Source organism: Providencia sp. PROV208 (assembly GCF_028479465.1).
GTDB lineage: Bacteria > Pseudomonadota > Gammaproteobacteria > Enterobacterales > Enterobacteriaceae > Providencia > Providencia alcalifaciens.
This window is the reverse complement of sequence record NZ_JAMPNS010000006.1, coordinates 115,344-173,014: the sequence shown is the minus strand read 5'-3', so window position 1 is coordinate 173,014 and position 57,671 is coordinate 115,344. Positions and strand designations below refer to the sequence as shown.

Sequence of the window (57,671 nt, the reverse complement as noted above, 5' to 3'; positions counted from 1 at the left end):
TTAGCTCAGAATAAACGTCTAGCGTTAGCCGAACAGAAAAATATTCATGCGCTATTAATGGCAGAAAACCACGAGGAGGAAGATAGCCATCAACATGCCGATAAGCCTAATCATGATGAGGATCACGAACATCATCACCATGGTGAGTATAATATGCACATCTGGTTATCCCCAGATATTGCAAATTTGGCAGCCGATGACATTTACGCGCGTTTAGTAGAGCTTTATCCTGATCAAAAAGAGAAGCTGGACGTAAACCTTCGTAAATTCAAAGAAAATATGGCGCAAAGCGATAAGAAAATTGCTAGTATTTTAAAACCGGCTCAAAATAAAGGGTATTTTGTTTTTCACGATGCTTATGGCTACTTTGAGAAACACTATCAGCTTGCTCCATTAGGGCATTTTACGATAAACCCTGAGATTCAGCCCGGTGCCCAAAAATTGCATCAAATACGAACACAACTGGTTGAGCATAAAGCGCAATGCGTTTTTGCTGAGCCACAATTCAGGCCTGCGGTTATTGAAAGCGTAGCGAAAAATACGGGAGTCAAAATGGGTACTCTCGACCCACTTGGTAGTGGGCTGGCAATTGGACCAGATAGCTACATGAAGTTTCTGACGACGTTATCAGAACAATACGCAAGCTGCCTGAATTAAGCATAGAGGAATAGTTTAAAGTGCAGCAAATGGCAAGTGGTATTGTGCAGGCATTTAATGGCTTGTCCAAGACCCATAAAATTGTGTTGAGCACACTCACTGTCGCCACCATGGCCGTCGCAATTTGGCGGCCAGTACATATCCCTACCTCCCATGAACGTGACAGCTCTCCAGATACCATCATTCCTTTATCTCAATCTACGATTGAAACAGAAGGGGATGATTTAATTCAAGATAGTAGCGAACAGTTACCTGACGAAGGTGTTGCTGATACAGATACTGACGCATCTGATGCGGATGCGACGCCACTTGCTCATGAATATGTTGTTTCAAGTGGTGATAATTTATCGTCCATTTTGACGCAGTTTGGTATCGAAGCCGGCGATGTGGCAACACTCTCGAATCAACATAAATCATTACGTAACTTAAAAATCGGTCAAACATTAAGTTGGACATTGAACGCGGATGGCGAATTAGAATCCTTAACATGGGATGTTTCTCGTCGCGAAACGCGTATCTTTAACCGTGTTGGTGCGACCAATAAGTTCGAAGAAGTGAAAGAGATCCGCAAAGGCGATTGGTCCAACACGGTGATGACGGGCTCCATCGATGGCACATTTGCTCAAAGTACGAAAAAAGCGGGTTTGACGCGTACTGAAGGGCGTGAAGTTACCAAGGCGTTGCAGTGGCAAGTTGACTTTAATAAGCTGAAAAAAGGCGATAAATTTACGGTCCTTATGGGGCGTGAAATGCTGAATGGTACACATGAGCAGAGTCAATTAGTCGGTGTTCGTTTACAGTCTGGCGGTAAGAATTATTACGCTTTCCGCGCAGAAGATGGTCGCTACTATGATAGCGAAGGTAATGGATTAGAACGTGGTTTCCTGCGTTTCCCAACTGTTAAGCAATTTAGAGTCTCATCGCATTTTAACCCGCGTCGAGTAAACCCTGTCACGGGTCGTGTAGCCCCTCATAAAGGTGTGGATTTTTCGATGCCGGTTGGCACTCCTGTGTTAGCCGTGGGCGATGGTGAAGTGATTGTAGCGAAATACAGTGGCGCCGCAGGTAACTTTATTGCGATTCGTCATGGTCGCCAATATACCACGCGTTATATGCATTTACGCCAATTGTTAGTGAAGCCAGGTCAAAAAGTAAAACGTGGTGACCGTATTGCGCTATCGGGTAATACAGGACGTTCAACGGGACCTCATCTGCATTTTGAAATGTGGGTAAACCAACAAGCGGTGAATCCTCTGACGGCAAAATTACCAAGCTCAGGCGGTTTAACGGGCAAAGAGCGTAAAGAGTATTTAGAGTTGGTCAAAGAGACCAAGCCGCAGCTTAAATTGAAATAGCCATTTCAGTTTCTTCATCCTATGACTGGCAGATACTTGTGTCTGCCAGTTTTTTTTGTAATGCTCTTACACATTCATTTTTGGTTATCAAAATAGCCGTGATTCTTGGGTATAACATGAATAAAGAACAAGATACCGACAGCAAAAAAGGCTATGTGCCAACATTTCACAAATCCTATTTATTACCAAAATATTGGGGAGTTTGGATGGGAGCGGCTGTATTTGTTGCGCTTGCGTACATTCCTGTCAAAGTCCGTGATCCCATGTTGGCTAAAATAGGAAAGTGGGTTGGTCGTTTGGCAAAAAGCGCTCGTCGTCGTGCAAAAATTAACTTGCTCTATTGTTTTCCTGACATGACTGAACAGCAAAGAGAGGTATTGGTTGACCGCATGTTTGAAACCGCGCCGCAATCTTTTGTTATGTTGGCAGAGTTGTGTGTTCGTGGTGCTGAACGCACATTAGCGCGTACTCAGTGGCATAATAAACAAATTATTGAACAGTTACAGAAGCAACAGAGTAATGTGATTTTTATGGTTCCTCACGGCTGGGCGGTTGATGCGCCAGCTATGCTATTAGCAGCGATGGGACAAAATATGGCAGCGATGTTTCACCATCAGAAAAACCCTGTTGCCGACTATTTATGGAATAAAGCACGTTACCATTTTGGTGGTCGCCTTCACTCCCGAGAGGCTGGAATTAAACCTTTTATTGCATCAGTCAGACAAGGTTATTGGGGCTTTTATCTACCAGACCAAGATCATGGGGAAGAGCACAGCGAATTTGTCGATTTCTTCGGTACCTATAAAGCAACATTACCGGCAATCGGTCGTTTGATGAAAGTGTGTAAGGCCAAAATTGTCCCACTGTTTCCGGTGTACGACCATGTTAATCATCAATTGCATATCTATGTTCGCGAACCTATGGATGATATTGATGGAATGGATGATAACTATATTGCTCGTCGTATGAATGAAGAATTAGAATTTTTAGTTGAGCCTAACCCTGAGCAATATACTTGGATCCTTAAGTTGTTGAAGACGCGTAAAGAAGGTGAAATTGAGCCATATCAGCGCAAGGATTTATATCGTTAGATACAAGGTGATATTGTATAAAAAGCCACGGAGATAACTACCTGTGGCTTTTTTGTTTTTAGACGTTACCTATTTATCAATAGATATTCTTTCAGTTTAATTTGCAGGGTGAAACTTCAAGGACATTAAAAATTCATCATGATGGAGTGATATTATAAATACATTGTTATATTCTTAATGGAATGAAATAGTTAGTTAAATTATGGATGATATATGGATAAAACAAAAACGACATTAGAACAATGGATAACGTTACAAGCGATAGTTGATTATGGTGGGTTTGCTCAGGCCGCTGAAGTGTTACATAAAACACAATCATCAATTAGTTATACTATTAGTAAATTAGAGCAAATCTTAGGGATGAAAATATTTGTAGTGGAAAAAAGACGTGCAATATTAACGGCGCAAGGGGAAACGTTATTAGCATTATCTCGAGAGGTCACAAATAAAGCGATTGCATTAGAAATAGCAGCAAAATTGATAAATAAGAAAAATAATAAAATAAAAATAGTTATTGACTCACTTTATGAGAGTGACTGTTTATTACATAAAATTGGAGGGCTAATCAAAAGTAGAAAAGATTATGATGTTGAATTAACAAAAACATTGATGAGTCGAGAAGATATATTCACATTTAAAGAATTTGACTTATTGATATCTCATCATCATTTGGGCTCACTGAACCCTACATTTCTGGGGGAGGTTGATGCCTTACTTGTCACAGAGCCAAACCATGTCCTTCAGCGATGCGCCAAAGATAAAATAAATGCCAAGCTTGAGATGACGCCTCATATTGTTTTATCCTCAAATTTTGAGGATAAAATAAAAAGTCATCAAGTCATTAAAGTAAAAAATACGGAAACTGCGATTAAATTAATTAGCGATTCTATTGGGTATGCTTGGCTTCCTGAAAATATTGTTCATGATTTGATAGCGGAGGGCTTTTTAAGTGAAGTTAATGCTGATTTTGAAAAAGTAAAATATGATTTCTATATTTACAAAGGAAAAAATATCATAATAAATGATTTAATAATAAACTATTTGTTTAATGATTTTTGAACTAATTAATTTTTATTTTAAATTTTTCACGCAAGGTTAATAAGTATTTTTGATTTTAATTTGAAAAATTGAATATAACCATTCATTAACTTAATTAAAATAGGATGTTATATTTCTTGCTTACAAGAAATGTTACCTATATTTCTTTAATAAAATCCAAATCAAAGATCATTTACTCTATTTATAGGAGAAATCATGCATATTTTTAATAAAACTCTAAATATATTGGGAATAAATTTAGCAATGCTTACAGTACCAACCGTGCTGGCTTCTGGTGTAATTAATTTCACAGGAGAAATAACCGAGCAAGCTTGCACTGTAGATAGTAAATCACGTAATTTAAATGTAGATCTTGGTCGTGTTTCAACAAGAAGCTTGTCTTCTCAGGGGGAAGTTGCAGGGGTAACCAATTTCATTATTAAATTGGTTGATTGTCCAGATGATACTAAAGTGACGGTCAATTTTGCAGGGACACGTGACTCAGTTGATCATCATATTCTTGCTTTACATCAAGGGAATGGGATGGCAAAAAATGTCGGTGTTGCACTATATGAAAAGAATGCAGTAACGCCAATAAAGCTGTATGAAAATACGAAAGAAGTTGAATTAGACGGGGACTCCGTTGAATTAGAGTATGTTGCGGCGTATAAAGCGACAGGTGTCGCAACCGCAGGGCAAGCAAACAGCAGTGCGGTCTATAGTATTAAATATCAATAATAATATGAAGGGTGATATTTATCATCCTTCTTTATTTCTATTTTATGTCGGTATTTATATGAAAAAAATCCATGTTACTGTTTTTTTATATTTCTGTTTCATTTCTTTTTCTTCAGCTAAAGGTATTAGTGTGGGGGGGACGCGTTTTGTCTATATGGATAATAAACGTGAAATTACAATTCCAATTTTTAATAGTAGTGATAAAACCCCTTTTTTAATTCAAAGTTGGGTGACGGGGTTTGACGAAGAAGTTAAAGCACCATTTATTGCAACACCTGCTTTATTTAGAATTGAACCCAATAGCTATGGCTCAGCAAGGATTACATATGCTGGAAAACCACTGAGTTCTAATCAAGAAAAAATATACCTATTAAATATAAAATCCATTCCACCTAAAAATGAAAGCATTGAAAATGAATTGCAAATTATCATTAACTCACAGTTTAAGTTTTTTTGCGTTCAAAAGATATTCAGCCGTTAAATTTCGATGACGTTAATATAACGAAAGATATTAATGGGGTGAAAATTGATAATAGAACTCCTTATCACTTATCAATAAAAAGTATTTTAATTAATGGCAAGGGCGTAAAAGGAATAAAAATGATTCATCCTTGGATGAATGAGTATGTTTTAAAACAAAAAATAGAAAGAGAGCATTCTGTTAAAATCGAATTTATCAATGATTATGGTGCCATTGTGGAAAAAAACATGACAAAGAGCTAGCTTATGGGAAAAAACGTTTTTATTAAGGATTGGATTTTTAGTAATAAGTCGATTTTTATTAGCATAACAATTTTTTCATCGATAACCTGTGCAAGTGAAATCTTCGATATTAATGCAATTAATACAGGCATTGATAACCATCTTTCAGATCCTATGCTATTAAATTATCTTTCTAAATCAGAAGGGCAACTTCCTGGTAGATATAGGGTTCATATTTACCTGAATGATGATAGTGTGGCCGATGAATATATTGAATTTATTTTTAGTGAAGAAAATCAAACACTAGAACCGCAGATTACAAGACGGCAGTTAATTAATTGGGGCGTTAAGCCTTCGATATTTTTTAAGAATGATAGCTCTGAAATTGATGAATTCATTGATGTTCGAAAATTCATCAAAGGTGGAAATATTTACCATGATTTTTTTTCTAACCGTCTAAATATCAGTGTTCCTCAAATAGCGATGAAGACAATTAGTCGGGGTTATATTAATCCGATTGAGTGGGATGATGGTGTCGCTGGATTGTTTATTAATTATTCTGTACGTTTTAATCAATCATGGAAAAGTCCAAACAACCATAAATCTATTTATTTTGGATTGCGAAATGGAGTTAATTGGGAAGCCTGGCGATTACGTAATCACAGTTATTACAATAATGTTTACGGTGATAGCCGTTGGAATAGTCTACAAACTTTCTTAGAAAGAAATATTCGTAGTTTAAATAGCCACTTAATTATTGGTGAAACTTCATCAGATAACGGGATTATGGATACTTTTCAGTACCGTGGTTTAAAACTGATGTCAGAAGAAAGTATGCTCCCACAAAGTCAACGAGGGTTCGCACCTACAGTAAATGGTATTGCGAACTCCAATGCTGTAGTGATTGTTCGACAAAATGGTCAAATAATTTATCAAACATCTGTTCCTGCGGGGGAATTTACGTTAAATGATCTCTACCCAACGTCTTTCAATGGTGAGTTGCAAGTGACGATTGAAGAGTCTGATGGTTCGACGAGAGTATTTACACAGCCGTTTTCCAGCGTGCCAGTTATGCAAAGGGCAGGAACATTAAAATACAGTATGGAATTTGGAAAATATCGAGCTGAGAGTGAAGAGCGACAGCCTTATTTTGTTCAGTTTTCTGGGATCTACGGATTACCTATTCACCTATCTCATTATGGAAATTTATCTCTGTTAGGTGGCGTATTCATTTCGGAATATAGACAAACTTATACAGTTGGGGCTGGCGTTAATTTAGGCAATTTAGGCGGAGCTTCATTGGATATGACTCATTCAACATCTCAGTGGGATCCTAATTTAAAGAGCACTGAGCAAACGTATCGTTTTCAATATAACAAATATGTTCAAAATACAGCGACTGGGCTTAATTTATCTGCTCAATATTCTGTTGAACCGGATGGAGATAATTTTATTTCTCAAACAGCAAATATGGATCGAATGTCAAAGAAACAGCGACTACAAATATCGCTTAGCCAATCATTGGGAAACTGGGGATCTTTGAATATAAATGGCTATCAACAAGAGTATTGGGCGCAATCAGGCTCAGATAAAAATTTTACTGTCAGTCTTGCCTCACAGTATCAATCAGTTAATTACAGTTTTTCTTATTCACATTCTGAACAATATCATCGTGAAAAGCGGGATAGAGTATTCTCTTTTACTTGTAGCATGCCATTACGTTGGGGAGAAAATATTTATTGGGGTAATTATCATTACAACACCAGTCGTTACGCTGGCGGTATTAGCACCATAAGCCTGAGTGGCTCAGCACTTGACTCTCATCAGTTACGATATGACCTCACACAGCAATACCATCATAAAAATCAGCAGGTGAGTTACGGTGTTCGCGGTAGTTATTTAACCTCTCATGGGGAGTTTGCTCTTGGTTGGGAGCACTCTCCTCGACATCAAATTGTCCATGCAGCTGCCACTGGGGCATTTTTATTTCATCACGGAGGGGTTACTGCCTCCCGATCATTCTCGGATGCTATTGGGTTAGTTAAAGCTGAGGGCATTAATAATTTAAAAATTAATAATGTACCTTCGTTGTATACCAATGAACAAGGTTATGCAGTGATTCCAATGCTAACACAATATGAGCGTAACAATGTCAGTGTTGATACCTCAACATTAATCGGCAATTACGATGTTGCATTGAATTCAACAACGGTCGTACCCACACGAGGGGCAATTGTTTTGATGGATTTTAAAGCTAAACGTGGTGGTCGCATTGTATTAAAACTAAAACATAATAATCAATTGGTTGGTTTTGGCACTCAAGTGAATGTTCTGGAACAGCAACATAAGATTTCATCGGGAATTGTGGCGACTGATGGGGAAGTTTATTTGAGTGGTGTGCCTGAAAATAGTGTCGTTCAAGTTAAGTGGGGGGCTAATCAGTCGCAACAGTGCCAGTTACCGCTTCATATTGACTTGAGTAATTCAAATATTCAATTCATTGAAGGAACATGCCAGTAGAGGATTTATGAATCAATTTGCTATTTATATCGGAATGCTGTTGTTTTCATCAATAGCGTTTGCTGATTATCGTGCTGAATTTTCAACGTATACCGTGCCCATCACCGAAACGCTGTATGTTCCTAAAAGTGCTCCCATCAACACACATATTGCAACGATAGAGTTAGGTACTTATACGCCTTGGGTGTGGTGGAATGAGACAGGCACAACAAGGGTTGGCATTAATTTACCGGGAATTTTTGATGGGCATTATCAAATCGCAGGTGTTGGAGCTGTTAAGGAAATAGGGTTATCTGGCATTGGGTTTGCTTTGCATGGCTCGGTTAATAGCCCATGTTCAGCAAGAGGGTATGTGAATGGTAAAAATAGTCGTGACGGAAACCCGGCAAATCGCTTTTTATGTCCCAGCTCAGCATCTAAAGGTAATTACAATGTCACCTTAAAGGCTGAGTTCTATAAAATACGCCCACGCGTGAATACTCAGCTATTACAATCCACCAGTGCTGCGATGTTTATCGTTTTTAATAATCGGTTTATTACCCAAGATATTGTGGGCAATTTTGAACCTAAAATTTGGTTGTCGCCTATTCCGGTTGTTGCGAATGGATGCGAAGTTAAAAATACCATCGTCAATGTGGCATTCGGTCAAGTAGATAAATCCGGGGCTCGTGGTGTGGGGTCCACGCTTATGAATAGTCGCAAACGGTTTAAAATTGAACTGGATTGTGATGAAACTTCACCAATAAAAATTCATTTTATGGGGATGGTCGACTCGAGTGGGTTACCCGGCACCATTGCACTCAATAATGCAGAGCATCGAGAAACTGCCCAAGGTTTTGGGATCCAAATTAAATATAAAGGGCGACCGATTAAATTGAACCAAACGTTACAAGTTTCTCGCTTAAATAGTGCGCAACACTATGTTATTCCTTTGGAGGCAGTTTATATTCAAACAGAGGAAAAGACGCGAGGGGGAAAAGCGAATGGGACGTTACAGTTTAATTTACAATATCATTGAAATTAAAGAGAAAAGGGAGCACAGGCTCCCTTAATTTATAGAAGAGCTAATGATTATTCAACGACTAAAATACGGCAGGTATTGGTGCTGCCGATGGTGCCCATTTGGTCACCTTGTGTCACGATAACCGTGTCACCAACCATTAAGTAACCGTTGTCACGTAGACGCGCGATCGCTTCGCTTGCAGCGGCAATTCCATCAGTATGCGTGCTACAGAAGACAGGCGTGACGCCACGGTACAGAGAACATTGATTCAGTGTTTTTTCATGGCGTGACATAGCAAAAATTGGTAAGCCAGAGCTGATACGTGACATGATACGAGCTGTTCGTCCTGATTCTGTCATGGCGATGATTGCCTTGACACCTTTCAGGTGGTTAGCCGCGTACATGGTTGACATGGCAATCGCGTCTTCAGAACTTTCAAACTCAGCATCTAAACGGTGTTTAGAAATATTCAGACCTGGCATTTTTTCTGCGCCAAAGCAGACTTGCGCCATTGCGGCGACGGTTTCTGCTGGGTATTGTCCCGCAGCCGTTTCTGCCGATAACATAACCGCATCTGTACCATCTAAAACGGCGTTTGCCACGTCCATAACTTCGGCGCGGGTTGGCATTGGGTTAGTGATCATTGACTCCATCATTTGAGTTGCGGTGATCACCACACGGTTCAATTGACGTGAACGACGGATCAGTTTCTTTTGTACAGCGACTAGCTCAGGGTCGCCAATTTCGACACCTAAATCACCACGGGCGACCATCACGACATCTGATGCGAGGATCACTTCATCCATAATGTCATCAGTGGCAACAGCTTCAGCACGCTCAACTTTCGCAACAATTTGGCATTCACAGCCTGCATCACGCGCTAAACGGCGAGCATAATCAAGATCCTCACCGGAGCGAGGGAAAGACACGGCTAAAAAGTCGACATTAATTTTGGCTGCGGTAATAATATCAGCTTTGTCTTTTTCAGTGAGGGCTTCTGCGGATAAGCCACCACCTAGTTTGTTAATGCCTTTATTGTTAGACAGTTGTCCGCCTACAGTCACTTCAGTGAACACTTGCAAGCCTTGAACTTCACGAACTTTTAACTGCACACGACCATCGTCTAGCAGAAGAATATCGCCAGGGACAACATCAGCAGGTAAGCCTTTGTAATCGATGCCGACTTTATGTTGGTCACCTTCACCTTTGCCTAATGAGGCATCCAGCGTGAATTTGTCACCAATATTGAGGAAAACTTTACCGTCTTTAAAAGTAGAAACACGAATTTTCGGACCTTGTAGATCCCCAAGGATAGCGACGTGACGCCCTAATCGAGCCGCAATCTCGCGCACTTTGTTTGCGCGGGCCATGTGGTCTTCAGGAGTTCCGTGAGAGAAATTAAGGCGAACAACGTTAGCGCCAGCATTGATAATTTTTTCTAGATTATTATCACGATCGGTTGCCGGACCAAGGGTTGTAACAATTTTAGTTCTTCTAAGCCGTCTAGACATGTATTACTCCGTGACCTGTAATGGTACAAATATAAGTGAAGCCTTTTCACTCCATTTTGAAACCTATTTACTGCAAATAGGGGTGCTGACACGAGCACAGCTATTATATACAGCAAATTTCTTAAAGCCATCGGGAGAATAAAAACTATTTGGTACCGATAGAATTAAGAACCCATTTTTAACATTGTTGTATCCATCTTTCAGACATTATCAAACCGCGAATCGCGTAATGCTTCTTTGACCCGTTTCAAGTTATCTCTAAATTTTTCGCCTCGGCGCAAAGTAAATCCGGTTGTTAACACATCAATCACTGCGAGCTGTGCCATTCTGGAGACCATTGGCATATACATGTCCGTGTCTTCAGGGACATCGATAATAATTGATAGGCTGGCTTCTTTAGCTAGGGGGGAGCCCTCTGATGTGATAGCGATAACTGTTGCATCATTATGGCGAGCGAGCTGTGCCATATCGACTAAGGCCTTTGTACGACCCGTGTGTGAAATCAACACAATCACATCGCCTTCACTACTATTGATGCAGCTCATACGTTGCATGACAATATCATCAAAGTATATGACTGGAATATTAAACCGGAAGAATTTGTTCATGGCATCATGAGCAACCGCGGCGGAAGCCCCAAATCCAAAAAAACTGATTTTGCGAGCTTGAGTCAGTAAATCTACTGCGCGATTAATTGCGTTGGTATCAAGGGTGTGCTTGACATTATCCAGTCCCGCCATCGCGGACTCGAATATTTTATGGGTATATGTGTTGACGGTGTCTGTTTCTTCAATATGGCGATTTACATAAGGCGTACCATTGGCGAGATTCTGCGCCAGTTTCAATTTAAAATCTGGAAACCCTTTGGTTTCCATTTTGCGGCAAAATCGATTAACAGTAGGCTCACTAACATCCGCCAATTGAGCCAATGCGGCGATACTCAAATGAATAGCACTTTGGGGCATCCCTAAAATGACTTCTGCCACCTTTTTTTCTGATTTACTCAAAAAATCGATGCTGGTTTTCATTTGTTCTAAAATATTCATATAGCAAAAGTGCCTATTTCAGCAAAAGGGGAAATATTTCTGCCATCGGAGTATGGTGGCATTAACATCCAGATATGACTGAAAATATACTACGTGTTGATAGTAAGCTATCTATACACTGGGGTTAACTAAGGGCTTTTTTTACGAAAATATGACCCGTATCTAATTTTCAACTAAGAAAACGGATTACATAAATCGTTATTTTCTAACAAAAGCTGGAAGCATTCAGTGATAAAAAATTTTGTTGAAGACTGGGTATGCTGGATTTTTCAGCATAAAAACTGTGACCCGTGTCATCAATATTTACTGAGCAGTAGCAAACGGGTACATTAGCAGGCAAACGATTATATTTTTATAATACGATATCCAGAACCTATCTCATTAGAGTGGCGTTTCGCGCTCAGTTTTTCTGGGCTCTAATGAGATAGTTTCTAAATTCCGCAGATTGAGGAGAACCAACATGGCGGTACATAATGCTGCTCAAGCTTGTGACCTGATTATTTTCGGCACTAAAGGTGACCTAGCGCGTCGCAAGTTACTTCCATCATTGTATCAACTGGAAAAAGCAGGTTATATCCATCCAGATACTCGCATTATCGGCGTTGGTCGTGCCCAATGGGAACAGAGCGATTATGTGGAATTTGTCAAAAAGGCATTGAATGACTTTTTGAAGGAAGAATTAGATCCAACATTATGGGAGCGAATAAGCGCACGTTTAGATTTTTGTAATCTAGATGTGAGTGAAACCGATAATTTTGTGCGTTTAGCCGATATGCTTAAACAAGACACGCAGCCGGCGATTCACTATTTTGCCATGCCACCAAGCACATTCGGTGAAATGTGTCAGGGGCTAGGCTATGCAGGATTGAACAAAAAACCAAACCGTGTCGTGATGGAAAAACCATTAGGGACGGATTTAGCATCTTCTCAACAGATTAATAACGAAGTTGCGAAATATTTTGATGAAAGCCAAGTTTACCGAATCGACCACTATCTAGGCAAAGAAACGGTACTGAACTTGCTGGCTCTGCGTTTTGCAAACTCTTTATTTATTAATAACTGGGATAATCGCACCATTGATCATGTGCAGATTACCGTGGCAGAAGAGGTCGGAATCGAAGGTCGGTGGGGGTATTTTGATCAGGCGGGTCAAATGCGAGACATGGTGCAAAATCACCTTCTGCAAATTTTAACCATGATCGCGATGTCTCCTCCGGCTGATTTAACCACTGACCGTATTCGTGACGAAAAAGTGAAAGTGCTGCGTTCTTTACGTCGTATTGACCACACAAACGTGCGTGAGAAAGCCGTACGCGGTCAATATACTGCGGGTTTTGTGCAAGGTAAGAAAGTACCGGGCTACTTAGAAGAAGAAGGCGCGAACAAGCAGAGCCAGACGGAGTCTTTCGTGGCTTTGCGTGTGGATATTGATGATTGGCGCTGGGCTGGCGTACCATTCTATTTGCGTACAGGTAAGCGTCTTCCTGCCAAATGTTCAGAAGTTGTGGTGTATTTTAAAAAACCGGCATTGAATATTTTCTCTGAAAGCTACCAAGATTTACCACAAAACAAATTGACGATCCGTCTGCAACCTGATGAAGGGATTGATATCGAAATTATGAACAAGGCTCCAGGCTTGGATCATAAACACCGTTTACAGACGACTAAATTGGATTTGAGCTTTTCTGAGACCTTTAACCAAACGCATCTTGCAGATGCTTATGAGCGCTTATTGTTAGAAGCGATGCGTGGTATCCAAGCCTTGTTCGTCCGCCGTGATGAAGTGGAAGAGGCGTGGAAATGGGTTGATTCTATTATGGAAGCATGGGCGATGGATAACGATGCGCCTAAACCTTATCAAGCCGGTACATGGGGACCGATTGCCTCTGTCGCCATGATCGCTCGTGATGGTCGCTCGTGGAATGAGTTTGAGTAATATTTTATCTTTATAAATTGGACCATGAAATGGCGGGAAGGTTGAATTCCCGCCATTTTTTTAGCTAATATTTTCTTCTTTATCTTTTCTTATTTTTTTCGCGATAGAAATTTTTGCCAACCACGTCATTTCATGTTGATTAAATACTAATGTTTTCCCGTTCTGCTTTAATTCAAATGAAAGTGGTGAGTTTTTATTTTAAGCATCGGAAAATTATTTAATTCATCTATGATTTTTGGGTCAGTGAGTTTTATGGTTGAATGAAATACGATGGGGGGATGTTTTGCAGGTTTTGATCTTGAAAAAAAGCGCAAATTGGCATTGTCAATCCTTTAATGATGCAATTATTGAATGTGGAGTGTGCCATGAGTCATTACGCTTCTCTTTAATAATGTGATGGTTACCAAGATTGCTGACTCAAGGTAACCATTCAATTTTGGTTATTTTAAAGCACTAATTCACTGCGACCTGTCGCCGCCATATGAATAATTCCTTGTTCGATTCGTAAACACGCCATTTTAGCGGCATCTGGAACCGATAAACCTGCAAGTAACTGAGCGGTAAGTTCGGCACCAAACAGATCCCCAGTTCCTTTTGGTGTAACGGGATAACGCTTATGGCGAATAACCGCGACATCTTGTCGAGTAACACAAACCACTTCGATACTTTCATCATCAGGTTGGAAAGCGCTGGTTATAATGACCCACTGAGTATGACCGTTGAGTAATGAACGCGCTGCGCGAGTCGCGTCGTCTAAATTATTGATGGTTTGCCCACTGAGTGTAGAAAGCTCAAATTTATTCGGAATGATGCCCGTCGCAAGTGGAAGCACTTCATCACGATAAACATCGGCAATCGCTGGAGGAATATAAAAGCCACTATCTTCATCCCCCATCACAGGGTCGACAATGACAGGCATTTTAGGATGCTGCTCACGCACAGAGGCTAACCAATTTGCAAGGTCGTGAGCTTTATCTGGTGAGCCTAAATAACCTGTTAAAATGGCTTTAACGCTGTTTAAGCTGCCACGTTCAACAAAGCCTTGTAAGTAGCCTCGGAACCATTCACCAGGCAATTCACCGCCATAGCAAGTGGCATAGTGAGGGGTATTGCTTAAAATGACGGTGGGAACTGCGGCAACACGCAATCCTTGTTTTGTTAATGCAGGAACGGCAATGCTGTTACCGACACTGCCATAGACAACTTGGGATTGAATGGAGATGACATCATAAGGAAGCGGGGTGGCATCGACGGCGTTTTGAAAGCTATTTGACGTTAGCGTAAAGGTATCCATGACTCTCTCTTATTGGTGTGCATTATTTCTATTTTATACGGATAGCATGATAAGAAGCGTGTTGGCATCTATTGTCAATGGTAACCGTAAAAATGAATATTGAATGAGATGAAAGCAGCATAAAACACGGTAATAAAAACTTTTTTTGCTCAGTTCGTCCAAAAATAAATGCGAGTGAAATGGTGGAATTATTCGTAAAATTGAGTCTGCCACTGTGTTGCTTAGCATATTAATGCATAATTATGCATAAAAAGAATGAATTCAAAAAGCTTTTGCATTCATTGACTTAATAATTTTGCCATGGTAGAAATAAGCTGAAACTAACAATTATATGAGGGTTCGGAGTAACTTGGATGGATGTCCATCCGATGAAATGAATGAGATATCATGCTTAGCGTGACTAGCATAAAGATCAGTAAGTCCCAAAGAAGATCAACACATAAGCTTTTCCTTTCTGCCATTCTATCCAGTGAGTATCACTGGTGCGGCGCGTTATAGCGTCTTTCTAGATTATTCAATCAGCTGAATAAAATCAGCAACTCTATTGTTTTTGTTTGAATTTTTAACAGCATTAAGCCCATATATTAAGCTAATTGTCTTTTAAACTTGTTTAAAAAATAGGCTATGATGATGCTGAATCTAGAGGGATATTATAATGATTTACTGGATATTTTTAGCATTAGCTATCGTTACTGAAGTCATTGGTACTTTATCAATGAAACATGCCAGTGTGAGTGGTGATTTCACGGGTATGGCGGTGATGTATGTGATGATTGCCACTTCCTATATTTTACTCGCTGTTGCGGTTAAAAAAGTCGCCTTAGGCGTTGCATACGCCATGTGGGAAGGGGTGGGTGTTCTGTTGATCACAACGTTCAGTGTACTGTGGTTTGGGGAATCTTTGTCACCGATGAAAATTGGTGGATTAGTTTTCTTGATCACGGGAATCGCATTGATCAAATCAGGTACCAAAAAAGCCACAGTTAACAAGTCTGCTCAAAAAGTAAAACAAGCAGCGAAGAATGCGGTTGATGCCGCCAAAGCCCGAGCTTTAGTGACGAATACCGCTAAATCGGAGGTGTAATATGGCCAGTCAATTTGAATGGTGGCATGCGGCATTTCTGATCCTTGCAGTGGTACTCGAAATCCTTGCCAACGTATTTTTAAAAATGTCTGACGGTTTTAAGCGTTATTGGTTAGGTATTCTTTCTCTGGTTGCGGTGTTAGGTGCATTCAGTGCGCTAGCGCAAGCGGTGAAGGGAATTGAATTGTCAGTTGCCTACGCGTTATGGGGTGCATTTGGCTTAATTGCTACAGTCGCAGCCGGTTGGATCTTGTTTAATCAGCGCTTGAACTATAAAGGTTGGGGCGGATTAGTTTTCCTGCTTATCGGTATGGTGCTGATTAAAATGTCGTAACGGATAATACAATTCTTAAAGCTATTAGTGCTTATTCTACAATATAGTACTAATAGCTTTTCAATATATAATTACATCTAAAGTTAATAATTTCAGTAAAATTAAAATTTTAAAATATTGATCTAATGTCCATAGAATAATATATGATTATTTATTCATACGTTAATGAAAATAATTTTATCTCTATTTATTTTTCCAATAGCAGCTATTCGGCGGCCTGTGGGCAAGGTAACGCAACAATTAAAGGTTACCAAACGCGTTTAAGTGTGGATTATGGAATCTCAAAAAATAATGGCGCTCACTTAAGGTGAGCGCCATTAGTCTGATGATTCTTTTTCAAGTATCAATTAAGACTAATCAATCGCCGCAACGATTTTTATCTCAACTTTATATTCTGGCTTCATCAGTGCCGCTTGAACAGTGCAACGAACAGGTGCACTGCCCGCAACAACCCATGCATCCCACGCTTGGTTCATGCCAGCAAAATCTGCTTTATCTGCAAGGAAGATAGTGGCATCTAAAATTTTGCTTTTATCTGAACCGACTCGACCTAACATGACATCAATGGCAGCCAATGCATCCGCGGTTTGAATGATAATGTCGCCATCCAGTTTTTCTGGGACGCTAGTATAATAGACCACGTTGTTATGGATAACTGCTTCAGACCAACGGGTATCTGGGTCAATGCGTTCAATAGTCATAATTGTTCCTTATTATCAGTGCTGACCAAGGATATCAGTTTGCTACTATGATGAAAATCAGTTCGTTAATGAAACGATAATTAGCTCAGCAGCCATCTTGAACTCATGGTAAAGTGTGCCCATTAACAGTAAGCAATATAGGTTTGTAGTGTCTAACGACTTTTCAGCAGATGGCTTTCTAGCAAAAACAATTCCTGGATTCCAACCTCGAGAGGCGCAGGTCACCATGTCTGACGCCGTGGCTCAGTCTATCGAACAGCAACATGTGCTGGTGGCTGAGGCGGGGACAGGAACAGGGAAAACTTACGCTTATCTCGTCCCTGCATTGCGTAGCGGCAAAAAAGTGATTGTTTCTACGGGCTCGAAGGCACTTCAGGATCAACTCTACCATCGTGACCTACCTACGATCATCAATGCGATGAATTACACGGGTAAAACGGCGCTGCTGAAAGGACGCTCAAATTACCTGTGCCTTGAACGGTTGGACCAGCAATCTCTTGGTGGAGGAAGCCTCGAACCTGAAATTCTGGCGGCGGTAGTCAGATTACGCAGTTGGTCCATCGAATCGGAGTTAGGGGATACCAGCACCTGCCATGATATTGCTGAAGATAGTGCGGTTTGGCCATTGGTCACCAGCACGAATGACAACTGTTTAGGTAGTGATTGTCCGCGTTATCAAGAGTGTTTTGTGCTTAAAGCTCGTCGTAAGGCGCTTGATGCGGATGTAGTGGTGGTCAATCATCACTTATTTATGGCAGATCGGGTTGTGAAGGATACTGGTTTTGGAGAGTTAATTCCTCAAGCGGATGTGATGATCTTTGATGAAGCCCACCAAATTCCAGATATTGCGAGTCAGTATTTTGGTCAGCAGCTGAGTAGCCGCCAATTATTAGATTTGGCTCGTGATATGATCATGACTTATCGTACGGAGCTAAAAGATCAAGCCCAACTGCAAAAAAGCGCAGATAGGCTAACCCAAAGTACACTGGATTTTCGCCTTAATTTAGGGGAAAACAGTTTTCGCGGTAATTTACGTGAATTACTGAAGTTATCTGAAGTACAGCGTGCACTAACGTTGCTCGATGATGCGCTTGAACTCTGCTATGAGGTGATCAAAACATCATTAGGTCGCTCTCAAAGTTTAGACTCTATTTTTGAGCGGGTGACCATTTACCGTAACCGTTTAAGTCGCCTAAAAGAGGTGACTATCCCAGGCTATAGCTATTGGTTTGAAAGTTATGGGCGTCATTTTTTATTGGCGTTAACCCCACTTACTGTTGCGGATAAATTCAGTGAAATGATAGCCAGTACCCCGGCAAGTTGGGTATTCACATCGGCGACATTGTCCGTGAATGAAAAGTTAAGCCATTTTACAGACAGGCTCGGTCTTAGTGACGCGAAAACATTGTTGCTTGCTAGCCCCTTTGATTATGAACGCCAAACCTTACTGTGTGTCCCGCGATTTTTACCTGAACCTAATCAACGGGGAAGTGCACAGAAATTGGCGAATATGCTGCGTCCACTGATCGAAAAAAATCAAGGTCGTTGTTTCTTCTTATGCACTTCACATTTGATGATGCGAGAACTTGCAGAAGAATTTAAAGCATCGCTTACGCTGCCTGTCCTTATGCAAGGTGAAAGCAGCAAAAATAAGCTGTTAGCTCAGTTTATTGCCGCGGGGAATGCGGTTTTAGTGGCAACGAGTAGTTTTTGGGAAGGGGTGGATGTCCGAGGGGATGAACTGACATGTGTGATCATTGATAAACTGCCCTTCACGGCTCCTGATGATCCGTTATTACGCGCACGAATTGAAGATTGTGAGCTCCGTGGTGGGGACCCATTTGCTGATGTGCAGTTACCTGATGCCGTGATCACCTTGAAGCAAGGCGTTGGACGCTTAATCCGTGATACGAAAGACTATGGAGTGATTGTAATCTGTGATAATCGCTTAGTGACTCGACCTTATGGCGAAGTGTTTTTACGCAGCTTACCACCATCACCACGCACTCGTAGCCTGAATAAAGCGATTGATTTTTTGGCGCAAAAGCGTTCCGAGTCAATGGAAAAATACTAATTTAGTGCAATCTCGTGGGCGGTTTATGCTAAGATACCGCCCATCTTTCAGGTTGCCGTCATAAGGCGACAACAAAAAACCTAATATTTGCCGGAGTTTAGGCATGTCGAGTCGTATTCTAGCTGTTGATACAGCCACTGAAGCTTGTTCTGTTGCACTTTTGTGTGACGGTGAAATTATTTCGCGTTTTGCGATTTCTCCTCGTGAACATACCCAGAAAGTACTTCCTATGGTTGAAGAAGTATTAGTGCAAGCGGGTATTACGTTAAATCAATTAGATGCATTAGCATTTGGGCGCGGACCCGGTAGTTTTACTGGCGTGCGGATTGGCGTGGGGATCGCACAAGGATTAGCGCTTGGCGCTGATTTACCTATGATCGGCATTTCTTCATTAATGACACTGGCACAAGGTGCATATCGCACAACAGATTGCTCACGTGTTCTGGTCGCGATTGATGCTCGAATGTCAGAAATCTACTGCGCACAATATCAACGTGATGAGCAAGGTTTTTGGTTAGGTGAAGAGACTGAAGCTGTCATGCTTCCAGCAGATTTCAAAGCTAAACTCTCAGAGTTACAAGGACAATGGTGCTACGCCGGTACTGGTTGGGGTGCTTATCCTGAATTGTTACAAGGTTCGACCATAAGTGATAGCCTGATTACTCTGCCAGCTGCGCAAGATATGTTGCCAATAGCAGAACAGTTATGGATAGCGGGTAAAATAACTGCGGTAGAGAATGTTGAGCCAACTTACCTGCGTAATGAAGTCACTTGGAAAAAATTACCCGGTCGCGAATAAAAATAAAAACCATTTTTGTAGAATGAAAATAAATAGCTATTAGGTTAATACTAGATAGCTATTTTTTTTTACCTAAGACATAGAATTGGCTTTTAATTGAGCTATCATTGAACAAATGAGTACTAATAACAATTGAATTGAACATATAATGTGGTGAGGTTTTTGGGCTGTATTAATACTTATTATCTCAGTTTATAATGATGGCTAATTGGAGGTGGAAAATGAAAATTCAATTTAGCTACCGCTCAGCAATGAAAACGCTGTTACTTGCGGGCATATTAGCGCTGGCTGGTTGTGTATCGATCCCTCAATCGATCAAAGGTTCGGTGCCTAATCCTGCAGAAAATCTTAAATCGGTACAAAATGCACCGGAAATGTTTATCGGTCAAGAAGCGCGTTTTGGCGGCAAGGTTATTTCTGTTTTAAATGAACCGAAAAGAACGCGAATTGAAATAGCGGTCATGACGTTAAATAAATACGATGCTGCGCCGGAATTAAATTCCGCATCTCTTGGTCGTATCTATGCCTATATCAATGGGTTCGTTGAACCAAATGATTTTAGAAACCGCTATGTGACTGTTGTAGGTAATATTACCGGAGAGCAAGCTGGAAAAATTGGTGAAGTTCCTTATCAATACGTGACGATGAATGTGACTGGCTTTCAACGTTGGAGTATTGCTCAAAGTGTGATGATCCCACCGCCTGCGGGACCATGGGGTTATGGTTATTATGGTTCTCCATATTACTATAATCATCCTTGGGGATGGGGCTATGGATATCCAGTAGGACCTGCTCAGGTGCAAACCTATTTAACGGAAGATTAAAGAGTAATCGATATTATTATTCTGCTAAAAATCCTAGTTAATCTAGGATTTTTTTTACAAAAAAACGAAATGGCAGTGGACGATTAACCGCTTAATTCTCCAAAAATTTCTCACAACGGTGTATAATTACGGGATATAAACAGAGTAAAACTCTGATGAATTAATCTTAAGTTGAATAGGGCGGCATAGACCGCCTTATTTTTATCTCGAAGGAATGAAATTTATTTAGTGATATAGCTCTCAACCTTAGCATTGTTTAATTTTCAAACTGGTACAATGAGTTAATAATTTGTTAAAGGGTTGTGTAAAATAATAACTCACTAAATTCAGGAGTAACATTTTGGAAAAAATCTGGCTAAAAAATTATCCTGCTGATGTACCTGAAGAAATAAATCCTGATGACTTCGCGTCATTAGCAGAGTTACTTGAAAATGCCGTTGCTCAATATGCGGATCAACCTGCGTTCATTAACATGGGCGCTGTGATGACGTATCGTAAGCTTGAAGAGAGAAGCCGAGCATTTGCCGCATACCTACAAAATGGATTGGGTCTTAAAAAAGGGGATCGTGTTGCCTTAATGATGCCAAATTTACTGCAATATCCTATTGCACTGTTTGGTATCTTACGTGCGGGTATGGTCGTGGTGAATGTCAATCCACTGTATACCCCGCGAGAGTTAGAGCATCAACTTAATGACAGTGGAACGACAGCGATTGTTATTGTCTCTAACTTTGCGCATACTCTAGAGAAAATCGTATTTAATACAAAGGTTAAACACGTCATTTTAACTCGCCTTGGTGACCAACTTCCCCGTCCGAAAGCCACCATCGTGGATTTCGTCGTGAAATACATCAAGCGCTTAGTGCCGAAATACAATCTGCCTGATGCAATTTCGTTTCGCCGTGCGATGCATCAGGGCTATCGGATGCAGTATATCAAGCCGAATATCAAGGGTGATGATTTGGCATTTTTGCAATATACCGGTGGAACGACTGGGGTGGCAAAAGGTGCAATGTTAACTCATCGCAATATGTTGGCAAATATTGCGCAGGCCAGAGCAGCATATGGTCCAGTTTTACATTTTGGTCATGAATATGTGGTTACAGCTCTACCGCTTTATCATGTATTTGCACTTACGGTAAATTGCTTATTATTTATTAATGTCGGTGGTGTGAACTTACTGATTACCAATCCGCGAGATGTTCCGGATACGGTTAAACAATTAGCTAAATATCCATTTACAGCGATCACGGGCGTTAACACATTATTCAATGCGTGGTTGCAAAATCCCGATTTTCAAAAGTTGGATTTCTCGCGCTTGCGGCTGTCCGTTGGCGGAGGAATGCCTGTCCATAAAGCCGTCGCACAGAAATGGCAAGCGCTGACAGGGCGGCATTTACTAGAAGGCTATGGCTTAACTGAGTGTTCACCATTAGTTTCAGGTAACCCATATAATTTAACAGCTTATAGTGGTAGTATCGGAATACCCGTTCCATCAACAGATGTGAAATTTTTAGACGATGATGGGCATGAAGTTCCCCGTGGTACGGCGGGTGAAATGTGGGTAAAAGGTCCACAAGTAATGAAAGGGTATTGGAATCGTCCTGATGCAACGAGCGAAGCCATTGTGGATGGCTGGTTAGCTACCGGTGATATCGCTGAAATAGACGATGAAGGCTATATTCGTATTGTTGATCGTAAGAAAGATATGATTATTGTCTCTGGTTTTAACGTCTATCCAAATGAAATTGAAGATGTGATTTCCATGCACCCTGATGTGGTTGAATGTGCGGCCATTGGTGTGCCAAGCGAAAGCACTGGAGAAGCAGTAAAAGTCTTCGTGGTTACTAAAAATTCTTCATTGACCGCTGCAGATCTTAAAACATTTTGCCGTCGTTCGTTAACCGCTTATAAAGTACCGAAAATTTTTGAGTTTCGTGATGAGCTACCAAAATCTAACGTAGGGAAAATCCTACGAAAAGAGTTAAGAGCCGAAGAGCAGCAAGCACGAGAAAAATCACCGTCATAATGAATTATTGAGTGGTGAATTAACAAAAGCAATGTGTAACGCCGGTTTTTACCGGCGTTACTGTGTCCGTCAGATACACTTAACTAAATTATAATAAAGAGAAACTTGTTTTGAATTACCGTTTAGTCACAACAGATAGCGAATTAGCCAAAGTCTGCCAAGAGGCCAGCGATGCACCGTGGTTAGCATTAGATACTGAGTTTGTTCGCACTAGAACCTATTACCCTCAACTGGGGTTATTGCAGTTGTATGATGGAAAACAGGTTTCATTGATTGATCCGCTTTTAATGACGGACTTTAGCCCATTTAAGGCACTGTTAACCAACCCAAACCAATTAAAATTTCTACATGCAGGCAGTGAAGACTTAGAAGTTTTTATGCATGATTTTGGTTGTGTGCCTGAGCCAATGATAGATACTCAAGTGCTTGCCGCGTTCTTGGGTTATCCAATTTCTTGTGGTTTTGCGACGTTAGTTGCAGAACATTTGGGTGTCGAGCTAGATAAAAGCGAATCACGAACAGATTGGCTTGCTCGACCTTTAAGTGAGAAACAGTGTGATTATGCGACTGCAGATGTCCTTTATTTGCTGCCACTCGCGAAAATTTTGATGGAAAAAGTGTCAGAAGAAGGTTTATTAGCGGACGCACAAGATGAATGTCAGCGTATCGTTGCGCGTCGTCAAAAAACAGTCAAACCAGAAAAAGCCTATTTAAGCATCACTAATACATGGCAGCTACGTGATGAGCAACTTGCCTGTTTGCAATTACTGGCAGCATGGCGTCTTGACCAAGCGAAAGCACGGGATATGGCAATAAACTTCGTCATTAAAGAAGAAAATTTATGGAAGGTCGCTCGCTACTTACCAAGTTCATTAGGTGAGCTGGACGCATTAGGTTTATCAGGGCAGGAAATTCGTTGTCACGGTCGGCGTTTATTAAGTATCGTTGAGGACGCGAAAAAACTCGATGAAAGCCAATATCCTGCACCTGTGGCTAATATCACAGAGCAAAGCCAGTACAAAAGTATCTTTAAAGAAATAAAAGCTGTGGTGAAAGAGATCGCTGAGAATGAAAAATTCAACCCTGAATTACTGGCATCTCGCCGTCAAATAAACCAATTACTAGCAGTGCATTGGGGATTAAAAGAGAAATCATGTCAGCCTGAACTGCTTGCAGGTTGGCGTGGACGATTATTGGAAGGACCCTTAACTCGATTACTTAGCCAAGCGTAATCCGTGATAAAGGCACAAAATAGCGATAATTTTGTGCCTTTATGTGATTTTCAAGGCACTTTTTTTCTTGGGTATTTTGTTATTCTTATCAGTAAGTTTTATTCTCATTCCGACAATCCTAAATATTTATTCCTCTTTAAATAATGAAGATTATTATTTAACACTAATCTAAAAATAATCCCATCCATTGAGATTAATATCATTATTTAATGCCGTTCAATTCTGTAATTACTCTTAAAAAATAGCAAAGATAAATAAAGATCGAACTTAAAATAGCTCATTACAGGGATGATTAACATTTATAGGGGGAGAGTTATTTTATAGTTTATTGAAAAATAAAAAGAAAAAACACCATTCTAATGTAATGATTTTTCATTGAATTATAAAACCTTTATTTGTAAATAAAACGCATTCTCATAAAATCATTTTCAGTTTGTGGGTCCACAAATATGTCCAAGAGAAAAGAGTAAAAAGCATCATCTCCTTTTAATTTTTTACTAATTGAATAAGGAAATCACTATGAATAAAAGTACTAAAGCGACGTTAATTGCTATTTTGGCAGGTATGTCTACCTATGCGAGTGCGATAACGGAATCTGCACAGAGCCAAACGTATGAGACAGAAAGATCAAATGTAACGGTAGGTGAAACTCAAGCTTCTCATGGACCCCATGGGGGGAGTATAGGCTCACCGGGTATTGGTCATCGTTATAAAGGCGAAGGAAAAAGAATATCATTTTCGAGCTTAGCGAGAATTGTGATGTTTCCAAAAGAGGGTAATGTTTATGTTGTTCCTGCAACACCAAACGGTAATATCGATATGGGGAAATTCCAGTTCTCTAAAATCGCAGATGCCGAAGTTTATTATGGGGATTGGTCACAAACTGGAATGGAAGATGATGCTAAGCACACTGCTTTCTTCTCTGGTCAAGATGCAACAACATCAGTACCAACCGAAGGTAAAGCCACTTACACCATTGCAGGGATTAATCAATATGATGGTGAGAAAAAGCTTTCCGGTGTATTTGAAGCTGACTTTGGTGATAAGGGCTATACCGGTTCATTACAAGGCGAGAACTTAAAAATTGCTCTTGAGGGTCAAATACATGATGCCGGCTCATTCTCAGGTTCAGCAATTGCTAATGACACCGTATCAGGTATGAGCTATGGGTGCTTCTTTGGCGAGAATGCGGAACATGTTGGTGGTGTCGCCGTATTTAATAGTGAGCATCAATATGATACCGCTTTTGGTGGCAGCCAGAACCAAGAGTAATCTCTATTTCGCAATATAGCTGCTATCAGGTAGGCAAAAGTTATTTTGCCTACCTGTATTTTTGTGGAAAAAGGAAAAGGAAGGCGGATGAAAAAAATAATCAACAAGATTGAAGTATTAATTATATTGTTGTTTTCTATGAATTCATTTTCTGAGAAAAATTATGAGCATCAGCAATATGAACAGATAATTGAAGTTTTAACTGAAATAAATAACACAAGAAATAAAGCGCCCACGATAATCCCACTTAAAATAAATAAAACTGTCGACGACCTTGGTTTTATTCTTTATGATTTAGTTAACCGGCAAAAATTCCAGCAAATCGATAGAATATTACCTGACTATCTGAATGATAAAAATCATGATAAAGGTATGGTGGATTATATTTCAGCAGAAAGAGCCTATTTTAATGGTGATTATCCATTAGCACTAAAAGTTTATTTGAAAATAGTCAATGGTAACCCTGACTCAGTCTTTTCTGAAATGAAATTGGCTCATGTCTATATAAAAAACAGTTATCATCGTGAAGCATTAAGTTTATATAAAAAGATAAAAGATAAATATCGAGTCAATTTACCGGAAGACCGAATCAAGCAGATAGACAAAGAAATCACAGCATTAGAAAAACGTGGTCATTGGCAGGGAAATTTCAATGCGGATTTAAAGTATGACACAAACTATACTGAGGCTCATGGTAACAAGGAACAGCAATGTGGCACGATCTGGTGTATGCAAGGCAGTGAAATTAAATCTGGTTTAGTGTACGGGTTTTCAGGAAATGCCAATAAAATCCTTTGGCAATATCGAGGTCACTCGCTGTTAGCCAGTATGGGTGGAAATGTATGGGAATACCCACATCGCTCAGTAAAAAGGCGCTTTTCGAGTTACTCATCAATAAGCTATCAGTATCTTTATGGGAATAAAAAGATCACGTTTTCACCTATTGCAGATATCAATTGGCGGGGGCATTTGTTTGATCATTACAGTGTAGGTGCAAGCATTACTGGGGTATATTTTCCCAGTAATAAGCTTTATTTGCTATCTAACCTGGCATATAAAAATCAAACTTTCTTTGGTAAACGAACATCACGTTCAGGCTATGATATTAATTACAGTATGACCGCTATTTATTCGATTAACCCACAATGGAGTGTATTCTCAAATATATATGGCGGTAAAAATATTGAAAAATATAAAAGTGATAGCTACCAAGTGTCAGGGTTAACAGTGGGCTCAATTAATGCCGTTGGCTCGAATAAGTTAGTCAATAAACTAACAAGCAGCAATTATGATTTTTTTGATTTCGATAGTGCACTTAATACAAAACGTAGTGATGAATCGTGGGAATTAAATAGCCAAATAACATTATTAGATCATACGTTTCTATCATTAACACCAACGTTCTATGTTAATTACAAATTCAATGATAGCAGTGCAAGAATAAGCTATTCCTATAATAAAAGCGAAGTGGGTTTAAATTTAAGTAAAACATTTTAGTTTGCATTGAGATTTAATATGAAAGTAACAACAGTGGTGGCAATGAAAATTGCCACAGGGTTAGCTATGGGGGGCATTTCACTTTCGTCTTATGCCAGCTCAAGGGAACAAGTGGGCAATATTCAGGTAAAAGACCAAATCGATACGATTAAGCAACGTGACCAAAAAGGTGCGGATGACCAATATGATAGAGATGAATCCAATATTTATATCAGTAAAGAAGCAGCCGAACGTTATAAAGGTACTAACCCTGCCGATATTTTAAATCATGGCGTTGGGGTTTATAGCGGAGATGCGCGTAATAGTGGGGCATTAGACCCAAATGTTCGCGGCATTCAAGGGCAAGGGCGCGTACCCGTCACGGTAGATGGTACAGAGCAAGCCATTACGGTGTGGCGCGGCTACAACGGAGCCAATAATCGTAATTATGTTGACCCTAATATGATCAGTAGCATCACAGTGATAAAAAGCCCGATGTTAGATCGTGATATTCGTACTTCTATTGGTGGTGGCGTTGCGGTTAAAACCCTCAGTATTGATGATATCGTCCCATCAGATGAACATTTTGCTGTCGATCTTAAATTGGAAACACGAACTAATTCGACAAAGCCTCGAATTAACCAGTTGCATCTTGGAAGCGATTACCGCGATGACCCAGAGCTGATGGAGAGTGCAGCCAATTATAATGATAGTCTGTCGTTAGTGAAGTTCCGAGACCCTAAGACAGTGGTAGAGCCAGATCAACCAGGAAGTTCGAATTTCTTTAATTTAAAAGACAGTGCGATGCGAGTGGCACTTGGGTTACGGCAAGAAAAATTTAACCTGCTATTTGCTTATAGCCACCGAAACCAAGGAAACTATTTTGCAGGTCGCCACGGTGCAAACTATTTTCGAGAGCCTATTATCACTCGAGACAAGACATATTCAAATAAAACATTAGATCCTAATATCCCTTTTGTTGCCAATATTTACTTGCCAACCAAAGAAGTGGGTAATACCTCCAGTAATATCGAAACTTTCCTTCAAAAAATGAATTTACAACTCTCAGAATCACAGAGTGTCTCCCTCGGCTATGTGCATACCAAAAGCCATTATGGGGAAATTATGCCCTCGCAAATTCGTTTTCATGATTTAGCGGGGGAAATTCCTCAATGGCCTTTGGCAAATCTTAGTTTAGGCTCTCTCTATGTTAACTATGGATTTAAACCCAGCGACCAACCGTTTTTTGATTTTCAGTTAAGTTATTGGTTAACAAAAATGGATTTAAATTCCAATACTGCGGGTGACTTGCCTAGGCAAGCGATGGAGTATGACTGGTATATATATGGTAATCGTAGAAATCTAAATGTTAACGGGAAATTAGTAGATGGCATAAAACTGAGTCAGCTCAATGATAGGCAAGGTGTTTCCTTATCTAATAAAATCCAATTACTACCTAGCTTTGATGTGACTCTCATTGGTAACTTCACGAATGAGAAAATTAACAGCCATGATGATATCTATGGTCCTAATGCTGAAATACCTAAATACAGTACATTTCGTGCTATCCCACGAGAAGGAAAGCGTCAAGAATACAGTAGCGCAATCAGATTTGATTGGCGCCCCACGAATTGGCTACATGTCAATGCAGGTATTCAGTATCAAAATTATTGGTCGCGAGATTTATTAAGGGAACGTCGATTAAAAGCAAAAGACTCCCGATTTGCCGTGCATCAAATTGAGAAAGCCATGAATTTTGAATATACTCGACCCTTTACTGAAGAGGAAGCCAGTAAGGTTAAGGGCTATGTGGATAGTAAAGGGCGTACTTTTGATGGTTACGATAACGTGGGTAATTGGCCGGACAGTACTATTGGCGTTTCTAGAATTGAATGGTTTGTCGCAGAAGCGTTATCACTCCCTAAGCATTCTCTAAAAAAAGCCGAGCACTATTCTACAATTCATGAAGAGTATGAGGGGTTTCGTATTACCGGATTCGACTATATCAAATGGCGAGTGGATGAAGATGGTAAGCTCACTGCGGAGAATAACCCATTCTATAACGGCGAAATTGACCTCTCAGAAGAGGTGATTGACCCGATTAGCCAGAAAAAAGTCAAAGCAATTATTGCTTATCGTGCTCCAAATAAAGAATGGGATTATATTTCAGTCGACGAGAACCAAAAGTATAAAAACCCAGGTAAACGTATTAATTCCGCGTGGAGTCCATCAATAGGGGGATCTGTCTACCTCTCTGATAATGACCGAGTGTTTGCGCGTTACGCCGAAACCGTCAGAATGCCCAGTATTTTTGAAGATACCATCGGTTTTTCTGGCGGCGGTAAAGTCACTATAGGGCATCGCCCCTTTAAGCCAGAACGTAGCCATACTTTTGAAATTGGCTATGTGCATAATTTACAAAGTTGGTTAAACGCTGAAAATGCCGCCGATTTTAGAATCAACTATTACCATAATATGATTGAAAACGCCTTTGATCGTGATGGTAATTTGGTTTTTGCACAAATGGATCAGCACCGAACCGCTGGATTGGAAGTGCTAGCCCGTTATGATAATGGACGTTTCTTTGGGGATTTAGGAATTGATTTCCGGCTGAAAAATGAAGTTTGTGATGATGCATCGATGGCTCGTTTAGACCCGCTGAATAAGTACAAAGGGTCAATCTGTACTGAAGGTGGCTTTCCGCACGGCTATCTCCGAACCCAGTTACAACCTAAATACAGTATCCATACTAACCTCGGTATGCGTTTCTTTAATGAAAGTTTGGAAGTTGGCGGACGTATACGCTATCACGCCAAAACAGAAAATAAAGATGAAGCACAGATGGCGAGCAAGTTTGGTCCTTCTTATTCACCGTTAAACAATAACCCGATGAGTTGGAATGCGGTATTTGTCACGGATGCTTATGTTACCTACCAAGTGAATAAAAACCTGTTAGTGGAGTTATTAGCTTCTAACGTATTAAACGAATATTACATTGACCCATTGACGCGTAGCATGATGCCTGCGCCGGGAAGATCTCTTCGTTTAAGTGTGACTAGTCACTTCTAAGGCTCAGCCCCAGCAAAGTATATTTGCTGGGGCTGATTAGGAATATCGCCATGAATTATTTTCGAATTTATTATGGATTACCGCTTTCTGGCTTATTACACGGCACCATTATTTATTTCTGTTTTTTTACAGTCAATTCATTGTCATTCAAAATGACAGCACCGTTAATTTCTCCAGTGGTGACCGTCGCGTTAACTCAGTTTTTAGTTGAGCAGCAAGTGAGTGTCCCCCAAGAAAGCCAATCGGTAACTGGAGATGAACTCAATACCATCGAGGAGTTTGAGTACGCGAATATCAAGGTCAGTAAGCAGCGTAACCATCAAGATAATGCCTCAAATACCGTCGCTGATAAAACACCCAATGAAGTGAAATCTAAAAAGCGTAATCCTGTAAAAAATAAAGCTAAACCAGAAGAAAAAGCCAAGAAAGACAGTTCTCGGGATGATTTGCAAACCCAAAGAGCAAAAGAAGGAGAAAGCAAAGCAAATTCTTTAGCTGCAGGGCAGCAAGGTGACCTCGCTCATTTTTTTGATGGCGAAAATAACATCAATGCCAAACAGCGCTATTTAGACCAGATCAAACGGGAAATTGATAGCCACAAACAGTACCCGCGACGAGCACGCAAAATGCGTATGCAAGGGGATATTCAAGTTCAGTTTGATATCACAGAGAAAGGTGAATTGGTCAATACGAAAGTGCTGGATTCAGAAATGAGCCCATTTTTTGAACAGGCGATATTAGATGCAATTAAGCGTTGCAAACCTTTGGGTAAACCACCAGAGGATATGAACAGGCAGTTAAAATTAGAGATTAATTTTAAATTAGATTAGAAAAATGGGGTAAAAATCAAGCCGCTATAGTGGTATAGCGGCATTGTACAATGTTACTGTTCTGCTGGTTTTGTCTCTTTAACATCTTTACCTTCCTCTGCTTCAGGAAGAGTGACGTTTAATTCGAGAACAGAAATATCATCATCTTTTTGTTCAAATTGTACGGATAACATTTCTGGGTCAACTTGAACATACTTGCAAATAACTTGCAAAATATCTCGCTTCATATCAGCAAGATAAGCTGGCTCACTATCACCGCGGCGACGTTCAGCAACGATGATTTGCAGTCGCTCTTTTGCGATATTTGCTGTCGTCTTTTTTCTCGACAGAAAGAAATCCAATAAAGCCATTATTTATCCCCCAAATAGACGCTTTAAGAAGCCTTTTTTCTCTTCTTCAATGAAACGCATAGGGCGATCTTCACCTAAAATACGTTCTACACAGTCGCTATATGCTTGTCCTGCGTCAGAGTCAGAGTCCAGAATAACCGGTTCACCTTGGTTAGAAGAACGTAGAACAGATTGATCTTCTGGGATCACCCCAATTAATGGAATGCACAGAATTTCTAGAACGTCTTCCATACTGAGCATGTCACCACGGGTTACGCGACCTGGGTTGTAGCGAGTCAGTAATAAGTGTTCCTTAATTGGGTCTTGACCTTTTTCTGCACGACGAGACTTAGACGATAAGATCCCTAAAATACGGTCTGAGTCGCGAACAGAAGAGACTTCTGGGTTGGTTGTGATGATGGCTTCATCAGCGAAATAAAGCGCCATTAATGCACCGCTTTCAATACCCGCGGGAGAATCACAAATAATAAAATCAAACGCCATTTCGTTGCTAAGTTCATCAAGAACTTTTTCAACACCTTCACGAGTCAGGGCGTCTTTATCACGAGTTTGTGATGCAGGCAGAATATAGAGGTTTTCAGTACGTTTATCTTTAATTAACGCCTGATTTAGAGTTGCATCACCTTGGATAACGTTGACGAAGTCATATACTACGCGACGTTCACACCCCATGATTAGGTCAAGGTTACGTAGACCGATATCGAAATCGATAACTACAGTTTTGTTCCCTTTTTGAGCTAGGCCGGTAGCTATGGCCGCGCTTGAAGTGGTTTTACCAACGCCACCTTTACCAGAAGTAACAACAATTATGCGTGCCATGAATAATTCCTTGTAAATAAGGTCTAATTTAAGTATTCAATATTAAGTTTGTTATCAACTAAACAAAGTTTAGCTGCTTTGGTGAGAAATTCAGTAGGTATTTGATCGCTCAACCAATACTCGCCTGCAATCGACACTAGCTCTGCCTGCAAATGAGTACAATAAATCTGGCTTTCCATATCTCCAGAGGCACCAGCAAGGGCTCGACCTCTCATAACACCATAGATATGAATATTACCATCTGCTAATAATTCTGCACCTGCACTAACATTACTTGTGACGATGAGATCACTATTTGGCGCATAAATGCGCTGACCTGAACGTACTGGAGTATTGATAATGCGAGTTTTGCGATAAGCAGATTCGATAGGGGCAGACTGAGGTGCAATATCAGATTTTGCAAAAGTGACGTCATCCGTTGATGGTTCTGGCGTTTTTTTGCTTTTACCTTCATTGAGTACGGGCAGTCCCGCTTCATTGATTTTTTGTCTTAATAGTGGGTCAGTGCAACCGCTAACGCCAACAATTCGAAGACCAGCAGAAACTATCGCCTTGTGAATACTGTACATATCCGCGTGATGCGTTAATTCTGCAACATTAATAACAACTGGGGCATTTTTAAGAAAATCAGGAGCCTGACTTACTTTGTCTTGCAGCGCTTTTTTGATGAGTTTAGGCTCTTCACTGTGTAAGTGAATGACTGAAAGAGTAAAACTGCTGCCTTTAAGTTCTATTGGCGATTGTGGCATCTATCTAGACTCAGCAAATTAAAATTTCCGAAACAATCCTCGGGTGAAGATACTCAGTAAAACAATAGCATGTTATAGTTACTGCATACTTCAAGCAAGCTTACGAACCAAGAAAAAGAGTTAAATATAATGATTTGTGCAATTTATAGAAGCCCGAACCGTGATCAAACTTATTTATATATCGAAAAAAAAGATGATTTTTCACGCGTTCCTGAAGAACTCCTTAAACAGTTTGGCAAACCTCAGTTCTCAATGTTAATTTCGTTAGATAAACGTGAAAAGCTGGCTAATGCTGATATTGAGCGAGTTCGCGCTGATCTCCAAGACGTTGGTTATTACTTGCAATTCCCACCTCCGGTCGAAGATTTACTTTCTGAATACCGTGAACTAAACGACTAAGACAATTTAGGAAGATCCTTAAAAAGCCATTATCGTCAGGAGGATAAAAATGAAGCCAACGTTATTATATACATTAGTCGCTGGTCTACTTTTAGCAAGTTGTAGTGCGCCACATACTCAAACTACTGCAACCCATGCGAATGAAACGCGAACTCTGACAACGGCACAAGAGGCTGCGATTGAAAAAGAAATTATCGCATTGGATAAAGCATTTCCGATTGAACAACGAGAACCTTCCCAGTTTCCAGCGTATGTGGAGTTGTTGAAACAACATGCGATTGCTCAAGGTATTAAACAATCTACGATTGATCGTGGTTTCGCTAATATTTACTTCCTAGAACGTGTTGTAAAAGCGGATAAAGGGCAGCCTGAAAAGCGTGCTACAGTGACATTAGCAAGTTATCTAAAAAATGTTTTGCCACAATCTCGCATTAATATGGGTGTGGAAAAATATTATGAAAACCAAGCTGTTCTGAATGCCGTTAGCCAGAAATATGGTGTACCACCTCAATATATTGTTTCTTTATGGGGACTTGAAAGTGGTTTTGGTCGTTCACAGGGTAAAGAAGATGTCATTTCTGCTCTCGCAACACTCTCTTTCGAAGGTCGCCGCGAAGCTCTATTTAGTAAGCAATTATTGGCTGCATTGGAAATCATGGATAAAGGTTATATTCCTGAAGATCAACAGCTGAAAGGCTCATGGGCGGGTGCAATGGGTCAAAGCCAATTTATGCCAACATCTTATCTATCTTATGCAGCGGATGGTGATGGTGATGGCAAAATGGATATCTGGAATAATAAAGCGGATGTTTTTGCTTCTATTGCTAATTATTTATCAACGGAAGGATGGCAATCTGCATTACCATGGGGCTACCAAGTCTCTTTGCCCGCTGATTTTAACCGTCGTTTAGAAGGCGTTAAAACGGAACAAGGTAAAACAGTTCAGGAATGGGAACAGTTAGGCGTTAAACTACCTGCATTTTCCCGGTTATCACCAGAGATAAAAACTTGGGTGGTCATTCCCGATGATCCAGAAGGTCGAACTTTCTTAGTCACCCAAAACTTCCGCACGATTATGCATTGGAATCGTTCATATTATTTCGCATTAAGTGTTTGTATGATGGCGGATGGTATCGCTACAAAAATACAATAACGATAATAGGAGTTACCGATATGTATCAACATCGCGACTGGCAAGGTGCTTTATTAGATTTCCCTGCCAATAAAGTAGTTTGTGTGGGTAGTAACTATGCAAAACATATTAAAGAAATGGGGTCAGCATTACCGGAAGAGCCCGTTTTATTTATTAAACCTGAAACAGCACTGTGTGATGTAAACCAACCGATTGTGATCCCTAAAGATTTAGGTTCTGTCCATCATGAAGTAGAGATGGCTATTTTAATTGGTATGCCGCTAAAAAATGCGGATGAAGACCGAGTTGCCCGTGCAATAGCCGGTTATGCCGTTGCGCTTGATCTAACGCTGAGAGATTTACAAGCGAAATTTAAGAAAGCAGGGCAACCTTGGGAGAAAAGCAAAGCCTTTGATGGTTCTTGCCCGATTTCTGGTTTTATTCCTGTTAGTGGTACAAGTGACTTACAAAATATGTCATTGAGTGTAGAGATCAACGGCGAAGTTCGTCAGTCTGGATCGACTCGTGATATGATCACGCCAGTTTTACCGCTGATTAGCTATATGTCCCGCTTCTTTACCCTCCGTCCTGGCGACGTTATTTTAACAGGAACACCAGACGGTGTTGGTCCGCTGGTTTCTGGGGATATGTTAACGCTAACGATTAATGATAATTCACTGACCACTAGAGTCATTTAAGTATAGGATTTTGCAGTATTATGTCTCAGTTTTTCTGGCAGGTTAAAACCTTAGATGAAATGACCGATGAAGAGTGGGAATCGCTCTGTGATGGATGTGGGCAATGTTGTTTACACAAACTGATAGATGAAGATACCGATGAGATCTATTTCACTAATGTGGCTTGTAACCAATTAAATATTAAAACCTGTCAGTGCAAGCATTATGCAGATCGTTTCAAATATGAAGCAGATTGCATCAAACTGACACGGGACAATTTAGAAACATTTGCTTGGTTACCGAGCACCTGTGCCTATCGTTTGCTTATGGAAGGAAAATCACTTCCTGTATGGCATCCATTGAAAACAGGTTCAAAAGCTGCAATGCATAATGAAGGTATTTCTGTTCGCCACATTGCTGTACGAGAAATTGATGTGGTGGAATGGGAAGATCATATTATGAATCATCCTAATGCTAGATAGCATTTTATTGTGCCCCCTCAAAAAGCCCGCTTAGTGCGGGTTTTTTATTAACTAAATGAATAGGGGATAGAAAATACGACAAATATTATATTTACCAGCCAATTAATCGACTTAATCAGAAAATAACGTCTTTGCTATATCAATCAGAATTAATAAGATATGCATGAAATGGATTTTGTTCATTAATGGTTTTAAAAATGTTAAATATTTATTAATATCAAATGTTCTAATATTCAACTCATCTAATGCATACACCTGAATTATTTAAACCATATTTCATATCTTGTTGAAATAAAATATTTTTTAAGCCATTTCTTTCAAATATCATCTTGCATTTTTGTTATCAATTTAATGAGTTGATGTGATTTAAATAGCACTATTATTAGCGTTATTGTCACGATTGTTCATGAATATACGGAGTAAAATAGTTAGTCTTAAAATAGAATAGCACTTAGCTTTAAATGCTTTTTTGCCCAAAATCGATACATAAGGTAAATCATAAACACAAAATATGTGTTTTTAGGAATATTCCTAATATGTATTTTTCAGGCAATTTTTATAAATTTGGTCGAATTGATTGCCTTATAGAATTCCTTTATATATCAATAAATTATAGATGTTTTCCAAATTTTGAGGCAGATCAAGTTTTTGGCAAGAAAATACTACTTATTTAGTATTGTCAGATCAGAAATGATAATTTCCTCTAACATAGATTCACGTCCCGATACTCTTAAATAGACTAAATCATTAAAGCCTAATTATATAATGTAAGCATTATCTTGCGGTTTTTATGATTTTTTATCACAAATCTCTTGTCCTATTCATTAACGTGTTTTCCTAATTGTCACTATAGCGAAATTACAACCTAATAACTTTCGATTTCACGAATTTTTATCCTTACTTATAGCGCAATAAAGTTATAGATAATTCATTTACACCAATAGAGAGTGAATTGAGTCTTGGAATAATAATTCGATATTTAATTTTATTTATTATTCGATGTTCCAATATGAACAACGGTATAATCAATAAGAAATATTTATGTTTTATGGCTTTTTAACACGTATACAGGGATATTATTTTGTTACGAAACTACTAGAAAAAGTGTCTAAATGTAAATGAAGTCATAAAATTTAACTTACATCTCAAATTTAAAATTTTCACATAAATCTCTTAATTTATAAAAAACCAAAATATAACTCTAATTAAACTAGGCTAAATCTAACAAATTACTAATTCTAGCTCTAAATATGACTTATTGCGCGTAATTAATATATTGGCACCATCAATTAATAGATCAATTACAATAGATTTTATCTATCAAAATATTAATAAGCTAAGGTAAAAACGATTTAAGGATACTTAAGTTTTTATGTATGCTTTGCGGCGAATTAGAGGGTCAAATAGCTTGTCGGTTCAAAAATAGAATGTATTAAGTCATTCCCTGTGTATGCGTTACAGCAATTCGCTGAAAATAAAAACATACTGACTTCTCGCTGTATTTTAATGCAGCTGGGTTCCGTTTTTGCTGTTACCAACAACTAAATAAAGACCACTTAATAATTTTTATAAGTAATAAATAAAAACTCATCTTAGGAATTGAAAATGAAAAAAGTTTTACTGACTGCTATCGCAGCAACAGTTCTTGGCTTAACAACAGCAAACGCAGCAACACCAGTTGGTGGTGGTCAAGTTAACTTCAACGGTAAAGTTATGGATGTTTCTTGTAACGTTTCCGTTGATGGTCAAGGTAGCGATGCTACTGTGTATTTAGCGCCGGTTTCTTTAAAAGAAGTTAAAGATGGTGGCTCCGATACAATTTTAAAACCAAAAACATTTGCTATCGAAATCAGTGATTGTGCACAAAGTGGTAAAGCTGTTTCTGATGTTTCCGGTTTAGGCGTACGCTGGACTGGTGGTAACTTAGCCGCTAACACAAAAGGTAGCTTAGCTAACACTGTAGTTAATGGTGCTAAAAACATTCAGTTAGCGCTATCTACTGATGGTAAAGCTGCAACTAAAATTTTCCCAGGTCAAACTAGCCAACCAAAAGCCACAGGTGAGTTAAACGGCAAAAATACACGTTTCACTTACTATGTTGGTTACACCACAAGTACTCCAGATGCAGTAAGCGCGGGTGAAATTCAAAGCTACGCGACCTACGAAATTACTTATAACTAATTTTTCAGTCAGTTTTTATCGGCATTTTCGATAAAAGCATGAGTTAGTAAGCGGTGGGTAAACTGCCGCTTTTTGCTTTGAGGCCCACATGAAAGCCATTCTATTTAGTCTTTGCTTACTGTCTAGCATGACGGCATTTGCAAATAATATTATCGTTAACGGTACACGCTTTATTTATCCTAGCGATGAAAAAGAAATTACAATTCAATTAAATAATACGGCTGATCGTCCTGCTATGGCTCAAGCATGGCTTGATAATGGTGATGCATCTGAAACACCCGACACCATTAAAACGCCTTTTCAACTCACACCCCCGATTTCCCGAATTGAAGCTAAAGGTGGACAAACTATCCGCATCAAATTGATGGATAAATCCGCCATTCCACAAGACCGAGAATCACTCTGGTGGCTTAACCTTTTAGATATTCCACCTATGGTCAAAAATAAAGCAGCAGAAAATCAAAATGTGCTGCAACTAGCGATTCGTTCTCGTTTTAAATTTTTCTATCGCCCATCAGGTTTAGGTAGCCGTGAACTTGCTCCTGAACAATTAGTGGTAAAAGCCGCTGGTAGCAGACTTAATATCGACAATCCGACGCCATACTTTATTACTATTACAAAAATTTCTGTTGATGGCTCTAGTGCATTGAATGATAAGACGATTTTTTTAGATCCGAAAAGCCAGTCGACAGTAGAGCTTAAAAAAGCGCTGACGTCAGGAACAAAAATTATTATTAACAATATCAATGATTACGGCTCAGATGTAGCGGTAAAAACTACCGTTAAATAGGATTTGGAATGAAGCAGAGAGAGTTAAAATATAAATATTCCAACATACTCTCCGTGACGGGTTTAGTCACAGTCTGTGCTTTGCCGTCTTTTTATGCTTGGAGTGAAGAAGAAACCACGTATGAATTTAACAGTGGTTTTATTATCGGTAGCCAAGAGAATGTTGATTTTGACCGATTTAACACCACAGGGATTAGTCCAGGAAAGTATTCTGTTGACGTGTATACCAACGGTAGTTGGAAAGGGCGCTATGACCTTGATTTTGTAGCAAAAGAAAATGGTCAACTCGGCACCTGTTATACGCCTGCACTATTATCTGACCTTGGAATTAATGTTGAAAAATTTGCACCAGCTGCATCCCTTGATAGCAAAGAATGTCTCTTTTTGAATCAATGGAACAGTGAGGCTGATGTGAGCGATATATTTCACACCTCTACGCTACGTGTGGATATATCTGTACCGCAAATATATGAGCAAAAATCCTCTCGAGGATATGTTTCAGAACAATTCTGGGAAACAGGGATCCCCGCATTAAACCTAGGTTATATGGGGAACTATTATGATAGCCATTCTAACGATAATAATAGTGCGAGTGCTTATCTTGGATTAAATGCTGGACTAAGCTATGACGGCTGGATGTTAAAGCATATTGGGAATTTAAGCTGGCAGCGTAAAGAGGGAGCGAGTTGGCATAGTAACCAAACGTATTTACAACGTCCTGTTGCCTCGCTCAAAGCAAAAGCAACTGCGGGTCAGTTTTATACCGACGGTGACATGTTTGATAGCATTAGTCTGTTAGGGGCTAGAATTGCTACCGATGACAGTATGTATCCCGATAGCATGAGTTCTTTTGTACCTGAAATTCGTGGAGTGGCACAGAGTAACGCATTAGTGACCGTTAGACAAAATGATGTGGTCATTTATCAAGCATCAGTTTCACCTGGACCCTTTAACCTGACGGATGTTTATCCCTCTGGTTACGGAAATGACCTTGTGGTGACAGTAAAAGAAGCTGATGGTAGCGAATCTTCATTTAGCGTACCTTACACCTCTTTGGCTCAATTATTACGCCCTGGCTATACCCGCTATCAGCTCTCTGGTGGTAAATCTGATGCTGAAGGCATTAGTAATCGACCGTTTATTATGCAAGGTACTCTGCAACACGGCTTAAATAATACCTTTACGCTGTATGGCGGTTTGACCGCATTTGATGATTATCAGGCTTATTTGCTCGGTGCAGGTGTGAATACGGTTATTGGTGCCGTTGCTGTGGATGTGACACAGTCAAGAACGGTGTTTAACCAAAAGACCGATATGGGGCAAAGCTACCGTTTTACATTTAATAAACTATTTTCTGAAACAGATACCAACCTAGTCTTAGCGGCTTATCGTTATTCAACTGAAGATTACTTTAGCTTATCCAATGCACTGTATGCCATTGACTCAGATAAAAAAGGTATGAATAGCTCATTGGGTCGTGAAAAGAATGGTTTTAGCTACACGATTAACCAAAACTTGCCTTACGAGTTAGGAAGTTTCTATTTTACAGGACGTATTTCAAGTTATTGGAACCGCTCAGGTATTGAAAAACAGTATCAACTAAATTACACCAATCAATATGACCGCGTCTCATACGGTGTTTCGTTTATGAGAGTCTATTCCGATAACACACAAAGAAGCCAAGATGACCGTGTAAGTTTAAACGTAAACTTCCCACTCTATTTTGGGGATAACCACTATACGACAATTACGTCCAACACCACGTTTAATAATGATAAATTTGGATCTTCTCAAGTGGGTGCTAACGGCTCATTTGATGCGGACAATAACTGGACTTACGGTTTAAACACTTCTGTAGAAAATGGTGGAAGCAGCAATTTTGCATTGAATACGGGCTACCAAACGCCAGTAGTGACGACCAATGCTAACTACAGCCAAGGTCAAGGCTATCGTCAATATGGCGCATCCGCGAATGGATCCATGATAGTGCATTCTGGCGGAGTGACTTTATCACCAAATACCTCATCGACCATCGCACTAATTGAAGCAAAAGGTGCGGAAGGTGCATCAGTGATGGGATCGCACAATACCAAGATTGATAGTCGTGGCTATGCGGTGGCGCCATATGTTCGACCATACCGTATTAATAATATCGATCTTGACCCGAAAGGTAGCCCTGAAGATATCGTATTCAGCAGTACTACGGCGCAAGTTGTACCGTATGAAGGCAGTGTTGTTAAAGTCGTTTTTGATACCAAAATTGAAAAAAATGAAGTGTACAACGTGATTCGAGCAGGTAATAAAACACTACCATTTGGAGCCAATGTAGTTGATTCAAAAGGTGATTACATTGGTATTGTAGGGCAAGGTGGTACCGTATTTATCAGCAATAATGAATCAAAAATCGCGACAGTAAAATGGGAAGGCGGTGAATGTTCATTCCCATTAACGGCTGAAAATAGTCAGGAAAGTCTATGTCAATAATCAAAAAATGGCGCTGGCTAATTGGCGCAAGTGTACTTCTTACTACACAGTATGCAGCTGCACATATTACAGGCTGGGATCATTGCGACAGAAGTAGGCAGCCCACCTACCGACTAAATATGGATATGGGGAGAGTGGTGGTTGATGCCACTTTGCCTGTAGGTGGTGTTATCGCCAGTAAAACATGGCCACTGGATACAACAAACCGTACTTATCTAACCTGTTATGGGCGTAACGTGATTGACGCAGAAATCGTTATGCCTGGCTTACGAGATATAGGTGATAAGGTATACCAATCTAGCATACCGGGGATCGGTATGAAATTTGAAAGAACGGGTCAAGTGAGTATGGTTTACCCTAGCCAATATGTGGTTAACGGTGGTTGGAGTGGAACAAATTACTATTTAGCGGGTTCAACATTCACGTTGAAGTTAATTAAAACAGCGGAAGTTACTGGTTCAGGTACGATTGCAAGAGGCGAATATACGGAATATGGTTATCAAGGACGCTCGGACCCTATTTTGACGACATCGTTAAATGCGAATGCGATCACCATTGTTTCACCTTCATGCATTATTGAAAGTGGAAAACAACAGAATGTGTATCTCAATACGATTAAACGTTCTGATTTAACTGCAAGAGATCACACTACAGGTGCGAAAGATTTTGATATTGTCTTAAGATGTAGCGGTGGAACAACGGTATCGGGGCAGGCTGATATTAAGATGGATTTCAGTGCGAATAGATCAGTTAGTGCTGTTGAAGGCGTGTTAAAGAATGATGCAACAGGATCCAGCGCCGCACAAGGTGTTGGTATTCAGGTAATAGAAAGAAAAAGCTATGCTCCAATCAATTTTGGCAAACCTTTTTATGTTGGTAAGCTGGCAAACTCTCAAGAAAAAATATTTACAATCGAGTTGATTGCCCGTTACTTTCAATTTGCCGATTCTATCTCTTCCGGTGAAGTAAGGTCGCATATGGTATTTAATGTGACTTACGATTAACAACAATTATGAATTAAGTTCATCTTAAAAAACGCCTATTTTATGAAATCATAGATAGGCATTTTTTGTTTCTAAATAATATTAATTATTAAGAGTGGCATGAGGTCTGATCTTATTTTTAATATAGGGATGACATACTATTTATAGATGGCTAATAAGGCAAATACCCAGAAAGTTAATCTTGACCAATGAAGCTCAATAATTTCATTAACTTAAACTGGGTATTTTTAGATAATCAAAAAATGATTATTAAAGATGATGTTTAGATGGAGCAATTACACTTTCTGCTGCGTATTGTAATTCTTTATTTGGAATATCAAATGCTAAACCATCGTTATTTTTTATTTCACTTTTATAACCATTAAAAAACCATTCTATAGGACACATTAAAATTTCAGAAATATCAAGTAGATGGTCAATTGGAATCTTGTTTACTCCATTTTCATAACGCGATATTTGCTGCTGACTTAAATGCAACCTATCGGCTAGGTTTGCGCCTGACAAACCCAGTTCTTTTCTCCGATTTTTTATTCTAAGCCCAATGACACTATGAATGTCCATATGACATACTCAACTTATTATTAAGGATATTATTAGTCGTTTACGCTAGATATTATATTAAAATACATACTACTTTAAAAGCTAATAATTAGAATTAATGTTAATTTCAATCATCATTTTTCATTTAATGATGCTCAAATTTAACAATGCATTCAATAATTGGCTTTAAGTTATTTTGAATATTTATAATAAAAATAACAATAAGAATATACCGCTAAAACAATACGGCTAAACCTGTTTATTCAGTAAAGCAAGTAACATGAATTTTGTAGTTAAATTGTTTAAATTATTGATTCATTTGGTTAAAATGTTCCATTTTGAAACGTTACTTATATTCCTAATTTTTATTTGATATTTTCATTGGAACTATTAATTTTGTTTTTTTTATTAAGTTTAAATATATTAAATTAATTTCAAAATAAAATTTAAATATGAAATCTAGCTTAATCAAAGAAAATAAAGTTGTAATTTAAAGCGTTGTGGGAAGATATTTTAGATTAAAAATAAAACGCGCAACACTATACTAAGTATAAATATAAAGTATACTTAAATGAAGTTTATTCGTTTTATCACTGAGTGTGTGAGGGTAACATGAAACTGTATATCTATGATCATTGTCCATTTTGTGTTCGTGCAAGAATGATTTTTGGTTTAAAAAAAGTTGCAGTAGAAGAGGTTATTTTGCTGGATAACGATATTGAAACCCCAACACGTATGATAGGGCGTAAAATGGTACCTATTCTACAAAAAGATGATGGTAGCTATTTACCCGAGAGTTTAGATATTGTGCGTTATATTGATCAATTAAGTGAACCTCGCTTAGCGATAGGGAATATTAATCCCGAGATTGATAATTGGTATAAAGCAGTTTCTTCGACGGTATCCAAATTAGTGACGCCACGTTTTACTGAATCTGAGTTTCCAGAAATAGCCACCGTGGAAGCTAAAGCCACGTATATTCAGCGTGTTAGCAAGTTCCATGGTGATGATCTATCCGTGTTGCGTAAAGAAACTCATACGTTATTAATTGAGTTAGAACCGTATCTGGATCTCTTAGATGTATGGTTGGAAAAACGTAACAAAGCGCTTGTTGATATTAATGACTTCATTATTTTCCCTGTGTTGCGTAGTTTGAGTATTGTGAAGGAAATAGGGTTCAGCACAACAATTCATGATTATATGGACCGAACATCAAAAGCGACAGGAATTAATTTACTATTTAATCAAGCTAAATAGTCTATAAGGTTTTTGAAAGAATAAGATAAAAAAACCGCCAGATTTAAAATGGCGGTTTTTTATTTTGCAATAAAGGCAGAATTACTGCATATAATCACTCAAAGTATAAACAAGTTTATAATGCCCTTGCGTTAACATTAAATGATTTTTGGATAGTGTTACTGTTGCGCCATTGGTCAGCATACGATTAATTAATGCATCCCATCGTGAAAGATCTTCATCTACGCACTCTAATTCTGTTTTACTTAATGTTTTAACTTTCAATGTTGCATTATTGATTACACCCATTCCGTTAAAATCATTACACATTGAGGCAGAAACAAACATTTTTTCACCAAAAGAAATTGATGGGGTTGTTTGCTTTTTGGGAACCAGGCGTCCATCTACTTTAGTTAAGACAAAGTTATGATGCATCAATTGTTGCTCAAGAGATTGTTGGCTACTACCTGCCTTGACTTGATGAGTTTGGCAAGCTGCGAGCAACAATCCAAAGAGGGTTAGTGGGATCAGTCTTTTCATGATGCGTGATCCCGCTAGGGCTTAACAACATTCGGGCAGTTTTCGCCACGGCTGACTTGTTGAATATTGCTCAACGTTGTTAAGCTGATACTGGTTAACGCTTCTTCCGTCAAAAATGCTTGGTGCCCAGTAAATAATACGTTGTGGCAAGAGGACAGTCGGCGGAAGATATCATCTTGAATGACATCATTGGATTTATCCTCAAAGAACAAATCTCTTTCATTTTCATATACATCCATGCCTAATGCACCAATTTTTTGGGATTTTAGTGCATTAATAGCAGCCGCGGAGTCAACTAAAGCACCACGACTGGTATTGATAATCATGACGCCAGGTTTCATGCGATTAAAGGCATTTTCATCGAGTAAATGGTGGTTTTCTGGGGTCAACGGGCAGTGTAGAGAAATAATGTCAGATTCTCTATAGAGGGTATCTAAATCGACATATTCTGCACCAATATCGAGAGCGACTTGGTTTGGGTAAGGGTCGTGAGCCAGCAAACGCATTCCAAACCCCTTCAAAATACGCAAGGTGGCTTGACCAATTTTACCTGTACCAATAATGCCCGCAGTGCGGTTGTGCATATTAAAGCCAGTTAAGCCTTCCAGCGAAAAGTTAGCATCGCGCGTGCGTTGATAAGCACGATGAATGCGACGATTCAGGCACAACATCATACCAACAGCATGTTCGGCGACGGCCTCAGGAGAATAAGCGGGAACTCGTACAACTTGAATACCTAATTCATTGGCGGCATCTAAATCTACATTGTTAAAACCTGCACAGCGTAAAGCAAGAATATGGATATCAAGAGCAGCAAGCTCTTCTAACACGGCACGGTTTGCTTCATCATTGACGAAAATACAAACAGCATCAGCGCCTACGGCATTTTTGGCGGTTTGGACTGTTAATGGGAAATCAAAGTATTCAATATTAAAATTAAACTCTGACTGTTGGTTGACCTGTTCCATATGTTTTCGATCATACTGTTTGGTGCTATAGGAAACAATTTTCATCAGAGGAACTCCATAATGTATAGGAACCAATAAATGAGACATTGTAGGTAAAATAAACAAACCCACAAAAATATGCGTCCAGAATAAGACAAATAGTGATGTAAATCACCTTTAAATTAATAAAATATCCCTCTGTTTACGTTTGATTTTCGTTTACATATCCTGTTTAACAAATAAAGGTCTTTTTAGTGTTAAAATGCTGCAATTGTTAAGTTTTATTTTTTCCTTTTAAGGACTAGATAGATTTTAAAGAATAGAAAAGTTAAGGAGTTACGTGAAAATTTGCATTATTGGCATATCCGGGGCAGGGAAAACAACGCTCGCTCAAAAGTTATCGGAAGAATTTAGTCTCCCTGCATATGGTTATGATGAAATTTATTGGGATAAAACCCAAACTGAGTACGTTAAAAAGACTCTGGGAACTATGAAGTCACTAATTTCGGAGATCAAATGTAAAGATAGCAGGATAATGGAAGGGTCTTATGACAAGTGTTTAGTGCCATTTTTCGCAGCTAATCCTATATTTGCCGAAAAAGTGAAGATTGTGCATGATACACAATCATATTTTCGTGAAATTACCAACCATGCCACATCGCATAATCACTAATAACTGACTGAAAATAATGTAGTAACAGAATGAACGGATAGGGTTAAGTTGTTCATTTCTGTTTTAAAAGATTAGAATATCTTTATCTAAATAGAGAAGATTATTATGGAAATGACCTATATCGCTATGCAAGTTGTTGAGCTGCTAGTTCCAACGCATCCTTTCGCTTTGTTTTCATCCATTTCTTCAATGATCTTCATTGCCGCTTTATGAATATAGCTATGTTTAGAGAATATTCATGAAACGAGCGATAAAAATACTGCTTTTATTCTTAGGCGCTATGGTAGTGCTTCTGATGATTTTATGGTCAACGTTAACACGTTGGGCGCCTGTTGTAGCCAATCACTTTTTACCCAGCCCCGTGACGTTGTCACTTTCTGCACCCCATATTGTTGACCGGCAAATTCGATTTTCTCATGCGGAGTTAACGGCAACGGATTGTTCGCTCGTGACATTAACCAATATCTATATTTCTATTTTCCCTATCAGAATCAAGGCTGATGGGCTTGATATCAATGCCGAGTGTTTGAATCAGGTTAAAACGAGCGAAGAGCCGTCCAGCCCACCGGTGAATATGACTGATATATTGGATGCCATCCCTCAATTTTCACTGGTTATTGATAAAATTAATTTACGTTCTTGGGAACAGTATCAAGGTAGTTTGTGGTTGAGAAGCACGCCTGATTTTCCACTTATGCTTGATTATCAAAGTGAAAATTTACGCGTATCTTCTCTAGTCAATCAACAAAACCAGTTAATTATCAATCAATTTTCTGCAACCTTACCCCAAAGTCCATTAATGCTGGAACAGTTACAAGCACCAGATGTGCTTAAGCAGAAAGAGGAACCACAGCATATTGAATTAACGGCTCAGTTAACGTTACCGCTCACTAGCGATCAACTTCCCGAGACGGGAGATATCGATGCTCAGTTTAAGCTTCTTGAATTAAATAAACTTTTGCAGACTAAACTGCACTGGCAGCAAGACCAAGGTTTACTCACTGTGATGGATGTCGAACAGCAACAAGAATTATTTCACCTTCCTTGGCACGTATCATCGTCCCAAGTCATTGTGACTGATGGGCAGTGGCGCTGGAATGATGCTGACATTCCATTACATGGTGGGATTGCATTTCAGATTGATCACTGGAATCAAACTTGGAGTGAATTTGTCGTTTCAGGGCGGTTAAATATGCTAACTGATGCGAAAAAAGGTAAAGCAAATTTAGTTCTTACTGTTGAACCAAGCCGAATTAACCTTCTAGATGGCGACATTAATTTTAGGCTGAATGGTCAAGTTAAGTATGATGACATGGTGTTAGATATCAATTTACCCGCAAAAATTGCAGGTCAATTGGTTTCCCCTACAGTGGCATTTATGCCAGGCTCCTTAATGAGAGCCTATGGACGACTTTCCCCCACGATTTTGTTACGTGAAATACGATTCCCTCTCGCTGGAACGCGTTTAAATGCAGATGGGATCACCGGTCGTTTACAGGCTATTTTAAAAGTGAAAGAGCAATATTGGGGTGATTTTGATATTCATCTTGATGGTAGCGCGAATAAATTTAATATCGAGCAAGGCAAATGGTTTTGGAATTATTGGGGAAATGCTCAATTACCTGCATTATCTGCACACTGGGATGTTAAGGGTAATGGTAGCTGGCAAGATACGCAATTGACACTCAATAGTTTAAATACAGGTTTCGACCAGATTAAATATGGTCTACTTTCGATGTCTGCACCTAGGCTTAAGCTCACATCACCATTAGTTTGGCAACGGGATCCGGCAAAAGCGAATTTTTACGGCGGATTACAGCTAACCAGTAATCGTATGTTATTTGGTTCTGAGAGTTATTTGCCTAAAATCACAGCTAATGCCGAGCTCAAAGGCACATCACCGGCAAGTTTTCAGCTAAAAGGGGATTTAAGTACCCGCCAAGTTGGACCTATTGTCATTTTTGGGCGTTGGGATGGAGAGCGTTTACGTGGTGAAGCGCGTTGGCCTGAACAGTCGGTAAAAGCATTTCAGACATTAATTCCGAAAGACCTTGGAATTGAATTGCGCGAAGGTAAACTTTTTTCTCAGGCTGCTTTTTCCATGACACCAGAAAATGGGTTTATTGCTGGTGGACATTGGCGAGTTCAAAATACCAGCTTATGGATGAAAGATGGCGAGCTAAATGGATTGGACTTTGTCCTACCGTGGAAATTACACAATAGCACTTGGACGTTAGGTGAGAAATCACCAGTTGAATTGCGTATTAAACACATCTCGAATTTATTTGAATTTACCAATGTTAAAGCTGATTTGTCAGGTACGTATCCCCCGACTGAGACGAATCCAATTCAATTAAGCAATGTTGGATTTAACATGCTAGGCGGTGAAATTAGCCTCGATATATTGCGTTGGCCACAAAATAAACCAGCGACAATTAGCGTTCACGAAGTGGAACTCAGTGAACTATTTACAAAACTAAAAGTTTCCCAATTTGCCGTTTCTGGGCGAGTAAACGGGGAATTACCGTTTTATTTGGATAATCCGGAATGGATAATTAAAGCGGGATGGATGGAAAATAGCGGACCACTTACATTGCGCTTGGATACCAATTTTGTGGAATCTATCGCGGCTGATAATATTTCAGCAGGCTCTGCAATTGGTTGGCTGCAATATCTTGAAATTCAACGTAGTCGCACCGATGTCAATGTCACGAATTTGGGATTACTCACTATGTCGACTATTCTTGAAGGGTATAACACCAAAGAAGCGAAAAAGCGTGAAGTACATTTAAATTATCAGCATGAAGAAAATATTTTTCAGTTGTGGCGCAGTCTGCGTTTTGGTAGTGGCTTAGAAGAATGGCTCGAAAAAAATCTATAAGAGATAAAAGGAATACTGTGAAAACATTAAAACTGATCATGATGATGACAATGGCTTCGTTATTAACAGCGTGTTTACGTGTTGAAGTTGCTACACCTGATAAGCCGATTAATATCAATATGAATGTCAAAATTGAACATGAAATTCAAATCAAAGCTGATAGGCAAGTCGAAGAGTTACTAAAAGAAAATAGTGATTTATTTGGTGAGGTGAAAGCGAAATGATGAATTGGTTTAAGGCAATCGCTTTATGTTCGACGCTAAGCGTATTCTCTGCATTTGCTCTGACGGTTGAAGAAGGGAAATCTCATGGGCTTGTTGGTGAAACATTGTCAGGGTATTTGGCAGTGATTGACCAAAATAGTGATAATGCAAAGCAATTAGTTGAGCGTATTAACGCTGAAAGGAAAAATAGATACGCGGAAATTGCGGATAAAAACGGGCTTAAAACCAATGATGTCGCAAGAATCGCAGGGCAAAAGCTGGTAGACCGGGCGCCTACAGGAGAATATGTACGCGGTATTAATGGGCAATGGGTACAGAAAAAATAAAATGCGCACTAGGTTGTGCGCATATAGTGACAAATAAGAATGCCTAGTTTAACGAGGCATTTTATTAGGCAATCAATGTATTCATATGATCTCTGGCCTGAGAATGAGCATTCTCAACTGATTCAGCACCGAGTGCAGTACCTTCTGCAAAAATAAATTCAATATCTGTAATGCCAATAAAATTCAAGAATAACGTGATATAAGGCACCATAATATCCGTTGGTGTATCTTTATAAATTCCGCCACGACTTGTTAGTACATATGCACGTTTATTATTTAATAAACCGACAGAACCTTGCTCGGTATATTTAAAGGTATGCCCTGAGCGGGCGATAAAATCAAAATAGTGCTTCAGTTGAGAAGGCACTGAAAAATTGTACATAGGTGCCGTGATCACTAAAACATCACTTTGCTTAATCTCATCAATCAGTTGATTTGATAGGTCTAAAAGTGCTTGTTGCTGTGCTGTTTTAGTGTCAGTTGGCGCAAAAGCTGCTAAAATTTCGCCATCAATGGCAGGGATAGGCTGCTTAACTAAATCTCTAACGAGAAATTCATCAGTAGGATTTTTTTCTTTCCACTGTTGTACAAAATAATCGGCCATTTTGTTGCTGTGTGAGTAATCCGCCAGAATGCTGGATTTCAATAGTAATACTTTACTCATTATTTTCCTCAAAACTCATATGTCGCTCATTGAATAATGATGATACTCCGTATGTGACGCATTAATAAGAAGAAATTTAGAAGGATTAGTTCGAAAAAACTGATGGTATTTGTATGAGATAACTAAAATCATAAAACAGACCAAAATATTATCTTTAGCCGCTTCATGATGATAAATAGAACAGTGGCATTATAACAAATTGAAATATAAGGATTTAAGAATGGATCCCATTCTGTCAGCATTACAGGCTGAAATTGAACAAACATCATTGCGTGATCAATGGCAATTGAAGAAACGCTTGCATGGCATAGCAAAAATACAAGACCCAAAATCCCGTATGGCAGTGATTGACGTGATTAAAGGGGATGTTGAAAAGGCGAAACAGAAAGTTGAGAAAAAACGCCTGAATATGCCAAAAATTGTTTACCCAGAAAACTTACCTGTTAGCCAAAAGAAACAAGCTATTTTTGATGCTATAAGTCAGCATCAAGTTGTGATTATTGCCGGAGAAACTGGCTCAGGTAAAACGACGCAGATCCCTAAAATTTGCCTAGAACTGGGGCGTGGAGTAAAAGGATTTATCGGTCATACTCAACCGCGGAGGCTAGCTGCTCGCTCTGTCGCTTCACGTTTAGCACAAGAATTAGAGTGTGAATTGGGTACAAATGTCGGTTATAAGGTTCGCTTTAGCGATCAGGTTAGTGATACCACTCAAGTTAAGTTAATGACGGATGGTATTTTATTAGCAGAATTACAAAATGATAAATTACTTCTGCAATACGACACCATTATTATCGATGAAGCTCACGAGCGGAGTTTAAATATCGATTTTATTTTAGGGTATTTACGTCAATTATTACCTAAACGCCCTGATTTAAAAGTCATTATTACGTCTGCAACCATTGATCCTGAAAGATTTTCTCGTCATTTCGGTCATGCGCCAATTGTGGAAGTCTCTGGGCGTACTTATCCAGTTGAAGTGCGATATCGTCCCATTATGGGCGATGATAATGACAGCGATCGTGACCAGATTGACGGCATTATTGATGCTGTTAATGAGCTTGGACGTGAAAGTGCAGGTGATATTCTGATCTTTATGAGCGGTGAGCGTGAAATTCGAGATACCGCTGACGCTTTATCCAAACTTCAATTACGTCACACCGAAATTTTGCCACTGTTCGCAAGGTTGTCTAACAGTGAACAAAATCGTATTTTCCATCCTCATGGTGGGCGTCGAATTATACTTGCAACGAACGTGGCAGAAACGTCGTTAACAGTACCCGGTATAAAATATGTTATTGATACAGGTTATGCGCGGATCAGCCGGTATAGTTATCGCACGAAAGTACAACGTTTGCCAGTAGAAGCGATTTCTCAAGCTTCCGCTAACCAGCGTAAAGGGCGGTGTGGACGTGTTTCAGATGGTATCTGTATCCGTTTGTATTCTGAAGAAGATTTCCTATCTCGACCTGAATTTACCGATCCTGAAATTCTGAGAACTAACTTGGCATCCGTCATTTTACAAATGACCTCGATAGGGCTTGGAGATATCGCTGCATTCCCATTTGTAGAAGCACCGGATAAGCGAAATATTCAAGACGGTGTCAAATTACTGGAAGAGCTCGGTGGGATCCAACCTCATAAGGAAGTAGACAAAGGATACCGTTTAACTGATATCGGCCGCCAGTTAGCACAATTACCTGTGGACCCACGTTTAGCGCGAATGGTGATTGAAGCACGAAAATATGGTGCGGTACGTGAAACGATGGTGATTGTTTCCGCATTGTCCATTCAAGACCCTCGTGAAAGACCGTTAGATAAACAGCAAGCTTCCGATGAAAAGCATCGACGCTTCCATGATAAGCAGTCAGATTTTCTGGCATTTTTAAATCTGTGGGATTATTTAAAACAACAGCAAGAGGAACTTTCTAACGCACAATTTAGAAAAATGTGTCGTCAGGATTTCCTTAACTACCTGCGGATTCGTGAGTGGCAAGATCTCTACACACAATTGCGTCAAGTGGTAAAAGAGCAAGGATTTGCTATCAATAGTGCGGCGGCAGATTTTCGCAGTATTCATGTCTCTTTATTGGCAGGGTTGTTATCGCACGTTGGTCAAAAAGATGCGGAAAAACATGAATTTACCGGAGCAAGGAATGCCAGATTTACTATCTTCCCTGGGTCAGGTTTATTTAAAAAACCGCCGAAATGGACGATGGTTGCTGAGCTGGTTGAAACCTCAAAATTATGGGGGCGTATTGCCGCGTCTATTGATCCTGAATGGATTGAGCCATTAGCGGAGCATTTGGTTAAACATCACTATAGTGAGCCACATTGGTCGAAGTCAGAAGGTGCCGTTATGGCATCAGAAAAAGTGACATTATATGGGCTTCCGATTGTGGCATCGCGCCAAGTCAATTATGGGGTGATTGATCCACTATTGTGCCGTGAATTATTCATTCGTCATGCCTTAGTGGAAGGGGATTGGAATACCCGTCACGCATTTTTTAAAGCTAACCTAAAATTGTTATCTGAAGTGGAAGATTTAGAACACAAATCACGCCGACGTGACATTTTGGTCGATGACGAAACGTTATTTGCGTTTTATGACCAACGTATTCCGAATGATGTGATCTCATCTCGCCATTTTGATAATTGGTGGAAAACTGTATCAAAACAGCAGCCTGATTTACTTAGTTTTGAAAAAAACATGCTGATCAAAGAGGATGCAAGTACCGTTTCCGCACTGGATTACCCCAATTACTGGTATCAGGGGGATCTTAAATTCCGCCTCAGTTACCAGTTTGAGCCGGGAACGGATGCTGATGGGGTTACTGTTCATATCCCATTGGCTATCTTAAATCAGGTACACAATATTGGCTTTGATTGGCAGGTGCCAGGATTACGTCATGAATTGATTGTTGCGTTGATTAAATCATTGCCAAAACCAATCCGCCGTAATTTTGTGCCTGCGCCTAACTATGCTTCGGCATTTTTAGAGCGAGTTCCAATGCCTGAAGGCAGCGTGCTCGATAAATTAGAGCGTGAATTACGCCGAATGACTGGTGTGACAGTGGAACGCGAGTCTTGGCAGTTAGACCAACTGCCAGCGCATTTAAAAATGACCTATCGGGTGGTAAACGATAAAAATAAAACTGTCGCTGAAGGGCAAGATTTAGATGCTTTAAAAAATAGCCTTAAGGAAAAAGTGCAAGAAACACTGTCTGAAGTTGTGGATGATGGTATTGAGCAAAGTGGCTTACATATTTGGAGTTTCGGTGAACTGCCTCAACGTTATGAGCAAAAACGTGGCGGTTATTCTGTTAAAGCTTATCCTGCATTAGTCGATGAAAAGAACAGTGTAGGTATTCGGGTTTTCGAAACTGAATTTGAGCAGCAGCAAGCGATGTGGGGCGGAGTTCGTCGATTATTATTATTGAATATCCCATCACCGATTAAGTATCTTCATGAGAAATTGCCAAATAAATCTAAATTGGGCCTCTATTTTAACCCCTATGGTAAAGTGCTTGAATTAATTGATGATTGTATCGCATGTGGTATTGATCAGTTGATTGCAACATATGGTGGTGCGGTCTGGAATGAAGAGCAGTTTGAATCATTGAAAGAGTATGCTCGGGCAGAGTTGAATGATGTAGTTGTCAATATTGCGAAGCAGGTTGAGCAGATCTTAACCGCAGTATTTGCGATCAATAAACGATTAAAAGGACGTGTGGATTTTTCGATGGCATTGGCGTTGTCAGATGTAAAAGCACAAATGTCAGGGTTAGTCTTTAAGGGTTTTGTCACGGAGCAGGGCTGGAAGCGACTACCCGATATCTTGCGTTACTTAAATGGAATTGAGCGACGATTAGAAAAATTGGCGATTGATCCGAATCGTGACCGCGCGCAGATGAGTAAAGTTGAGCATGTGCAAACTCTGTGGCAACAGTGGATGAGTAAACTGACACCGCTGCAAAAACAATTACCTGAGGTACAAGAGGTTCGTTGGATGATTGAAGAGCTACGAATCAGTTTATTCGCTCAGCAGCTTGGAACACCTTATCCGATTTCAGATAAACGTATTATCCAAACGATGGAAAGTTTGACTCAGCAACTGTAATGAGCCAGTCAAGATAATCATTAACGCGTGAAGTGGGAACATTGCCACTCACGCGTTTTTTATTTCGTCATTCTAGTCTGTTTTGCTTTTTTAGTTACAACATACTATTGGGTGATAATACATTTAACTTAACAACTGTGCTGTTGGTCATCATGCCAGTCACTCAGATAAATCAGGGGCAATTCCTTCGTACAATTTGTTGAGCAGTTGATTTAAATTTCATACCTTCAGTTCGATCTTGAGCTTTAATTTCTGCTCGTTTTTGTTGAAAGAAGCTTAACTGTTGTTGTGGAGCTTGTTGAGTAACCGCAGAAATTTGTTGTGGTAGCGAGCGATTTCGCGCTAATCCACGATTAATAAAAGAAGGGTTATCAGCAAACGTGACGGTCCGAGGGGGAATACGCATTTGAATCTCCTTATTTGATGAATGTATTTAAACACTACAACAGATAGAAGAGCGCGAGTTGTAAAAAACGCAGAGCTGAATAACGGGTAATCAAGAGAAGGGAATAGAAAGCGAGCTAAATTCAAGTGGTTAAGTTTAGCTCGCAGATAAAGTATGAATTACGCTAACAAGGAATATAACGCAGGTACAGAAGCGATTGCGATCGCCCACGCCAATACTTTTTCAATTAATTTAAGTGGTGCTTTTGCAGTTTGCTGTGAACGGGCATATAAAAAAATCAAGATCCCCGGAGCATACAGCACAACGGAAAGCATCAAGTTAATCAAACCAGAGGCATAAAGTAACCATAAGCCATACACACTTGCTACAAAGCCGACAGCAAGCAACGCTTTACTGTGGCGTTCATAGGCAACTTTGACTAGAAATGCACCCACTAAAAAGTATGGAACCAAAATCATCTCTGAGGCGATGGTCAGCAGGGTATTGTAGTTACTGCCACTTAACCAAATAAGTACAAGTGATAATTGAACGGCACCATTGGTTAGCCATAAAGATGAAGAAGGGGCATCATTCTTATTCAGTTTATTAAAAATCTTAGGAAATGATTGATATTGTGCGGCGATATATGGCACTTCAGCTGCCATGATTGTCCAGCTCAAGTAAGCGCCACACACTGAAATAATTAACCCTGCGGCGATAATAATGTCGCCACTCGAACCAATTAAGGAAACCATTAAAGTTGCCATGGAGGGGTTTTTAATTTCAGCAAGATCAGCGCGAGGCATGATCCCAAGTGATAATAAGGTAACAAGAATATAGATGATGAGAGCGGAGCTCACGGCAAAAATAGTTGCGAGACCAACATCACGACGATTTTTGGCTCTGGCTGAGACAACCACGGCACCCTCAATACCGATAAATACCCATAGAGTGATCAGCATTGTATCTTTAACTTGTTGCCAAACAGGGATACCAAGGTCAATGCCACTGAAATCCGCATCAAAAATATCGAGTTTGAAAGCAAAAAATGCCAGTACGATAAATAAGCCAAGAGGGACTAACTTTGCCATCGTTGCTAATTTATTAATCCCCGCAGCAGTTTGTACACCGCGCAGGACGAGATAATGCACAACCCACAATAAGATGGATTCACCGATCAAGGCTTGCCAAGTATTACCATCACCAAACACTATATGGTCTGGTGTATCGGTAAAGAAACTGATTGCAGCAAAAACAATGACTAAATAAGAAACGTTGGCGACAACCGCACACAACCAATAACCCCATGCGGAACAAAAGCCAATAAACTCACCGAATCCGACTTTTGCATAAGTAAATATTCCACCATCCAAATCAGGACGAATTCTGGAAAGAAATAAGAGAGAAAATGCAAGAAATAAGATCCCAACGCCCGTGATGGACCAGCCGATGATTAATGCTAACGGGCTCGCCACTTCAGCCATATTTTGTGGAAGGCTAAATACACCAGCACCTACCATGGAGCTAAGAACTAGCGCGGTAAGTGCGGTAAGGCTTAATGTATTTTTCAATGTATATCCTGGTTGTTGTGCAATCAAAAGTTAAAATCACGTTAAGATAGCAATGATATAAATAGATTCACTGTTACAGCTTTTAAATCCAGTTGGATCGCCTGCTAAATTAGAGTGTGGATTCTACGAATGAAATGCATCAGATGCAATGGGAAAATATGCACTTAACAAGATGTTTTATTCACTTTTTTTATTTCAAGGCAAACGGAAGGGGATTTTTAATCGGAATGTGTTCGAGCAAACAGCGACGTATAGCGATTCAATAAAAAAAGCCAGTTCGAATAGCAAACTGGCTTTCATCATAAAATAGAATAATAGATTATTTAAACAGGTCTGCACTGATGGTAACACTACCACCGTTTGACTGCCATTCACGAGTGATATGGTAGTACTTAGCACCTTTTGCTTCAGCACGTTTGGCGATTTGATAACGCACTTCTGGGGTATTTGTGTAATAACCTGAGAAGGTAATAGAATCAAATGGAACCATCATTGCTGCGGCGGTTTTGTTCACTTCTTCGATGACATAACCGCTTGGTAAAGTCACACTCGTACGACCAGGTTGGCTTGTGGATGTTTCAAAGAAACGACCTACGGCTGTTGTTGGTTCATCTGAACTTGCAACACCTGGGATCAGTACTTTATCTGCAGCTTCGCCACCTTGTGCTAACATCGCACGTCCTGCTTCTGAGTCAGCAGGGACAACGGCGTCTTCTTTTTGAATTTGTCGCTTAGGAGCATCTTTCTTATAGATATATGCCGTTGCTAAAGTATTACCACCATCATTCATGGCAACGTTACGAACCACATAAAAGGAGGCTGCGTCTTTTTCTTTAGCTTTTTTCGCGATTGCTTCGTATAAGTCAGGCTCGGATGGGTAGAAACCACTTACGGTAACGGTATCAAATGGTTGATACACTTTGGCATCCGCTTTAGACATTTCTTCTACACCACCGAAAACTCGGCGAGCGGGTTCTTCAACTTTTGGTGCATCTTTCGCATATACATCAGCAACAACACGCATGTTGCCACTGTCACCGACATCATCAAGGCTTTGAATGTAAAAGGCATATGCCCCCATCTTATCAGCCCTACGGGAAACTGCATCGGATGCTTCATAAATAGCATTAAAACGCCCAGTGACGGTTATACGCTCATAAGGTTGTAATTCAGTAGCCTGTTTTGGCGTTAATTCAACAGCCGCCTGTGTAGCGGTTATACTAGTTAATGATAGCACCGCGGCTGCGATGACCGTAGTTTTCAGCTTCATACAAAATCCTTCCGCCTTGCGCAATTTATTATAAACATGCTGAATAATAGTAGTAACACATGGCGGTGATTATTACACGTAACTGCCCATGTTGTCGCACTATTTTATTTTTATAAGACACAAATAATGATTGACTAGTCAAATTTACCAGTTTTTTTTAAGTATCCAGTATTTTATTGACCTAAAACTAAGATTTACACGGTGAATTCCATTTACTGTCTTAGAATCGTGATCAATTATGGATCAATAGGGTTAATTTCAGTAGGTTATTAGGACATTTTACAGCTGTTGAACGACAAAATAAGACTTTTCCTTTTGATAAGGCAGTCATTTTTTGGGCGAATAACCGACAACATAGATTACTTCGAGCTTTAAAAAGGGAATATTATGCGAATTGGTATACCAAGAGAACGACTTGCCAATGAAGCGCGTGTTGCCGCGACACCATCGACAGTGACTCAATTGCTAAAATTGGGTTTTTCAGTGTGTGTTGAGCAAAATGCGGGACATCTAGCAAGTTTTGATGATGCGGCTTACGAGCAAGCCGGTGCGGAAATTGTTGATTGTGAAAGTGCATTTGCTGCAGACATTGTATTTAAAGTGAATGCGCCAC

The 57,671-nt window shown here is 39.6% G+C and carries 50 protein-coding genes (2 of these 50 cut by a window edge); 36 read left to right on the top strand and 14 right to left on the bottom strand.

What is annotated here, in order from left to right:
- The 9 genes from znuA to PR766_RS05625 form a co-directional block, all read left to right on the top strand.
- Nucleotides 1–657, top strand: partial view of a zinc ABC transporter substrate-binding protein ZnuA gene (znuA, locus tag PR766_RS05665; RefSeq protein WP_154636628.1) — the 3' portion only. The gene continues 303 nt to the left of window position 1, outside the view; only the last 657 of its 960 coding nucleotides appear in the window; its start codon lies off the left edge, out of view; it ends in the stop codon at nt 655–657.
- 20 nt (nt 658–677) lie between these two features.
- Entirely contained in the window at nt 678–2,012 is a 1,335-nt protein-coding gene (gene mepM / locus PR766_RS05660) for a murein DD-endopeptidase MepM (protein ID WP_006661834.1), read from the top strand.
- A gap of 116 nt (nt 2,013–2,128) precedes the next feature.
- Nucleotides 2,129–3,103 carry a lauroyl-Kdo(2)-lipid IV(A) myristoyltransferase gene (lpxM, locus tag PR766_RS05655; RefSeq protein WP_006661833.1) on the top strand — a complete coding sequence of 325 codons (975 nt, stop codon included), beginning with the start codon at nt 2,129–2,131 and terminating at the stop codon, nt 3,101–3,103.
- Between the two features lie 213 nt (nt 3,104–3,316).
- Nucleotides 3,317–4,162 carry a LysR family transcriptional regulator gene (locus tag PR766_RS05650; RefSeq protein WP_036975819.1) on the top strand — a complete coding sequence of 282 codons (846 nt, stop codon included), beginning with the start codon at nt 3,317–3,319 and terminating at the stop codon, nt 4,160–4,162.
- Between the two features lie 195 nt (nt 4,163–4,357).
- Complete coding sequence (locus PR766_RS05645; RefSeq protein WP_006659937.1) at nt 4,358–4,879, top strand: fimbrial protein; 522 nt, start codon at nt 4,358–4,360, stop codon at nt 4,877–4,879.
- Between the two features lie 58 nt (nt 4,880–4,937).
- Nucleotides 4,938–5,360: a fimbrial biogenesis chaperone gene (locus PR766_RS05640; RefSeq protein ID WP_230086863.1), complete on the top strand. Its 423-nt coding sequence runs from the start codon at nt 4,938–4,940 to the stop codon at nt 5,358–5,360.
- 38 nt (nt 5,361–5,398) lie between these two features.
- Nucleotides 5,399–5,602, top strand: a complete 204-nt coding sequence (locus PR766_RS05635) for a hypothetical protein (RefSeq protein ID WP_230086862.1) — start codon at nt 5,399–5,401, stop codon at nt 5,600–5,602.
- Nucleotides 5,603–5,605: 3 nt separating this feature from the next.
- The gene (locus PR766_RS05630) at nt 5,606–8,101 is read left to right on the top strand and encodes a fimbria/pilus outer membrane usher protein (protein WP_154636627.1); all 2,496 of its coding nucleotides are present in this window, start codon (nt 5,606–5,608) and stop codon (nt 8,099–8,101) included.
- A 7-nt stretch (nt 8,102–8,108) separates the two neighbouring features.
- A complete protein-coding gene (locus PR766_RS05625; protein WP_154636626.1) occupies nt 8,109–9,119 on the top strand; it encodes a fimbrial protein in 1,011 nt (336 codons plus the stop codon).
- A gap of 53 nt (nt 9,120–9,172) precedes the next feature.
- Here the strand turns inward: PR766_RS05625 and pyk are convergent, their stop codons facing one another.
- Together pyk and PR766_RS05615 are read right to left on the bottom strand one after the other, a co-directional pair.
- Complete coding sequence (gene pyk, locus PR766_RS05620; protein ID WP_006659933.1) at nt 9,173–10,615, bottom strand: pyruvate kinase; 1,443 nt, start codon at nt 10,613–10,615, stop codon at nt 9,173–9,175.
- 200 nt (nt 10,616–10,815) lie between these two features.
- Nucleotides 10,816–11,661, bottom strand: coding sequence for a MurR/RpiR family transcriptional regulator (locus PR766_RS05615; RefSeq protein WP_006659932.1), 846 nt, complete (start codon nt 11,659–11,661; stop codon nt 10,816–10,818).
- A 460-nt stretch (nt 11,662–12,121) separates the two neighbouring features.
- Between PR766_RS05615 and zwf the strand changes: the two genes are divergently transcribed.
- Entirely contained in the window at nt 12,122–13,597 is a 1,476-nt protein-coding gene (gene zwf, locus PR766_RS05610; protein WP_006661827.1) for a glucose-6-phosphate dehydrogenase, read from the top strand.
- 445 nt (nt 13,598–14,042) lie between these two features.
- Here zwf and pdxK read toward each other — a convergent pair whose 3' ends face one another.
- A complete protein-coding gene (pdxK, locus tag PR766_RS05605) occupies nt 14,043–14,891 on the bottom strand; it encodes a pyridoxine/pyridoxal/pyridoxamine kinase (RefSeq protein ID WP_036963558.1) in 849 nt (282 codons plus the stop codon).
- Between the two features lie 655 nt (nt 14,892–15,546).
- Here pdxK and mdtJ point away from each other — a divergent pair.
- The gene (mdtJ, locus tag PR766_RS05600; RefSeq protein ID WP_006659928.1) at nt 15,547–15,975 is read left to right on the top strand and encodes a multidrug/spermidine efflux SMR transporter subunit MdtJ; all 429 of its coding nucleotides are present in this window, start codon (nt 15,547–15,549) and stop codon (nt 15,973–15,975) included.
- Between the two features lies 1 nt (nt 15,976).
- The gene (mdtI, locus tag PR766_RS05595) at nt 15,977–16,309 is read left to right on the top strand and encodes a multidrug/spermidine efflux SMR transporter subunit MdtI (protein WP_006659927.1); all 333 of its coding nucleotides are present in this window, start codon (nt 15,977–15,979) and stop codon (nt 16,307–16,309) included.
- 353 nt (nt 16,310–16,662) lie between these two features.
- On the opposite strand, the gene PR766_RS05590 is transcribed toward mdtI, so the two are convergent.
- Nucleotides 16,663–17,010, bottom strand: coding sequence for a RidA family protein (locus PR766_RS05590; RefSeq protein ID WP_006659920.1), 348 nt, complete (start codon nt 17,008–17,010; stop codon nt 16,663–16,665).
- A gap of 148 nt (nt 17,011–17,158) precedes the next feature.
- On the opposite strand from PR766_RS05590, the gene PR766_RS05585 reads away from it, so the two are divergent.
- From PR766_RS05585 to PR766_RS05545, 9 genes are all read left to right on the top strand, one after another.
- Nucleotides 17,159–19,084, top strand: coding sequence for an ATP-dependent DNA helicase (locus tag PR766_RS05585; RefSeq protein WP_230086861.1), 1,926 nt, complete (start codon nt 17,159–17,161; stop codon nt 19,082–19,084).
- A gap of 103 nt (nt 19,085–19,187) precedes the next feature.
- Nucleotides 19,188–19,883 carry a tRNA (adenosine(37)-N6)-threonylcarbamoyltransferase complex dimerization subunit type 1 TsaB gene (gene tsaB / locus PR766_RS05580; protein ID WP_006661823.1) on the top strand — a complete coding sequence of 232 codons (696 nt, stop codon included), beginning with the start codon at nt 19,188–19,190 and terminating at the stop codon, nt 19,881–19,883.
- A 221-nt stretch (nt 19,884–20,104) separates the two neighbouring features.
- Nucleotides 20,105–20,707, top strand: a complete 603-nt coding sequence (locus PR766_RS05575; RefSeq protein ID WP_006661822.1) for a Slp family lipoprotein — start codon at nt 20,105–20,107, stop codon at nt 20,705–20,707.
- Between the two features lie 340 nt (nt 20,708–21,047).
- The gene (gene fadD / locus PR766_RS05570) at nt 21,048–22,736 is read left to right on the top strand and encodes a long-chain-fatty-acid--CoA ligase FadD (RefSeq protein WP_006659916.1); all 1,689 of its coding nucleotides are present in this window, start codon (nt 21,048–21,050) and stop codon (nt 22,734–22,736) included.
- Nucleotides 22,737–22,846: 110 nt separating this feature from the next.
- Nucleotides 22,847–23,968 (top strand): ribonuclease D, encoded by a 1,122-nt coding sequence (gene rnd, locus PR766_RS05565; protein WP_154636625.1) that lies wholly within the window; start codon nt 22,847–22,849, stop codon nt 23,966–23,968.
- Nucleotides 23,969–24,487: 519 nt separating this feature from the next.
- Nucleotides 24,488–25,240, top strand: coding sequence for a Slam-dependent surface lipoprotein (locus tag PR766_RS05560; protein ID WP_154636624.1), 753 nt, complete (start codon nt 24,488–24,490; stop codon nt 25,238–25,240).
- Between the two features lie 87 nt (nt 25,241–25,327).
- Entirely contained in the window at nt 25,328–26,737 is a 1,410-nt protein-coding gene (locus PR766_RS05555; RefSeq protein ID WP_154601131.1) for a surface lipoprotein assembly modifier, read from the top strand.
- A gap of 18 nt (nt 26,738–26,755) precedes the next feature.
- Nucleotides 26,756–29,785 (top strand): TonB-dependent receptor domain-containing protein, encoded by a 3,030-nt coding sequence (locus PR766_RS05550; protein WP_154636623.1) that lies wholly within the window; start codon nt 26,756–26,758, stop codon nt 29,783–29,785.
- Nucleotides 29,786–29,835: 50 nt separating this feature from the next.
- Nucleotides 29,836–30,615 carry an energy transducer TonB gene (locus tag PR766_RS05545; protein ID WP_230086860.1) on the top strand — a complete coding sequence of 260 codons (780 nt, stop codon included), beginning with the start codon at nt 29,836–29,838 and terminating at the stop codon, nt 30,613–30,615.
- Between the two features lie 53 nt (nt 30,616–30,668).
- On the opposite strand, the gene minE is transcribed toward PR766_RS05545, so the two are convergent.
- The 3 genes from minE to minC are packed head-to-tail and all read right to left on the bottom strand — an operon-like array spanning nt 30,669 to nt 32,533.
- Nucleotides 30,669–30,965 carry a cell division topological specificity factor MinE gene (gene minE, locus PR766_RS05540; RefSeq protein WP_006659910.1) on the bottom strand — a complete coding sequence of 99 codons (297 nt, stop codon included), beginning with the start codon at nt 30,963–30,965 and terminating at the stop codon, nt 30,669–30,671.
- Between the two features lie 3 nt (nt 30,966–30,968).
- Nucleotides 30,969–31,784, bottom strand: a complete 816-nt coding sequence (gene minD / locus PR766_RS05535; protein ID WP_006659909.1) for a septum site-determining protein MinD — start codon at nt 31,782–31,784, stop codon at nt 30,969–30,971.
- A 23-nt stretch (nt 31,785–31,807) separates the two neighbouring features.
- Nucleotides 31,808–32,533, bottom strand: coding sequence for a septum site-determining protein MinC (gene minC, locus PR766_RS05530; RefSeq protein WP_006659908.1), 726 nt, complete (start codon nt 32,531–32,533; stop codon nt 31,808–31,810).
- Between the two features lie 129 nt (nt 32,534–32,662).
- Between minC and PR766_RS05525 the strand changes: the two genes are divergently transcribed.
- From PR766_RS05525 to PR766_RS05490, 8 genes are all read left to right on the top strand, one after another.
- Nucleotides 32,663–32,932: a YcgL domain-containing protein gene (locus PR766_RS05525; RefSeq protein WP_006661816.1), complete on the top strand. Its 270-nt coding sequence runs from the start codon at nt 32,663–32,665 to the stop codon at nt 32,930–32,932.
- 49 nt (nt 32,933–32,981) lie between these two features.
- Complete coding sequence (locus PR766_RS05520; protein WP_036975794.1) at nt 32,982–34,085, top strand: lytic murein transglycosylase; 1,104 nt, start codon at nt 32,982–32,984, stop codon at nt 34,083–34,085.
- A gap of 20 nt (nt 34,086–34,105) precedes the next feature.
- Nucleotides 34,106–34,762 carry a fumarylacetoacetate hydrolase family protein gene (locus tag PR766_RS05515; protein WP_154636622.1) on the top strand — a complete coding sequence of 219 codons (657 nt, stop codon included), beginning with the start codon at nt 34,106–34,108 and terminating at the stop codon, nt 34,760–34,762.
- A gap of 20 nt (nt 34,763–34,782) precedes the next feature.
- A complete protein-coding gene (locus tag PR766_RS05510) occupies nt 34,783–35,223 on the top strand; it encodes a YcgN family cysteine cluster protein (protein ID WP_154636621.1) in 441 nt (146 codons plus the stop codon).
- Nucleotides 35,224–36,828: 1,605 nt separating this feature from the next.
- Entirely contained in the window at nt 36,829–37,404 is a 576-nt protein-coding gene (locus PR766_RS05505) for a fimbrial protein (protein ID WP_006659902.1), read from the top strand.
- Between the two features lie 88 nt (nt 37,405–37,492).
- A complete protein-coding gene (locus tag PR766_RS05500; RefSeq protein ID WP_006661814.1) occupies nt 37,493–38,194 on the top strand; it encodes a fimbrial biogenesis chaperone in 702 nt (233 codons plus the stop codon).
- Nucleotides 38,195–38,202: 8 nt separating this feature from the next.
- Nucleotides 38,203–40,677: a fimbria/pilus outer membrane usher protein gene (locus PR766_RS05495; protein ID WP_036983069.1), complete on the top strand. Its 2,475-nt coding sequence runs from the start codon at nt 38,203–38,205 to the stop codon at nt 40,675–40,677.
- Entirely contained in the window at nt 40,668–41,681 is a 1,014-nt protein-coding gene (locus tag PR766_RS05490) for a fimbrial protein (protein WP_006659898.1), read from the top strand. Before PR766_RS05495 ends, PR766_RS05490 begins: the two co-directional genes overlap by 10 nt.
- A gap of 249 nt (nt 41,682–41,930) precedes the next feature.
- Here the strand turns inward: PR766_RS05490 and PR766_RS05485 are convergent, their stop codons facing one another.
- The gene (locus PR766_RS05485) at nt 41,931–42,242 is read right to left on the bottom strand and encodes a helix-turn-helix domain-containing protein (protein WP_006661811.1); all 312 of its coding nucleotides are present in this window, start codon (nt 42,240–42,242) and stop codon (nt 41,931–41,933) included.
- A gap of 591 nt (nt 42,243–42,833) precedes the next feature.
- On the opposite strand from PR766_RS05485, the gene grxB reads away from it, so the two are divergent.
- Nucleotides 42,834–43,478 carry a glutaredoxin 2 gene (gene grxB / locus PR766_RS05480; RefSeq protein ID WP_154636620.1) on the top strand — a complete coding sequence of 215 codons (645 nt, stop codon included), beginning with the start codon at nt 42,834–42,836 and terminating at the stop codon, nt 43,476–43,478.
- Nucleotides 43,479–43,559: 81 nt separating this feature from the next.
- Here the strand turns inward: grxB and PR766_RS05475 are convergent, their stop codons facing one another.
- Both PR766_RS05475 and PR766_RS05470 read right to left on the bottom strand, forming a co-directional pair.
- Entirely contained in the window at nt 43,560–43,997 is a 438-nt protein-coding gene (locus PR766_RS05475) for an META domain-containing protein (RefSeq protein ID WP_154636619.1), read from the bottom strand.
- A 14-nt stretch (nt 43,998–44,011) separates the two neighbouring features.
- Complete coding sequence (locus tag PR766_RS05470; RefSeq protein ID WP_006659894.1) at nt 44,012–45,010, bottom strand: 2-hydroxyacid dehydrogenase; 999 nt, start codon at nt 45,008–45,010, stop codon at nt 44,012–44,014.
- A 274-nt stretch (nt 45,011–45,284) separates the two neighbouring features.
- Between PR766_RS05470 and PR766_RS05465 the strand changes: the two genes are divergently transcribed.
- From PR766_RS05465 to PR766_RS05450, 4 genes are all read left to right on the top strand, one after another.
- Nucleotides 45,285–45,617: a EutP/PduV family microcompartment system protein gene (locus PR766_RS05465; RefSeq protein ID WP_230086859.1), complete on the top strand. Its 333-nt coding sequence runs from the start codon at nt 45,285–45,287 to the stop codon at nt 45,615–45,617.
- A 238-nt stretch (nt 45,618–45,855) separates the two neighbouring features.
- Nucleotides 45,856–48,498, top strand: a complete 2,643-nt coding sequence (locus tag PR766_RS05460) for a YdbH family protein (RefSeq protein ID WP_154636618.1) — start codon at nt 45,856–45,858, stop codon at nt 48,496–48,498.
- A gap of 38 nt (nt 48,499–48,536) precedes the next feature.
- Entirely contained in the window at nt 48,537–48,722 is a 186-nt protein-coding gene (locus PR766_RS05455; protein WP_036963819.1) for a YnbE family lipoprotein, read from the top strand.
- Nucleotides 48,719–49,048 carry a YdbL family protein gene (locus PR766_RS05450; protein ID WP_006659890.1) on the top strand — a complete coding sequence of 110 codons (330 nt, stop codon included), beginning with the start codon at nt 48,719–48,721 and terminating at the stop codon, nt 49,046–49,048. The genes PR766_RS05455 and PR766_RS05450 overlap by 4 nt, the downstream gene beginning before the upstream one ends.
- A 64-nt stretch (nt 49,049–49,112) precedes the next feature.
- On the opposite strand, the gene PR766_RS05445 is transcribed toward PR766_RS05450, so the two are convergent.
- A complete protein-coding gene (locus PR766_RS05445) occupies nt 49,113–49,712 on the bottom strand; it encodes an FMN-dependent NADH-azoreductase (protein ID WP_006661805.1) in 600 nt (199 codons plus the stop codon).
- A 220-nt stretch (nt 49,713–49,932) separates the two neighbouring features.
- Here PR766_RS05445 and hrpA point away from each other — a divergent pair, with 220 nt between their 5' ends.
- On the top strand, nt 49,933–53,832 hold the full coding sequence (hrpA, locus tag PR766_RS05440) for an ATP-dependent RNA helicase HrpA (protein ID WP_154636617.1): 3,900 nt from the start codon (nt 49,933–49,935) through the stop codon (nt 53,830–53,832).
- A 172-nt stretch (nt 53,833–54,004) separates the two neighbouring features.
- Here hrpA and PR766_RS05435 read toward each other — a convergent pair whose 3' ends face one another.
- From PR766_RS05435 to ydgH, 3 genes are all read right to left on the bottom strand, one after another.
- A complete protein-coding gene (locus tag PR766_RS05435; protein ID WP_006661803.1) occupies nt 54,005–54,238 on the bottom strand; it encodes a hypothetical protein in 234 nt (77 codons plus the stop codon).
- 158 nt (nt 54,239–54,396) lie between these two features.
- Complete coding sequence (locus PR766_RS05430; protein WP_412033752.1) at nt 54,397–55,737, bottom strand: basic amino acid/polyamine antiporter; 1,341 nt, start codon at nt 55,735–55,737, stop codon at nt 54,397–54,399.
- A gap of 370 nt (nt 55,738–56,107) precedes the next feature.
- On the bottom strand, nt 56,108–57,058 hold the full coding sequence (gene ydgH, locus PR766_RS05425; protein WP_006659884.1) for a DUF1471 family protein YdgH: 951 nt from the start codon (nt 57,056–57,058) through the stop codon (nt 56,108–56,110).
- 387 nt (nt 57,059–57,445) lie between these two features.
- On the opposite strand from ydgH, the gene pntA reads away from it, so the two are divergent.
- Nucleotides 57,446–57,671, top strand: the 5' end (the start) of a protein-coding gene (gene pntA / locus PR766_RS05420; protein WP_154636616.1) for a Re/Si-specific NAD(P)(+) transhydrogenase subunit alpha. It continues 1,304 nt past the right edge of the window; 226 of the gene's 1,530 nt are visible here — the first part of the coding sequence; the start codon lies at nt 57,446–57,448; the stop codon falls past the right edge of the window.

Excerpts from the sequence above, each read along its gene's own strand:
- lpxM (WP_006661833.1), top strand. The coding sequence starts at position 2,129 with ATGAATAAAGAACAAGATACCGACAGCAAAAAAGGCTATGTGCCAACA.
- PR766_RS05650 (WP_036975819.1), top strand. The coding sequence starts at position 3,317 with ATGGATAAAACAAAAACGACATTAGAACAATGGATAACGTTACAAGCG.
- PR766_RS05645 (WP_006659937.1), top strand. The coding sequence starts at position 4,358 with ATGCATATTTTTAATAAAACTCTAAATATATTGGGAATAAATTTAGCA.
- PR766_RS05640 (WP_230086863.1), top strand. The coding sequence starts at position 4,938 with ATGAAAAAAATCCATGTTACTGTTTTTTTATATTTCTGTTTCATTTCT.
- PR766_RS05630 (WP_154636627.1), top strand. The coding sequence starts at position 5,606 with ATGGGAAAAAACGTTTTTATTAAGGATTGGATTTTTAGTAATAAGTCG.
- PR766_RS05625 (WP_154636626.1), top strand. The coding sequence starts at position 8,109 with ATGAATCAATTTGCTATTTATATCGGAATGCTGTTGTTTTCATCAATA.
- pyk (WP_006659933.1), bottom strand. The coding sequence starts at position 10,615 with ATGTCTAGACGGCTTAGAAGAACTAAAATTGTTACAACCCTTGGTCCG.
- PR766_RS05615 (WP_006659932.1), bottom strand. The coding sequence starts at position 11,661 with ATGAATATTTTAGAACAAATGAAAACCAGCATCGATTTTTTGAGTAAA.
- zwf (WP_006661827.1), top strand. The coding sequence starts at position 12,122 with ATGGCGGTACATAATGCTGCTCAAGCTTGTGACCTGATTATTTTCGGC.
- pdxK (WP_036963558.1), bottom strand. The coding sequence starts at position 14,891 with ATGGATACCTTTACGCTAACGTCAAATAGCTTTCAAAACGCCGTCGAT.
- mdtJ (WP_006659928.1), top strand. The coding sequence starts at position 15,547 with ATGATTTACTGGATATTTTTAGCATTAGCTATCGTTACTGAAGTCATT.
- mdtI (WP_006659927.1), top strand. The coding sequence starts at position 15,977 with ATGGCCAGTCAATTTGAATGGTGGCATGCGGCATTTCTGATCCTTGCA.
- PR766_RS05590 (WP_006659920.1), bottom strand. The coding sequence starts at position 17,010 with ATGACTATTGAACGCATTGACCCAGATACCCGTTGGTCTGAAGCAGTT.
- tsaB (WP_006661823.1), top strand. The coding sequence starts at position 19,188 with ATGTCGAGTCGTATTCTAGCTGTTGATACAGCCACTGAAGCTTGTTCT.
- PR766_RS05575 (WP_006661822.1), top strand. The coding sequence starts at position 20,105 with ATGAAAATTCAATTTAGCTACCGCTCAGCAATGAAAACGCTGTTACTT.
- PR766_RS05560 (WP_154636624.1), top strand. The coding sequence starts at position 24,488 with ATGAATAAAAGTACTAAAGCGACGTTAATTGCTATTTTGGCAGGTATG.
- PR766_RS05555 (WP_154601131.1), top strand. The coding sequence starts at position 25,328 with ATGAAAAAAATAATCAACAAGATTGAAGTATTAATTATATTGTTGTTT.
- PR766_RS05550 (WP_154636623.1), top strand. The coding sequence starts at position 26,756 with ATGAAAGTAACAACAGTGGTGGCAATGAAAATTGCCACAGGGTTAGCT.
- PR766_RS05545 (WP_230086860.1), top strand. The coding sequence starts at position 29,836 with ATGAATTATTTTCGAATTTATTATGGATTACCGCTTTCTGGCTTATTA.
- minE (WP_006659910.1), bottom strand. The coding sequence starts at position 30,965 with ATGGCTTTATTGGATTTCTTTCTGTCGAGAAAAAAGACGACAGCAAAT.
- minD (WP_006659909.1), bottom strand. The coding sequence starts at position 31,784 with ATGGCACGCATAATTGTTGTTACTTCTGGTAAAGGTGGCGTTGGTAAA.
- minC (WP_006659908.1), bottom strand. The coding sequence starts at position 32,533 with ATGCCACAATCGCCAATAGAACTTAAAGGCAGCAGTTTTACTCTTTCA.
- PR766_RS05525 (WP_006661816.1), top strand. The coding sequence starts at position 32,663 with ATGATTTGTGCAATTTATAGAAGCCCGAACCGTGATCAAACTTATTTA.
- PR766_RS05520 (WP_036975794.1), top strand. The coding sequence starts at position 32,982 with ATGAAGCCAACGTTATTATATACATTAGTCGCTGGTCTACTTTTAGCA.
- PR766_RS05515 (WP_154636622.1), top strand. The coding sequence starts at position 34,106 with ATGTATCAACATCGCGACTGGCAAGGTGCTTTATTAGATTTCCCTGCC.
- PR766_RS05510 (WP_154636621.1), top strand. The coding sequence starts at position 34,783 with ATGTCTCAGTTTTTCTGGCAGGTTAAAACCTTAGATGAAATGACCGAT.
- PR766_RS05505 (WP_006659902.1), top strand. The coding sequence starts at position 36,829 with ATGAAAAAAGTTTTACTGACTGCTATCGCAGCAACAGTTCTTGGCTTA.
- PR766_RS05500 (WP_006661814.1), top strand. The coding sequence starts at position 37,493 with ATGAAAGCCATTCTATTTAGTCTTTGCTTACTGTCTAGCATGACGGCA.
- PR766_RS05495 (WP_036983069.1), top strand. The coding sequence starts at position 38,203 with ATGAAGCAGAGAGAGTTAAAATATAAATATTCCAACATACTCTCCGTG.
- PR766_RS05490 (WP_006659898.1), top strand. The coding sequence starts at position 40,668 with ATGTCAATAATCAAAAAATGGCGCTGGCTAATTGGCGCAAGTGTACTT.
- PR766_RS05485 (WP_006661811.1), bottom strand. The coding sequence starts at position 42,242 with ATGGACATTCATAGTGTCATTGGGCTTAGAATAAAAAATCGGAGAAAA.
- grxB (WP_154636620.1), top strand. The coding sequence starts at position 42,834 with ATGAAACTGTATATCTATGATCATTGTCCATTTTGTGTTCGTGCAAGA.
- PR766_RS05475 (WP_154636619.1), bottom strand. The coding sequence starts at position 43,997 with ATGAAAAGACTGATCCCACTAACCCTCTTTGGATTGTTGCTCGCAGCT.
- PR766_RS05470 (WP_006659894.1), bottom strand. The coding sequence starts at position 45,010 with ATGAAAATTGTTTCCTATAGCACCAAACAGTATGATCGAAAACATATG.
- PR766_RS05460 (WP_154636618.1), top strand. The coding sequence starts at position 45,856 with ATGAAACGAGCGATAAAAATACTGCTTTTATTCTTAGGCGCTATGGTA.
- PR766_RS05455 (WP_036963819.1), top strand. The coding sequence starts at position 48,537 with ATGATGATGACAATGGCTTCGTTATTAACAGCGTGTTTACGTGTTGAA.
- PR766_RS05450 (WP_006659890.1), top strand. The coding sequence starts at position 48,719 with ATGATGAATTGGTTTAAGGCAATCGCTTTATGTTCGACGCTAAGCGTA.
- PR766_RS05445 (WP_006661805.1), bottom strand. The coding sequence starts at position 49,712 with ATGAGTAAAGTATTACTATTGAAATCCAGCATTCTGGCGGATTACTCA.
- hrpA (WP_154636617.1), top strand. The coding sequence starts at position 49,933 with ATGGATCCCATTCTGTCAGCATTACAGGCTGAAATTGAACAAACATCA.
- PR766_RS05435 (WP_006661803.1), bottom strand. The coding sequence starts at position 54,238 with ATGCGTATTCCCCCTCGGACCGTCACGTTTGCTGATAACCCTTCTTTT.
- PR766_RS05430 (WP_412033752.1), bottom strand. The coding sequence starts at position 55,737 with ATGGTAGGTGCTGGTGTATTTAGCCTTCCACAAAATATGGCTGAAGTG.
- ydgH (WP_006659884.1), bottom strand. The coding sequence starts at position 57,058 with ATGAAGCTGAAAACTACGGTCATCGCAGCCGCGGTGCTATCATTAACT.